This window comes from Pantanalinema rosaneae CENA516 (assembly GCF_050753385.1).
Classification (GTDB): Bacteria; Cyanobacteriota; Cyanobacteriia; order Leptolyngbyales; family Leptolyngbyaceae; genus Pantanalinema; species Pantanalinema rosaneae.
This window is the reverse complement of record NZ_JBLZFZ010000014.1, coordinates 57672-115342: the sequence shown is the minus strand read 5'-3', so window position 1 is coordinate 115342 and position 57671 is coordinate 57672. Positions and strand designations below refer to the sequence as shown.

50 protein-coding genes and 2 CRISPR repeat arrays (2 of these 52 cut by a window edge) are annotated in these 57671 nt (G+C 48.1%); of the genes, 16 read left to right on the top strand and 34 right to left on the bottom strand.

Annotation, left to right across the window (positions count from 1 at the left end; all coding sequences use genetic code 11):
* The 3 genes from ACN4EK_RS10730 to ACN4EK_RS10720 form a co-directional block, all read right to left on the bottom strand.
* Positions 1-30, bottom strand: partial view of a hypothetical protein gene (locus ACN4EK_RS10730; RefSeq protein ID WP_431657856.1) — the 5' end (the start) only. The gene continues 303 nt to the left of window position 1, outside the view; 30 of the gene's 333 nt are visible here — the first part of the coding sequence; it begins with the start codon at positions 28-30; its stop codon lies beyond the left edge, outside the window.
* Between the two features lie 7 nt (positions 31-37).
* Positions 38-754 carry a hypothetical protein gene (locus ACN4EK_RS10725; RefSeq protein WP_431657854.1) on the bottom strand — a complete coding sequence of 239 codons (717 nt, stop codon included), beginning with the start codon at positions 752-754 and terminating at the stop codon, positions 38-40.
* Between the two features lie 124 nt (positions 755-878).
* Positions 879-2219, bottom strand: coding sequence for a hypothetical protein (locus ACN4EK_RS10720; protein WP_431657852.1), 1341 nt, complete (start codon positions 2217-2219; stop codon positions 879-881).
* A gap of 238 nt (positions 2220-2457) precedes the next feature.
* Here ACN4EK_RS10720 and ACN4EK_RS10715 point away from each other — a divergent pair, with 238 nt between their 5' ends.
* A complete protein-coding gene (locus ACN4EK_RS10715; RefSeq protein WP_431657851.1) occupies positions 2458-3060 on the top strand; it encodes a hypothetical protein in 603 nt (200 codons plus the stop codon).
* Between the two features lie 137 nt (positions 3061-3197).
* On the opposite strand, the gene ACN4EK_RS10710 is transcribed toward ACN4EK_RS10715, so the two are convergent.
* Both ACN4EK_RS10710 and ACN4EK_RS10705 read right to left on the bottom strand, forming a co-directional pair.
* Entirely contained in the window at positions 3198-4613 is a 1416-nt protein-coding gene (locus ACN4EK_RS10710; RefSeq protein WP_431657850.1) for a hypothetical protein, read from the bottom strand.
* A gap of 330 nt (positions 4614-4943) precedes the next feature.
* A complete protein-coding gene (locus tag ACN4EK_RS10705; protein ID WP_431657849.1) occupies positions 4944-5249 on the bottom strand; it encodes a transposase in 306 nt (101 codons plus the stop codon).
* A gap of 119 nt (positions 5250-5368) precedes the next feature.
* Between ACN4EK_RS10705 and ACN4EK_RS10700 the strand changes: the two genes are divergently transcribed.
* Positions 5369-5488, top strand: coding sequence for a helix-turn-helix domain-containing protein (locus tag ACN4EK_RS10700; RefSeq protein WP_431657848.1), 120 nt, complete (start codon positions 5369-5371; stop codon positions 5486-5488).
* Here ACN4EK_RS10700 and ACN4EK_RS10695 read toward each other — a convergent pair.
* Positions 5472-6218, bottom strand: a complete 747-nt coding sequence (locus ACN4EK_RS10695) for a methyltransferase domain-containing protein (RefSeq protein WP_431657846.1) — start codon at positions 6216-6218, stop codon at positions 5472-5474. The genes ACN4EK_RS10700 and ACN4EK_RS10695 overlap by 17 nt on opposite strands.
* Before the next feature lie 43 nt (positions 6219-6261).
* Here ACN4EK_RS10695 and ACN4EK_RS10690 point away from each other — a divergent pair, with 43 nt between their 5' ends.
* Complete coding sequence (locus ACN4EK_RS10690; RefSeq protein ID WP_431657845.1) at positions 6262-6831, top strand: hypothetical protein; 570 nt, start codon at positions 6262-6264, stop codon at positions 6829-6831.
* Positions 6832-6847: 16 nt separating this feature from the next.
* Positions 6848-10259: direct repeats of the CRISPR family, unit length 37 nt; unit sequence GTTTCAGTCCCGTTGCCGGGATTCAGTGAGTTGGAAG.
* Between the two features lie 203 nt (positions 10260-10462).
* Here ACN4EK_RS10690 and cas2 read toward each other — a convergent pair.
* From cas2 to ACN4EK_RS10645, 9 genes are all read right to left on the bottom strand, one after another.
* Positions 10463-10756: a CRISPR-associated endonuclease Cas2 gene (gene cas2, locus ACN4EK_RS10685; protein WP_431657844.1), complete on the bottom strand. Its 294-nt coding sequence runs from the start codon at positions 10754-10756 to the stop codon at positions 10463-10465.
* A gap of 44 nt (positions 10757-10800) precedes the next feature.
* Complete coding sequence (cas1d, locus tag ACN4EK_RS10680) at positions 10801-11778, bottom strand: type I-D CRISPR-associated endonuclease Cas1d (protein WP_431657843.1); 978 nt, start codon at positions 11776-11778, stop codon at positions 10801-10803.
* Positions 11750-12364 (bottom strand): CRISPR-associated protein Cas4, encoded by a 615-nt coding sequence (gene cas4, locus ACN4EK_RS10675; RefSeq protein ID WP_431657842.1) that lies wholly within the window; start codon positions 12362-12364, stop codon positions 11750-11752. The genes cas1d and cas4 overlap by 29 nt, the downstream gene beginning before the upstream one ends.
* 29 nt (positions 12365-12393) lie before the next feature.
* On the bottom strand, positions 12394-13416 hold the full coding sequence (gene cas6 / locus ACN4EK_RS10670; protein ID WP_431657841.1) for a CRISPR system precrRNA processing endoribonuclease RAMP protein Cas6: 1023 nt from the start codon (positions 13414-13416) through the stop codon (positions 12394-12396).
* Positions 13394-14149 (bottom strand): hypothetical protein, encoded by a 756-nt coding sequence (locus ACN4EK_RS10665; RefSeq protein ID WP_431657840.1) that lies wholly within the window; start codon positions 14147-14149, stop codon positions 13394-13396. Before ACN4EK_RS10665 ends, cas6 begins: the two co-directional genes overlap by 23 nt.
* The gene (locus ACN4EK_RS10660) at positions 14130-15098 is read right to left on the bottom strand and encodes a DevR family CRISPR-associated autoregulator (protein ID WP_431657839.1); all 969 of its coding nucleotides are present in this window, start codon (positions 15096-15098) and stop codon (positions 14130-14132) included. The genes ACN4EK_RS10665 and ACN4EK_RS10660 overlap by 20 nt, the downstream gene beginning before the upstream one ends.
* A gap of 14 nt (positions 15099-15112) precedes the next feature.
* On the bottom strand, positions 15113-16960 hold the full coding sequence (locus ACN4EK_RS10655; protein WP_431657838.1) for a hypothetical protein: 1848 nt from the start codon (positions 16958-16960) through the stop codon (positions 15113-15115).
* A gap of 77 nt (positions 16961-17037) precedes the next feature.
* Positions 17038-19770 (bottom strand): CRISPR-associated helicase Cas3', encoded by a 2733-nt coding sequence (gene cas3, locus ACN4EK_RS10650; RefSeq protein ID WP_431657837.1) that lies wholly within the window; start codon positions 19768-19770, stop codon positions 17038-17040.
* Positions 19771-19798: 28 nt separating this feature from the next.
* Positions 19799-20791, bottom strand: coding sequence for a hypothetical protein (locus tag ACN4EK_RS10645; protein ID WP_431657836.1), 993 nt, complete (start codon positions 20789-20791; stop codon positions 19799-19801).
* An 87-nt stretch (positions 20792-20878) separates the two neighbouring features.
* Between ACN4EK_RS10645 and ACN4EK_RS10640 the strand changes: the two genes are divergently transcribed.
* Complete coding sequence (locus ACN4EK_RS10640; RefSeq protein ID WP_431657835.1) at positions 20879-21535, top strand: Uma2 family endonuclease; 657 nt, start codon at positions 20879-20881, stop codon at positions 21533-21535.
* Between the two features lie 163 nt (positions 21536-21698).
* Here ACN4EK_RS10640 and ACN4EK_RS10635 read toward each other — a convergent pair whose 3' ends face one another.
* The 8 genes from ACN4EK_RS10635 to crn3 form a co-directional block, all read right to left on the bottom strand.
* The gene (locus ACN4EK_RS10635; protein ID WP_431657834.1) at positions 21699-24062 is read right to left on the bottom strand and encodes a TIGR03986 family type III CRISPR-associated RAMP protein; all 2364 of its coding nucleotides are present in this window, start codon (positions 24060-24062) and stop codon (positions 21699-21701) included.
* An 11-nt stretch (positions 24063-24073) separates the two neighbouring features.
* A complete protein-coding gene (gene csx19, locus ACN4EK_RS10630) occupies positions 24074-24637 on the bottom strand; it encodes a type III-D CRISPR-associated protein Csx19 (RefSeq protein WP_431657833.1) in 564 nt (187 codons plus the stop codon).
* Positions 24634-26079 carry an RAMP superfamily CRISPR-associated protein gene (locus ACN4EK_RS10625; protein ID WP_431657832.1) on the bottom strand — a complete coding sequence of 482 codons (1446 nt, stop codon included), beginning with the start codon at positions 26077-26079 and terminating at the stop codon, positions 24634-24636. The genes csx19 and ACN4EK_RS10625 overlap by 4 nt, the downstream gene beginning before the upstream one ends.
* A complete protein-coding gene (locus ACN4EK_RS10620; protein WP_431657831.1) occupies positions 26076-27716 on the bottom strand; it encodes an RAMP superfamily CRISPR-associated protein in 1641 nt (546 codons plus the stop codon). The genes ACN4EK_RS10625 and ACN4EK_RS10620 overlap by 4 nt, the downstream gene beginning before the upstream one ends.
* 2 nt (positions 27717-27718) lie before the next feature.
* Positions 27719-28396 (bottom strand): RAMP superfamily CRISPR-associated protein, encoded by a 678-nt coding sequence (locus ACN4EK_RS10615; protein ID WP_431657830.1) that lies wholly within the window; start codon positions 28394-28396, stop codon positions 27719-27721.
* Positions 28389-30005, bottom strand: coding sequence for a hypothetical protein (locus tag ACN4EK_RS10610; protein ID WP_431657829.1), 1617 nt, complete (start codon positions 30003-30005; stop codon positions 28389-28391). The genes ACN4EK_RS10615 and ACN4EK_RS10610 overlap by 8 nt, the downstream gene beginning before the upstream one ends.
* A complete protein-coding gene (locus ACN4EK_RS10605) occupies positions 29998-31290 on the bottom strand; it encodes a PDDEXK family nuclease (protein ID WP_431657828.1) in 1293 nt (430 codons plus the stop codon). Before ACN4EK_RS10605 ends, ACN4EK_RS10610 begins: the two co-directional genes overlap by 8 nt.
* A gap of 442 nt (positions 31291-31732) precedes the next feature.
* Positions 31733-33085 carry a CRISPR-associated ring nuclease Crn3/Csx3 gene (gene crn3, locus ACN4EK_RS10600; protein WP_431657827.1) on the bottom strand — a complete coding sequence of 451 codons (1353 nt, stop codon included), beginning with the start codon at positions 33083-33085 and terminating at the stop codon, positions 31733-31735.
* A 153-nt stretch (positions 33086-33238) separates the two neighbouring features.
* Between crn3 and ACN4EK_RS10595 the strand changes: the two genes are divergently transcribed.
* On the top strand, positions 33239-33838 hold the full coding sequence (locus ACN4EK_RS10595) for an HD domain-containing protein (RefSeq protein ID WP_431657826.1): 600 nt from the start codon (positions 33239-33241) through the stop codon (positions 33836-33838).
* Positions 33835-35172, top strand: coding sequence for a TIGR03985 family CRISPR-associated protein (locus ACN4EK_RS10590; RefSeq protein WP_431657825.1), 1338 nt, complete (start codon positions 33835-33837; stop codon positions 35170-35172). The genes ACN4EK_RS10595 and ACN4EK_RS10590 overlap by 4 nt, the downstream gene beginning before the upstream one ends.
* A CRISPR array of direct repeats spans positions 35173-39391; the repeat unit is 37 nt; unit sequence GTTTCAGTCCCGTTGCCGGGATTCATGGGTTTGAAAG.
* A gap of 306 nt (positions 39392-39697) precedes the next feature.
* Here ACN4EK_RS10590 and ACN4EK_RS10585 read toward each other — a convergent pair.
* The 4 genes from ACN4EK_RS10585 to ACN4EK_RS10570 form a co-directional block, all read right to left on the bottom strand.
* Entirely contained in the window at positions 39698-39835 is a 138-nt protein-coding gene (locus ACN4EK_RS10585) for a hypothetical protein (RefSeq protein WP_431657824.1), read from the bottom strand.
* Between the two features lie 13 nt (positions 39836-39848).
* Positions 39849-40328: a hypothetical protein gene (locus ACN4EK_RS10580; protein ID WP_431657823.1), complete on the bottom strand. Its 480-nt coding sequence runs from the start codon at positions 40326-40328 to the stop codon at positions 39849-39851.
* A gap of 10 nt (positions 40329-40338) precedes the next feature.
* A complete protein-coding gene (locus ACN4EK_RS10575; protein ID WP_431657822.1) occupies positions 40339-41091 on the bottom strand; it encodes a hypothetical protein in 753 nt (250 codons plus the stop codon).
* Positions 41092-41205: 114 nt separating this feature from the next.
* Positions 41206-41724 (bottom strand): ParB N-terminal domain-containing protein, encoded by a 519-nt coding sequence (locus ACN4EK_RS10570; RefSeq protein ID WP_431657821.1) that lies wholly within the window; start codon positions 41722-41724, stop codon positions 41206-41208.
* 29 nt (positions 41725-41753) lie between these two features.
* Between ACN4EK_RS10570 and ACN4EK_RS10565 the strand changes: the two genes are divergently transcribed.
* Positions 41754-41921 (top strand): hypothetical protein, encoded by a 168-nt coding sequence (locus tag ACN4EK_RS10565; protein WP_431657820.1) that lies wholly within the window; start codon positions 41754-41756, stop codon positions 41919-41921.
* 15 nt (positions 41922-41936) lie between these two features.
* Here the strand turns inward: ACN4EK_RS10565 and ACN4EK_RS10560 are convergent, their stop codons facing one another.
* Together ACN4EK_RS10560 and ACN4EK_RS10555 are read right to left on the bottom strand one after the other, a co-directional pair.
* Positions 41937-42275: a hypothetical protein gene (locus ACN4EK_RS10560; protein WP_431657819.1), complete on the bottom strand. Its 339-nt coding sequence runs from the start codon at positions 42273-42275 to the stop codon at positions 41937-41939.
* Between the two features lie 124 nt (positions 42276-42399).
* Complete coding sequence (locus ACN4EK_RS10555; protein ID WP_431657818.1) at positions 42400-42864, bottom strand: hypothetical protein; 465 nt, start codon at positions 42862-42864, stop codon at positions 42400-42402.
* A gap of 266 nt (positions 42865-43130) precedes the next feature.
* On the opposite strand from ACN4EK_RS10555, the gene ACN4EK_RS10550 reads away from it, so the two are divergent.
* Positions 43131-43841, top strand: coding sequence for a ParB N-terminal domain-containing protein (locus tag ACN4EK_RS10550; protein WP_431657817.1), 711 nt, complete (start codon positions 43131-43133; stop codon positions 43839-43841).
* Between the two features lie 432 nt (positions 43842-44273).
* Complete coding sequence (gene rsgA / locus ACN4EK_RS10545) at positions 44274-45317, top strand: ribosome small subunit-dependent GTPase A (protein ID WP_431657816.1); 1044 nt, start codon at positions 44274-44276, stop codon at positions 45315-45317.
* Between the two features lie 27 nt (positions 45318-45344).
* Here rsgA and ACN4EK_RS10540 read toward each other — a convergent pair whose 3' ends face one another.
* The 5 genes from ACN4EK_RS10540 to ACN4EK_RS10520 form a co-directional block, all read right to left on the bottom strand.
* Positions 45345-47771: an Ig-like domain-containing protein gene (locus tag ACN4EK_RS10540; RefSeq protein WP_431657815.1), complete on the bottom strand. Its 2427-nt coding sequence runs from the start codon at positions 47769-47771 to the stop codon at positions 45345-45347.
* A 96-nt stretch (positions 47772-47867) separates the two neighbouring features.
* Entirely contained in the window at positions 47868-51374 is a 3507-nt protein-coding gene (locus ACN4EK_RS10535; RefSeq protein WP_431657814.1) for a beta strand repeat-containing protein, read from the bottom strand.
* 444 nt (positions 51375-51818) lie between these two features.
* Positions 51819-51989, bottom strand: a complete 171-nt coding sequence (locus ACN4EK_RS10530) for a hypothetical protein (protein ID WP_431657813.1) — start codon at positions 51987-51989, stop codon at positions 51819-51821.
* A 387-nt stretch (positions 51990-52376) separates the two neighbouring features.
* Positions 52377-52553: a hypothetical protein gene (locus ACN4EK_RS10525; protein ID WP_431657812.1), complete on the bottom strand. Its 177-nt coding sequence runs from the start codon at positions 52551-52553 to the stop codon at positions 52377-52379.
* A 77-nt stretch (positions 52554-52630) separates the two neighbouring features.
* The gene (locus tag ACN4EK_RS10520; RefSeq protein ID WP_431655783.1) at positions 52631-53566 is read right to left on the bottom strand and encodes an IS5 family transposase; all 936 of its coding nucleotides are present in this window, start codon (positions 53564-53566) and stop codon (positions 52631-52633) included.
* A 361-nt stretch (positions 53567-53927) separates the two neighbouring features.
* Here ACN4EK_RS10520 and ACN4EK_RS10515 point away from each other — a divergent pair, with 361 nt between their 5' ends.
* The 7 genes in view from ACN4EK_RS10515 to ACN4EK_RS10485 are tightly spaced (at most 35 nt apart) and all read left to right on the top strand, a layout consistent with a single transcriptional unit that may run on beyond the window.
* Positions 53928-54128, top strand: coding sequence for a ParB N-terminal domain-containing protein (locus ACN4EK_RS10515; protein ID WP_431657811.1), 201 nt, complete (start codon positions 53928-53930; stop codon positions 54126-54128).
* Positions 54129-54132: 4 nt separating this feature from the next.
* Positions 54133-54414: a hypothetical protein gene (locus ACN4EK_RS10510; protein WP_431657810.1), complete on the top strand. Its 282-nt coding sequence runs from the start codon at positions 54133-54135 to the stop codon at positions 54412-54414.
* Between the two features lie 35 nt (positions 54415-54449).
* Positions 54450-54629, top strand: coding sequence for a hypothetical protein (locus ACN4EK_RS10505; RefSeq protein ID WP_431657809.1), 180 nt, complete (start codon positions 54450-54452; stop codon positions 54627-54629).
* On the top strand, positions 54601-55278 hold the full coding sequence (locus ACN4EK_RS10500) for a hypothetical protein (protein ID WP_431657808.1): 678 nt from the start codon (positions 54601-54603) through the stop codon (positions 55276-55278). Before ACN4EK_RS10505 ends, ACN4EK_RS10500 begins: the two co-directional genes overlap by 29 nt.
* Positions 55279-55283: 5 nt before the next feature.
* Positions 55284-55784, top strand: a complete 501-nt coding sequence (locus ACN4EK_RS10495) for a hypothetical protein (protein ID WP_431657807.1) — start codon at positions 55284-55286, stop codon at positions 55782-55784.
* Positions 55785-55801: 17 nt separating this feature from the next.
* The gene (locus tag ACN4EK_RS10490) at positions 55802-57238 is read left to right on the top strand and encodes a hypothetical protein (protein ID WP_431657806.1); all 1437 of its coding nucleotides are present in this window, start codon (positions 55802-55804) and stop codon (positions 57236-57238) included.
* 34 nt (positions 57239-57272) lie between these two features.
* A protein-coding gene (locus ACN4EK_RS10485) for a 2'-5' RNA ligase family protein (protein WP_431657805.1) crosses the window boundary here: on the top strand, positions 57273-57671 show its beginning. It continues 708 nt past the right edge of the window; only the first 399 of its 1107 coding nucleotides appear in the window; it begins with the start codon at positions 57273-57275; its stop codon lies off the right edge, out of view.

Sequence of the window (57671 nt, the reverse complement as noted above, 5' to 3'; positions counted from 1 at the left end):
TACTTCTGCCCCTGGTCTAACCAGAGGCAAGATACATTTAGTCGTTGATGGGTCTATCGTCTGAATCGTGCTGCCACATACCATCAACTATGCGTACTGATGCGGAACTTCGGTAGTGCCAGTGAACGTACTGCTCGGGTATAGCCTGATATACAACTCCGGTGCAGCTAAACGATCCTTCAACATATTGCCCACCTTCAGGTATAGGAGCCTCCCAGTAAATATGCGTTGAGGTTGGGCTACGCTCCTTAATTGCATCCTTAGTGGTCATTAGGAATTTGGTCTTCTCAAGCACCTCTTCATCTGTATAGCCGTACTCATTGGTAAGACCTAGTATCTGGGTGACAGAATCACCTACTAGGTACTCCTTAGAGAACTGTACAAACTGCATGGGCATGTCGAGGATAGATCCACTACGAGGTGTGTTGGTTAGGATCAGTTTGGATAGCTCCATAAGCTTCTCTGAACCCTCAGAACGGGCAGGTTCAGGTAGGTACTGCATAATAAATTCAAGGTGGAGTAGGTCGTCTATAACTACAAGGAAGTCTGGAGGCCACACCACTTCAGAATCATCCTTATCCTCCTCCACATCCTCAGCAGGCTTTTGTACGGCTGGGGTTACACCCCTTTTGTAGTTGATTGTTATGAACATAAGCAATTCAAGGTGCTTAGTTATGATATACGAGCGGTTGGGCTCAGGGAGGCGTATCAGAAGGTCATCTATGCCGTAAGTATCAGGGTATTTGTTAGTCATATTCCCTCCTATCTAAGCGATTAACTTAGTTGGTTTTGGTTACTTCACTAGGGTGATTGTATTTATTGGAGTTAAATAAAAGAGTTTGCTCTTGGTTAATTAGCCAAGGGCAGGATAATGGTAGTTAGGTTTCGAGCCTGTCTACTGTAAATCTTTCGTCTACATATTCTGGTGCAAGGCTTTGGAAGTGTTGATGGGCATACTGCTCAGGTATAGCTTGATAAACAACCCCTGTGCAGCTAAATGATCCTTCAACATATACCCTATCCTTAGGTATGGGAGCCTCCCAATAAATTCCTGAAGTTGGGTCAAGTTTACTAAAAGCAATCTCGCTAGTCATTAAGAACTTAGCTTTGTTGAGCGCTTCCTCATCACTCCATCCAGTCTCAAATACTAGACCTAGAACGCGGACGGTTGATTCTCCGACTTGATACTCCTTAGCAAGCTGGACATAACGTACAGGAGTATCTAAAAGTGACTGAGTCTGTTTACGAGTTACGCCCAGAATATACTTTGTCAGTTCTGTATACTTCTGCCACCCTATTGATATCTCTGGCTCTGGAAGCATTTTGATGATGTACAAGAGTCCATCAAATGCAGTTATAACCTTGGCAAAATCCGCAGGCCAGTCTTTTGGGGCATCGTAGTTCTTTTCAGCTTGGATTATGCCATTCTCAATAGTCACCATCTTAGGTGGACTAGAGTGAACGTAGATGTACGGGTAAGGAATAGCTTCTTCGAAGACTGTTCCAGTATAAGTAAATGAACCTTCAATATATTCCCCGTCCTCAGGTGATGGAGCCTCCCAGTAAATATTATCGGATGTCGGTTCAAGTCTTCTTACATCTACTGTCAATGCCTGCATAACGCTTTTGATAGCAGTCTCCCGGCTGTAACAGTTCTCCTCAGTAACACCTAAAATACTTGTGATCTCCGCTCTAATACGGTACTTCTTCTCAAGCTGGACGTAGAAGGTCGGAAGGTAATCGTAAGTGTCCTGCTGTGCTTTTCCTACTTGTTCTATGGTGAAGTTAATGAGATCCTGATTCTTTGCCAGGGCAATCGATCGCTCCGGTTCCGGGAAGCGGAGAAGTAAGTTATCCAGGATTTCACTTGGATCTTTTGAGCGATCGTACACTATCGGTTGATGCTCATCTGTACCTTCAACTGCGATCATCAGTTTCCGAAACTTTGCCATAGCCTCCTCAATCTCTTGCCCGGAGAGGTGGAGGTGAATGTACTCTTTGAAGCTTTGTATAATAACTCTAAGTGACAAGCATTCCCGGTCAATCAGAGCAAATTTTTCCTGAAAAGAGGACATAGCCTGACTAAGGGTGGGTTCTGGAAGATGATCAAAGATATGATTTGCCATGTTGTTTAGAGTGGCAAGTTCCTCTTCAGATAGCTGCATCATGAACTCTGTTATGCTCCTTAATGTCAACAATGGCTGGTATTTTTGTGGCATATACTGGTGCAGAGTAACCAAATATCAGTAGCAGACAAAGGGTAACTGCCAGTAGTTAAGTGAATTGGTTTATGAACTTTGCTCATTACGTCAAGATCTAATAGACATCATGCACCCAACTTATTGAAAACCAGGATAGCAGTAGGGTAAGGATGCTTAACAAAGCAGTAATGATCTTTCGCACAGAACGAATTATGATCGGTGAACGATAGTGTTGATCGATTATCTAGCTGAATATATGCCCCTTCTAAAGCCTGACCTGGCGCATACGTCACTCCCTATTTTTGACCCTTACATCGACTTCGCTGTCTGGGTGCTTCAGCAGGATGGCACTCATATTTACCCATTCATCTATCATCCTGACGGTTTTCAGAACCTCATCAAGGCAGGGATACAAAGGTACGAATGGGAGGAATGGATCATACGGTTACTAAATCGCTATGTTAAACCACCGCACTCCCGTCCTTCTACCCCAGAGATCCTGGCGCAATGGATTGAGTGGTCAAAGCAAGCACCCAGACAGGAATTACGCAAGCCCTTCAGATCCATTAAGCACCATCCCAACTACCAATCACCTGTTGTGTTCTGGAAAGGGACTTTTGCATGTGCCCAACTCATCCGGCAACTTTGGGATCAGTATCAACCGCCCTCCGTCGATGAGCATCTGGTTCAGAAACAAATGTATTATATTGATGCCTGCGATCGTATTCAGTCCTGGGAGAAGCAGACAACTAACTCCCGACTCCATGGAATGCATTCGGTAATAGCTGTTAACTATCCTGTGATGCTGTCTTGGGACATTCGAGATCAAGTTCGGGTCTATGGACTCCCACTGCGCTAACCCACTTCCCTTATCCCAAGGGAATAACTCGACATGACCCCATTGAATATAGACATTGCATTAAATAGAATCGTGTTGAGACTCTGGGTTAATTAGTTTTGTCAGTTAAGCAAGGGGAGCGACTTGAAAGCTGGCTATCAACGGTCTGTTGCCTCTAAAGGGTCGGGTTGGGGACACAGATCCAGGTACACATCGTGGAAGCTGGGATAGACAACCCCGGTGCAAGTAAACGAACCCTCAATATACTCACTTCCTTCAGGTAACTCATTCTGCCACTCAATAAAGCTTGTTGCAGGCCCTAGTTTGATATAGGCAGTTTCAGGATTATTCAGGGCAAAGGTAATGTTTCCCATTACTTCTTCCTGACTATAACCAAAGTCACAGGTAACACCAAAGATTCTGGTGGTTGAGTCTCCTACACGGTAATCTTTTGCAAACTGGACAAACATTACTGATTTGGATCTACTTGGTAGAGTCATTTTGCTGGCTACACTTTCAATGATTTCAACCAACTCATTGAACTTTGTTAGTGCTACTGCTCTGGCATCTCCAGTAAGCCGATTAACTACCATGTATAGGTAAACAAGCGATTGGTTCATGTCTTCTATATCAGACCGAACTTTAGCATTCTGAGTTGTAAAATCTTTCAGGTTGAGTATGGTACTGGGGTGGTTTTCATTGGTCTTTGCTGGGGTCACCTGAGCCCGTAGTGAACTCACTACAAATTGCATCAGGTCATTGAACCTGTTTAGGGCAGTAGAACGCTCTGGCTCTGAGAAACTTAGAATGTAACTATCTATCTCAAACGGAGATCCAACTAGGTAGTCGCAGTTACCTGATATGCCATTGAATCTAAACCGGGAGGGGATGTGAGATTCATCCCAAATGTATTGCCATTCTCCGTCTATTACTTGGACGGTCATAGCCGACTGAGGGTGTTGATGAACATACTGCTCAGGTACAGCCTGATAAACAACCCCAGTACAGGTAAGTGACCCCTCGATATACTCTCCTCCTTCAGGTTGTAGGGCTTCCCAGTAAATGAGGTCAGATATAGGCTCAAGCTTCCTAGTGGCAATATCATTGGTGATTGAGAACTTAACCTTCTCAATCACTTCTTCATCTGTGTACCCATACTCATCTGTGAGCCCTAGTATGCGAACGGTAGAATCACCAACCTGATACTCCTTAGAAAGCTGTACGAAGAGTCGCGGCATATCAAGTATGGTTACAGCCTCAAATGTTTTATTTAAGATTAACTCAGCTAGCTCTTGTAGCTTTTCTAGCCCTTCTGAGCGGTCTGACTCTGATAACCCATACATCATAGAGGTCATAAGATATAGCTCGTCTATAACCTTAGTAAAGTCTAAGGGCCAATTAATTGGAGAGGGGGTGAAATCACCAGGATTAGCCTCTTCCGGTGTGTATTGTGATCGGCCCGGAGCTCTTTCAATTGGGAACTTGAATACATCAAGGTATTTAGCGGTAATAAGAGATCGATCTGGTTCAGAAAAGCGAATGAGTAATTCTTGTAGTCTGTTGGTTTTGACCATGATTACTTGTCCTTTAGATTATGCTTGCTTACTTGGTTTTGATTCTTAGGCTTCATGATGGATCTGTCGTAGACCAGTAGGGTCGCATGAAGTTATTTAGTAGAGCTTTAGTTTGTTTTCTATGTGGGATCTTAACCTTCTTTTGGGTATCCCCTGCCTATGCTCAGTCTTTCCTTAATGACCCTAATGATCTAGTAGTCTTTAGAACTGCTAAGGAGGTCAATGAGCTTGGACAAGATATATTTGGCGGCAAGGGAACGTTTACATGCACTACAGGATCTCTCCTCCCAGGGCACACCACGCTCAGCGGATACTCCTGACTCAGGTGCTTCACCAACTCCCGCCTTTGTCCTCGCTCAAGCCCCCGAATGCCTTTTTTGCGATTTCTAGTTGCATCGTCAATCGTCCGACCATCTGCTCTAGTTCGGCAATTCGTCCGGCATCCTGACTGGTTTGTTCTCCACTCTCAAAGGCTTGGTGGGCTCGATCCAGGAACTCTCGCTTCCATCGAGTCAACACTGAATTATGGATTTTGTAACTGCGGCAGGCATCCGCAGGACTTTTCTCACCTCGGATGATTTCTAGCACCACTTTCGCTTTGAATTGGGCGGTGTATTTGCGTTGTTTCGCTGCCATAGATTTGCTCCCTCACTTGGACTTAGTTTACTCTCTCTTCTTTGTCCAGTTTTTGGGATGCATTACAGAATGTGCCTCTCTTTATTCAGTACCATCAACCTGATTAGCGATACGATCGATTGCCAGCGTTCCGGGACGCTCACGACACTTTGGATGCTCTTTGCAAACACCTAAAGTGCCAAGTAAGCGATTTGCTTCAGTACGAACCAGATCCAGAGGAACCTACTTCACCGCAATAACCCCGCAGAAGTTGCACCATTTGAAGAAGGTGGAAACTCGACTGAAGCCAGCCTCTTGCAGCATTCGGATATTCTCTTCACTGGTGAAGGGCACAAGCACCCCTCTGAGCGCTTGCGCCTTGTTGTAAATCTCGCTGACATCAAAGCCCATTTCGGCTTTTTTCGACCAGTGCAGATGGATATACACATCGGTCAGGACGGGATCAGCGTCCAGTATCTTCTCGACCAGGATAAATGCCCCCCGTTGGGCGAGGCTGGCGTGAATCTTGCGGCACAACCCTAACCGTTCCTGAGGATTGACGAATTGCAAGGTGTAGAGCGAGTAGAACAGGGCAATATCCTCGTCAAAGGGTTCCTTGAGGACATCAGCACATTTGAGGGTAATGCCGTTGTATCCCCGCAAATAAATTTGAGCCTGGTCAATCATCGGCTGGGATGAATCCAATCCGGTGCATTGCAGCCCTTTGCCAACGTGCCGTTTCCGCAAGTCCACTAACAAGTGCCCAGTGGCACATCCTAAGTCATACACTTTCGCGTGATCATGCACAAACCAATCACTCATCGCGATCGCCAGTTGGTGCGTTTCTGCATAGTACGGCACTGACTTTTGAACATGGGTGTCAAAGTTGGCGGCGACATCTTTGGTGAACTTCCATTCTGCGCGATCGCTGGTGATGCCATCCCCGGTAGAACCGTTCGTCAGTGGAGGTATTGATGGTGAAGTAGTCATAATGTACTATGTACTATATTCAAAAAGACTGAGAGTAACGACCATGAAATTCGGCTCAACTCGCTGGTATCCGGTGGATGCAACCAACAAGATTGTTTACTTAGATGCCCAAATGCGGAAAATTGACTGCACTACGGCAACGTTTCCGCACTGCGAAGGGGTTCATGGGTTTCGACTCCGAAAGGATTGGGCCACAATGCAGGCTCAGGGTTACACGCTGAAGCGACTTTTCAAGGATCGTCGTGGGGGCGCTGGTCACAATCAAGGTCGCAAACCTGCGAACATAACCACCATTAAGCTGAATATTAACCGATCGCTCCACAAACGGTTAATGGATCGAGTCCAACGTATTAAGGAACGGAGTGGGATTTCCATTACCTTTCAGGAGTATTGCAGTCGGTTAGTGCTGGAATCAAACCCGAAAGCGATCGCAGACAAGTATGAAGTACCTGCGTTTAGCTCTCCCGGTGAAATCACCATCAAAATCACTGATGAAGCGCATAATCATCTTAGGCAGTTAAGCCAAACGGTGAAACCCAAACATCCCCAGGTTGTCACAATGGTTGGCATTTTTACTACGATCGCGCTGATGGAACTGAAAAGCAAAGTCTAACTCTATTCCGTTAACGGTTTCAGTCCCGTTGCCGGGATTCAGTGAGTTGGAAGATCATCTAATAGTGCGTTATCTAGAACTGTTTTCGTGTTTCAGTCCCGTTGCCGGGATTCAGTGAGTTGGAAGATAAGCTCTGATAGCTTCGCCCCTTCGTGCTTTTCAGCAGTTTCAGTCCCGTTGCCGGGATTCAGTGAGTTGGAAGTGGATTTGGTTTGTCAGGAAATCATGACATTTGAAGTTTCAGTCCCGTTGCCGGGATTCAGTGAGTTGGAAGCAGTGTATCGAGCCGAAACTCATTGCCAACCTGTTTGTTTCAGTCCCGTTGCCGGGATTCAGTGAGTTGGAAGCCAGAGAATCGAGCGATCGCCGCGCTCATCCAGGTTTCAGTCCCGTTGCCGGGATTCAGTGAGTTGGAAGTCATTAAGCCGCGAATTACAAGCCCCAAAAGGACAGTTTCAGTCCCGTTGCCGGGATTCAGTGAGTTGGAAGCCATGAGGAGCCATCCTGCGAACTCCAATTCAGACATTTGTTTCAGTCCCGTTGCCGGGATTCAGTGAGTTGGAAGTTCAAGTGGGCAGATTGTCGCCTCACATCTCGATGTTTCAGTCCCGTTGCCGGGATTCAGTGAGTTGGAAGTGTGGGTTATCCAGGGGCACTTTACTCGCCTACTCAGTTTCAGTCCCGTTGCCGGGATTCAGTGAGTTGGAAGCGACCGCAGTTGTAGCCATTGGTGCAACGAGGTAGCTGTTTCAGTCCCGTTGCCGGGATTCAGTGAGTTGGAAGACAACATCTTGGATAAATCGATATACAGCGCTGTGGCGGTTTCAGTCCCGTTGCCGGGATTCAGTGAGTTGGAAGTGCATACTTACCTCATAACTTGATCAACTGTGCTGGAGTTTCAGTCCCGTTGCCGGGATTCAGTGAGTTGGAAGCCGTTAAACTAGCCGCGCTATTCCCGGATAAGTCCACGTTTCAGTCCCGTTGCCGGGATTCAGTGAGTTGGAAGCCTGCGGATCGTGACTAACCGGATTGGATCAAATCATGTTTCAGTCCCGTTGCCGGGATTCAGTGAGTTGGAAGTGCTGGTAGTGGGGCGGAAGCTGCCACCACTATGGAAAGTTTCAGTCCCGTTGCCGGGATTCAGTGAGTTGGAAGCGGATTGTACTCACACCCTAGCCGGACAGAAGGTTGGTTTCAGTCCCGTTGCCGGGATTCAGTGAGTTGGAAGTCGGATAGCCGCGCTCCTTTCCTACGCTCTAGTCGATTAAGGTTTCAGTCCCGTTGCCGGGATTCAGTGAGTTGGAAGCCCAGAGAATGGCGCGATCGCTGCGTTCATCCAAGTTTCAGTCCCGTTGCCGGGATTCAGTGAGTTGGAAGCAGGGTCGTTCCCGACTTGCCAGGTATCAAAGGTTTGTTTCAGTCCCGTTGCCGGGATTCAGTGAGTTGGAAGTTAACATGCTTTTTGCAGATTTGGCACAGCGTTTGAAAGTTTCAGTCCCGTTGCCGGGATTCAGTGAGTTGGAAGGTCACAGGTACAACGGGATGGACAAGAGCCTTAGGGTTTCAGTCCCGTTGCCGGGATTCAGTGAGTTGGAAGTCCAGCTAAGACCGGGAAGACCTTTGTCAAATCAAGTTTCAGTCCCGTTGCCGGGATTCAGTGAGTTGGAAGCTCAGATTCAACTGCAATCCCACCCTTCCAGTCGGAGTTTCAGTCCCGTTGCCGGGATTCAGTGAGTTGGAAGCGGTGTTGTATTTGAGATTAAGCCGGGACGCGATGTTTCAGTCCCGTTGCCGGGATTCAGTGAGTTGGAAGCTGCTGCCATCGCCTGCAACGACTGGACGATCGCAAGTTTCAGTCCCGTTGCCGGGATTCAGTGAGTTGGAAGCCAGAACAGGCTGAGGGGGTGAGTAATGAGCCGTAGGTTTCAGTCCCGTTGCCGGGATTCAGTGAGTTGGAAGAAACCTAATCACCCCTCTAAGGAAAGAATCATGAAGTTTCAGTCCCGTTGCCGGGATTCAGTGAGTTGGAAGCGCCAAATGGATTCTCAAGATCGCCAGAAGTGGTTTGTGTTTCAGTCCCGTTGCCGGGATTCAGTGAGTTGGAAGTGCCGCCCGTGTTCAAAGATGTGGCGTATGTAGAGAGCGTTTCAGTCCCGTTGCCGGGATTCAGTGAGTTGGAAGGCTGTGCAATCCGGACAATCGACCGGCTGCGATCGTTGTTTCAGTCCCGTTGCCGGGATTCAGTGAGTTGGAAGGTTGTGGGAGCAGTGAACGTTGACCTGTATGTGCAAAGTTTCAGTCCCGTTGCCGGGATTCAGTGAGTTGGAAGAGTCTGAGGTGGACAAGGAGCGGCTAACAATCTCTCGCGTTTCAGTCCCGTTGCCGGGATTCAGTGAGTTGGAAGAGCGTTGGGACAGGGTAAAGCGATCGCGCAAGTCGAGGTTTCAGTCCCGTTGCCGGGATTCAGTGAGTTGGAAGAATTGCCAGGGTTGAAAATGGTTGCCAGTGTCGAGTTTCAGTCCCGTTGCCGGGATTCAGTGAGTTGGAAGCAAAAGGTATTGTTCGGGGTCGTTGTTTCCCTATAGCGTTTCAGTCCCGTTGCCGGGATTCAGTGAGTTGGAAGGAAGACGTTCCCCCTGGAGATTTGTATGCAATCTTGGCGTTTCAGTCCCGTTGCCGGGATTCAGTGAGTTGGAAGAAGAATCCCCTCGCCTTTAGGCATGGGGAGAAAGTCAAGTTTCAGTCCCGTTGCCGGGATTCAGTGAGTTGGAAGCGCTACACGCTGCTGTGTGGAAGCAAATTCACCGATGTTTCAGTCCCGTTGCCGGGATTCAGTGAGTTGGAAGCCCATGCGACCAGACTGGCAAGGATTAGAGGTTGGTTTCAGTCCCGTTGCCGGGATTCAGTGAGTTGGAAGAGCCATGATAACAGTCATTCCAACGGAGAACTCAATGTTTCAGTCCCGTTGCCGGGATTCAGTGAGTTGGAAGCGGTTGAATCTCTAGAAGAAGCTATCGCTGTAGCTAAGTTTCAGTCCCGTTGCCGGGATTCAGTGAGTTGGAAGGTTGAGCACCCCCAATCCGCTCGGGCGGCTTAGCAGTTTCAGTCCCGTTGCCGGGATTCAGTGAGTTGGAAGACTTTGGAGACTCTTTCTTATGCCTACTGACGATTTGTTTCAGTCCCGTTGCCGGGATTCAGTGAGTTGGAAGCTCAGGTTAGAACCACTTAGGTCAGCGTAGTAGAGCCGTTTCAGTCCCGTTGCCGGGATTCAGTGAGTTGGAAGACAGTGATAGAGTAACGGATCGGTTGCCAGCAAAGGGTTTCAGTCCCGTTGCCGGGATTCAGTGAGTTGGAAGATATGAGGCGTGGCTGGAGCGCGATCGTTCTGCGTGTTTCAGTCCCGTTGCCGGGATTCAGTGAGTTGGAAGTCCGCGCCCTGAGAGTGGCTCTGAGAGGGGATTCCTAGCCAGGTTTTGGCAGATGCCAGTTTACAACCTCATTTTAACCTCCACAGACCTATTACTTCTGCGCCGGAGATTAAAAAAGTATTGATTTATCAAGGTTCTAGCGTTTGGCAGATCCCCCAGGGATTTTGCCCTTGCTTCGGTCTGCCAAAATTGAGGATGCCCAATCATAGAATAATTGTCTCCTGTTGTCGAGGTTGCTCTGACCCATAAGTAATTGTCCGGCGGACAGAGCCAGCATCCAACACATAGATTCGGACTGAATCCTCAGAGGGCTTAATCAATTTTTCAACTTGGACTTGGAGCTTGGCAAACTGTACAGCGGTCAAGAAACACTCGAAAACACTATACTGTTCCCATTTCCCATAGCCAGACAGGAGCTTGTGTAGCCTCGTTCGTCGCTTATTGGCTGCCTTCGTATCTGGCAAATCGTAAATGATCAGGTAAAAAAGCGTGGTCATCGAGAAAAACCGTAAATGGGGACGGAAAAAGCGAGGGCAGATAGCTAACGTAATATCAACGGTTTGTAAGGAATCCCCTCCTGTAGATGCCGTCCCAACAACTTTGCCTGCAACTCGATCGCCCGCCGATAGGTACAGCGATAATCAAATACTGGATGTTTAAACTCATCCCCCAACTTGCGTTCAAACGCCTGGAGAAACGTTTTACGTGGCGTATCTAACAGGCGATAGGCTCCCAAACTTTCCTCAAAATCCTGCGGTTGGATTTCCCGCTTATTTAACACTGACAGCACGACATTATCCGCCACCAACGGGCGAAACTCCTCCATCAAATCCAGCACTAAGGCGGGTTGTCCTCGTTGGACTTCATGGAGGTAGCCAATATAAGGATCCAGACCAGCCAGATGCACCGCTGCCGTCACTTGCACCCGTAATAGTCCATAGGCAAAACTGAGTAAGGCATTGACTGGATCGGTAGGAGGACGACGATTGCGCCCCTGAAAGACCCACTGGTGATCCAGCATCGCCGACCAAGAGGCAAAATATTCTCGCGCCGCCAAGCCCTCAATTCCTCGTACCTGATCGAGCGTATTCTGTTGCTCAACCAGCTTTTTGCGGAGTTTTAAGGAAGTTTCTCGGACATCGTGACGATACAGTACCGCATTTTGATTATGAATCTTAGTCGCCACGATCGTCTTGACGAACTGCAACCGCTGTTCTGCATGTAAATAAAGTCGATATTGAGCTAATCGGAGTTGTCCATTCCGGGAATATCCGGGTAATGCAGAACCTAAATACTTACCGAACGGAGACAAGTAATGCAATGGCATCCCTAATTCTAGGGCATACACAAAAGCGTCACCTGTCACCTGGGGATTTCCCATTAAAACGATTTGTTCTACGGTTTGCGCCGGAATCGTCTGCTTTTTCCACGACCCATCTGCCTGCTTAAGAGACACCGAGAACGCCTCATACACCTTACTGAGAACGGCATCAGGTTGGGTCACATATAGAACTGACATGAGATTCTCGCCTCAACTGGTTAACTTCAAAGGGCAAACAAATTCTCTGTAGGCTACACGCCTGACATTTTTTAGGATGATCGATCGGGGCAGGCATCGGTTGCTCAACTGCACAACGAGCCTTCGCGATCGCTGTTTCGGTCATTTGTCGGAGTTCTGCTGTAAACGTGACCCGCTGCCGTCGGCGATTGGCGTGATAGAAAATTTCGCCATAGGCAATGGTGCTGCCCATACGTTCCTCCAGGCAAAGTGCCGCCGCACAGAGTTGAAAGTGATCATTCAAATGCTTTGCCATCTTGCCTTTTTTGTATTCAATTGGCACCAGTTGTTCCGCCTGGTCTTCTACTGCATCGATAATGCCGGAAACCAGTAAGCGATCGCTCCAAACCCATTGCTGCTGATGAATTAAAATTTCCTCTTCTTGGAGTACAGCTTCTTCATTGATATGGCGATGGAGATGACGGCCCAAAATAATATGCTCGTTATCTTCCATCTCACCCAGTACGTACTCCAAATAAAATCGCCGTGGACAATATTCCCAGGCATTCAGATATGCCAGGGGTAAGTAGTCTTCCATTGTCGCCATCAGAATTTTGGAAACTAAAGACAGCCCCGTTAACGGGATTCTTTATGGACTTTGGTCTGACCCATTCCCATCGCGGTTTTTCGACCCACTCCAGCAAAGCGAGCAAACTGGGCTAAGGTCGTAGCAATTTGAGCTTGGGTTGGATCAGCAAACTGATAACGTACCATTCCCTGAGCCCCAATCTCTGCACCACCTTTCATTTTGAGTGCGTAGGTCTTCAGCTCATACGCGGCGGTCACCCCTCGCCATTCGATGCTAGGAAACTGTAGGTCTAGGGGAGCAAAGGCATTCCAGCGCCGCAATAGGCTGTTAAAAACCAACTCTGGCAATGGAAAAGGTTGAATCACTTTGCCCTGCTTAAAGCTGGTAGGTGTGAGAAATTGTAGGTCGATCGTGGACTGTAGGGGCAACTGGGCTAGAGCTTCATAGGTACTAGATTGTAAGATATCAACCCCATGCCCAATCCGGCAGGGAATATCCGTCAGAGTAAGTTCGGTGCCTAAATCCTGTGCCAATCCCCACAAGAGCGGTGCGAGAAGAGACTTTTGCAATAAGCCAATTCGCAAGTAGAGTTGACGTGCAGAAACGGATTTCATCACCAGCGAGAGAGGTAAATTCTCCGCCTGGTGCAATTGAGTGCCCAACAGTTCATTGGCAAGACTGAACCAGCGTAAACAGAGGGCATGGATCGCTCGCCCCACCGTGGGTGGCAATTGCTCGGTTGTTGTGATTGGAACCTGCACAACATGGAGCGAACTGGAATCCACTTCAACGCCTGTCAGATCATAGGGGTGTCCTTGCCACTCGATCGTGGGACTTAGCCCAATCTGGTGACAAATCGTTTGCATCAGATCGGAATACGGTTGTGGTTGTGGCAAAACCGCCATGATGCGGGTAACACCATGATTTTTAGACAGAGGAACCCAGGTGGGTGCAGGATCAAAGGCTGCCATCCAGCTTGCTAAAGGTTGGAGTTTCCGGGGTGCAGCACTCGATTTCAGGACGACATTCAGTCCGGCAATACCTGATTCAGAGTCTTGTGTATAGGTCATAGCGGGTGCTCGTAGAAGTTAATTTCAGAGGGAGAAATCCAGGTTTGATCAGTCGGTCTTTGCCCAATTGAGCTTTTTCAGTTGAGAAGGGGTTGATGCGACTGAAGCTGCTTTTGTCGCCCAAATCATCCATCGGCTGGACTGTAAACCCGCGATCAGGATCCGGCTGAAATACGGGCTCTGGAGCGTGCTGAGTGGCTTCTGGCAGATATTGGAAAAAACATCCCCGTTTACCGAAGTAGTTGATCTGGGCAAAGAGCTGTTCTAATTCCAACAGGCGATCGCTCTTACCCGCACAAATCTTTAGATTGCCTTCCAGATGTACCCATTCCCGGAAGACAAATCCATCTTGTAAGGGTATGGTCAAACGGCTTTTATCGGTCTTATCGGCTGTCTGATCGTAGTAGCGCAGTTTATAGCCATTGCGATTCACAATCAGCGTTTCGGGCGGTTGAACAAAAATTTCCAAATCTCGTATCCAGGCAAATTCTTGCTTGATCCAGCGATCGAAGTCATCCCCATGATGGCTACCCTGAGCCTCCAGTAGAACCTTGAGTAACGCCATTTTGATCGCGTAGGGCGTAGGTACCAGATTTGATCGCGCTGCCATGCTGGTCGCATCCGATCGTTTAAGCGAAAATAGGCTTACGGGTTGATAACTCACGGTTAACCATTGGTTCCCCTCTAAACTTCGCACACCGGAGTCTGAAGGCTTACTCTCCCGCTTCGGCATGGTCACTCTCCCAGGGTTGTGCTTGCTCAATCAAGGTGGCGATTTGCTCAGCGAATTCAGCCAGGGTGTCAAATCGGAACAGTTGGATTGTGCCTTCTCCATTCATACGATTGAGTGTTTGAGCCAAACTCTCAATTTGCCGTTCAAAATCCGGTTGCAGCGGACTCACCATCGGGGCAGGGCAGCGCTTCTTGCTGACGGTTATTACCCCTGTAAACCCATCGGGGTGCGGTAAGTGAGTGTTACGCTTGGCTCCATTTGGTTGCAGGAAGGTGTACAACACACTCTTAAGTAATGCATCGAGTCGTTGCTTACGCTCTGCTTGATCAATGACATAGTTGAAGCCGTGTGGATTGTAGCCAATCCGAAAGGCTTCAATATTTAACACGGCTGCATATAAACCAGAACTGATCTGCACATTGTAAGGCGTTGGATTGTCCTCACCATACTTGGCATGGAAATAGCTCTGAGTTTTAACAAAGGTAGGAACACCGACGACCGTACCAAATTCAATTACAGATTCTCGCTTCAGGGTCTGTCCACCTTTGACAGTCACCATAAAGCCCTCTAGATCACTCATGGTACAAAGCCTTAAGACTTTATCAGTCCGCGTGGACAGATCCGTTTCTTGGTTCGAGAAGAAGGTGTCTTTCTGAGCTTCAATATCATAACCAACGCGATCGGGGTTGAACTTTTTCCCGCCCTCCGACAAACTCAAGCGGCTCTCGATCGCAATGCGATGCAAATGCTCCGATTGAATGTGCTTGAGCATGTCACCAGACACCCCATTAACGTACTGAGGTTCAGGATTATTCTTGTCGATCACATAGTAGCGTCGGGTCAGAGATTGATTCCCTTCATTGCCCTCATTATTCAACGCATGCAGTTGCCAGGATAACTGACCACTTACAGAAATTGAGTAGACCGGAAATTGGATTGCTTTAGCCATTGTTCAGTTTCTCCTTATGCAACATTCTCAGCCAGGGTTTCAGAATCATCGTGTGCTTCATCTGAAGTATCTACAGGTGCGCCTTGGGGTTCACCTTGTAGCGGTTTTCTCCACCGAGCGTAGCCATAAGCAATGAGTAGATTGGCAACGAGACTGGTGGGAAATTGATCCAGCAGAGCAATCACCTGATCGAGATCTTCCTTGCGTGTCCAGATTCGTTTCACTTCTTTGCCACGGCTCTGCAATCGAAAGTTCTCATCCTCATATCGAGCCAGAAATGCCATCAACTCAGCAGTAAATTCTGTTTTGGATGCAGCGCAGTTCCCCAAACGTTGTGCCAGCCCATAGACTCGATCCCACTCCAGGGTTTGTTCCTTACCATCTTTGTCTTTGATGCTGCCTGCATAAACGGTTGAGCTATTAATGGCTCGCGCAATTCGGATGAAGCCTGGATTTTCTGTAATTTGTTGCAATTCTGGTGAGAGGCTTTGAGTCATGATGTTTAATCCTGCTTGAGAAAAGAGACGAGGACGATATTTCGCCTTCTTGTCGGCAAACTGTCGTGTGACATAGTCGGCATAGCTAACCTGAAATCGAAAAAACTGGTTGAGCGCATCATTTGTACTGCTGGTAATGAAATCCCGGTAGGCGGCTAAAAGTTCGCTGTGCCCCTCCTCGGCAGAAAGCGATCGCACCACATTCAAGTGCTCCAGCAGTACGTCCTGATACTCATTGACCTCCTGTTTATTGCTCGGACGAATCCAGTCTGGCAAGCCGAGGCTAAAAATTTCTTTCACCCCATACACTTGACCTTTGGAGTTAAAGTGTGTCCCACTAAAACCACCCACTATCCTTTTAATGGAGGTTCCTCTACCACGTTGCCTGCGTGCCTCTGGTTGTGTAACGACACTATTGGCAGGATGCGAGTTCAAAAGCGCTCGGCAGAATTTGAGGACTATCTCTGCATCAAACCGGGCTACCCCAAATGCTCCACTCGGAGGGTTGGTTTTGCGTAGCTCGGTTAATGCGGTGCTGTATTCAAATAGCGGAATCTCTTGGGGTTCTAGTGCGACGACACGCCAATCATACGTTTTCTCAGCCACTTTGACTCGCTCGGACAAGCCAAACTCAAGTAAGCCTGCTGCAATTAACCACAGCAACACCCATTCTTCAGTCTGACTACTCCCAAGCTGGTTGCTATCGGCTTTGATGCGGTTTACTCCTTGGACTGAAGTAGGCAGAAACACTTTCACAGCACTTCCAGGTTTGGGCAAACTCTGACCCGATCGCTGTTTGAATGCATCTGCAATCGCCTGAGCAACTCCCGCTCCTGGCGTGTTATCAACATCAAATGCCTCTAGAATGGCCGCTAAAAGGGCACCAAAATTAGGTTGCAGCTCAAGTGCCGCGAGCCACAGGGAATTATGGTTGCGATCGTGACGCATGGAGGTCAAGATCACCCCATTCTGGGTTCTTGGGTCAAATGAAGGGGCTGGTTGTTCTGCCTCTGGTAGCTTGCGTTTTTCGCTGTCTGGTAACCTCATCCATTCTCGATAGCGAGTGCGTTCTTGAGATTCCTTCACGGTGTCAAAAAAGTCTGTATCAGATGGAATAGCTGTTACGTCTGTTTTTGCACCTTTAACAGGTGGAAACAGATTGAAGAAAGTGAGATTAGCTGCTTCATCTGCGGCAATATCCACAGCCAGCTTCAGTTCATAGGATGTGCCGCGATCGTAGAGGACGATCTCTTCCAAGCCATAAAGTTGTTTTTGAACCTGTCCAATCAGTTGGGCTAACCCAAGCATCAAAAAGGTGTCAGCATAGGTGCCAAATAGCTGGGGAACCTGGAGCATTTGAGTCATAGAGGGATTTACCAGCGCTGTTCAAAATCTTACTGTCTCTTGGAAGAGGTCACTTCCAAACCAGTCAAGCACACCCTTTAGATTTGCACCGATCGCCCGTCGCAAATTCGCAGCCCTCGTACCACGAACCAGTAAAGCTGCTGGTATTTCATTTGGTCTGGGTTAAAGCAATTGAGCCGAACTTCATCAACGGGGTAAATTTGCTGAGAGAGCATGGGAGGCTCTGATGGCAGCGATAGGATTTGGGAGAGTTGCTTGGTAAGGAGCCGTTGCCAGCTTTGTGCGATCGCCTGATTTGCCATGCCATGCAGATGCAGTTTGCCCCGTCGTCGCTTGTCCTGTCGCAGTTCCGCTAGATCATCTGACTCCCACCCCTTTGCCCAGGCAGAATGATGCTTGCCTGCTGCCATTTCGATGACGTTGCAGAAGGCGTTGATTTGGTCGTTATCCGCTTGAAACAAATTTTTCAGCACTGGAATCAGGACAGCTTCCAGGATCTCATCAGCAAGAAACGCACTTTCGATCGCATGTCCCGGTCGAGGGTTCTGTTTCTCGTAGGCTTTGAGGCTGGCTTTTTGGGTTCTATCTTCCGAGTCCAGAGAGGTTTCGTCTACCGGGTCAAAGTCAGTATGGGCGAGCAGATAGTCTTTGGGATCAGAACCTTTGAAATCCTGGTGTGCGATCGCCTGCCACCCTCGCATCGCGGCTTGCCACTGGATCTGTAATTTACCTAAATCGTGAGTCAACACAGCTAAGAACACCAGAAGTTCAAACAAGGCTTCTGCCTGGGTTGGAGTAGAACGGGGAAAGAACTGGTTACGAATGAACCTGCCGCCAGCCTGAAGTTGTTCATCCCGCATACTTTGGTACTTTGGTTGGTTACGGGGAAAAGGGTTGTTCCAGCATGTCCAGATTCGCCCCAGATGACCCACATAAGTATCCATGTGGTAGCAGTATTCCTGGCTGTTCGCCTGAACAGGCTTAACCTGAGACAGGTAATTGCCTTCTACATTTACGCCAATCTGTAAACCGATGTCCTCGTCGTAGTCGGCATAGCGTGGGTTAACCAGTAAACGAATACTAGTAATGATGTCATTTTGATGGGTAATAGGTCGGGCAACAGGCAAACTATAGCCCTCACCTTGTCGCCTTTCCGGTTGTACTGCTTGCTTGAAGATCCAATCTGGGGAATGGCTATCTTGAAACTCGCGCCAAATTTTGAGCAACGTGGTTTTGGGGAGTGAAAATGCTTCTAAACTCCGTAAATCCACTTCTGGTAAATCCAGGTCAATCATGGCCTGCTCCTGCACCATGAAGACACTGCGATTATCCACATCGCGAATCAACTCCTTTGCAGCGGATTGTTCTCCCTGGAATACGGCTGCCCGAAAGCGATCGTCAAATGTCTTCCGGTTGTCCTGTCGTTTTTGAGCCTGGTTGCGGTCGCCTACTCCATGCACCTGATTTACCCAGTCGGCTTCGATCGCAAATCCAACAGCCTGTCCCTTGAAAGCCTGAGTATGGTTCTGCAAGACATCCCAAGTTAACTCACACACCGGATCTTCATAGGGGAGAAATTGACGGCGAGGGCGTTGTTCTACGGCAGCCGTCCGCTCATCATCAGCTTCGGACTGGATCAGGCCTGTTTGTTCCTCGCTTACTTGCAGTTCTCGGTAAACCCTGACTGTTCCAACCTGATGCCCAAACCGAGCGCACCGTCCAGCTCGTTGTAGCAGTGCATTCATGGGGCAAAGCATGGTATGCATCACATCACAGGTGAGATCCATCCCAGCTTCAATCACCTGAGTTGAGATCAAGACATGACAATAACCGTCCTCCTGCTGATATCCCTCCTTGCCAAACAATTGTTTTAACTTATCTTCCTTTGCTTTGCGATCCTTGGGTAAAAACCGTGAATGGAGTAGTGTGATTTGAATCGGTTGCCCCTGCACCAGATCTCGCAAATCCTGAAACAGCCCTTGGGATTGTGCCACGGTATTACACAGGACAATGACTCGCCAGTGCTGATGTTGCTGAATATCGTCCCGAACGAGATTAGCGGTAAGGGGTGTCGTCGCAGGTTCAAAATATCGTTGACGAGTTTCGATCGTCCTCAAATCCTCAGCCTTAACATTTAGCAGGTGAACTACTTCTTCAGAAAAACTGCTGCGACGAGGGTTCAGCGCTTTAATTTTTTGTTGGATTTGTGTGGCTAGTTCTTCAGTGAGGGTGGCTGTCATAAGCAGAAAGGGTGAAATTCCCTGCACCTGCTTAAGGAGTTCTAGCGTGGTAGCAAAGGAGCGATCCGGGTCAAGGAGGTGTAGTTCGTCAAATACCAGGTAGGAGGCGAACACAATGCCTGCATTGACGTTGGCAGACCCTCGCCCGACTGAATAAGGGATATTCAAAAAGCTGCTGAGTAATTGGTCGATCGTGCAAAAGATGATATCTCCTTCAAACCGTGGGTCTTCTGGTGTTTCCCCTGTTTGCAGAGTGACAACTAATGGGCGTTTAGTTGGATAAATGGTTTCCCAATCTCTGACGTAACTCCGCACTCGATCGCGCAAACTGGTTGCTAGCGTTCTCAATGGGACGATGTAAATTAACTTGTTGGGAAAATTCCCAATATCCATAACCTTGGCAAATAAAAAAGGGGCGATCGCGGTTTCGGTTTTGCCTGCACCCGTTGGGGCACGGAGCAAAATGTTTTTTCCAGAGAGGATGGCTGAGATCGTCTCTCGTTGAAACTGTCGGGGTTGAAAGGTGGTTAGCTGGTGGAAACAGGTATCAATTTGGTCATTTGAAATCATGGTTGTCATTCACAGTGACAATGCTTTTTTAATCTAGAAGAGCAACAATTTCCTCGATGGTTAGATTAGATGGATAATTCCAGGGAGAGCCACCAACGGTGCGGCGACCTCCCCAACTTCCAGTTTGAGGATCTTTTCGCTGTTCTGCCTGAGTGAGGCGATCGAAGGTGCCCTGGGTGTAATTCAGCGTGTGTTGGTCTGGATGGAGAGGAATGCTACCCAGCGTATATTGGTTACCACTCTGACGATGATCACGCACTGTAATCGCTTCTGGACGTAAGGAGTGGGGGTACGAGCTAATCGCATGATAGAAGGAACGCGGGTCAACGGAATGTCCAACGCTGCGTACATCACAGACTGCAATAGCACCTTGTTGGGTTTCAAGAAATTGAATTCGATTTTCATCCTTGAGCATCTGAGCATCTGCTTCAATCTGCTGCCAGTAGTCGTCTGCTTCACCACCTTCTCCTGGATAAGGACAGTCCCCTTTTGCAGCGGCTATCAGCCACTCCGTTCCCCGGCGAAAGGCTTCTGAGGAGTAAGCTTCCCAATGCGCTTCTGTCCAGTCTTTGCGCTCGCGGGGTAATCCTAAATCGGCGGCGATTCCTTCACTGGATTTTTTCAGGGCCGCATCAGCTTTCGCGGCAAATTCAGCATACTGGGTAAGGTCAGGTGGAACCATGAGATGGTCACAGTCCCAGGCGATCGCTTTGAATTTGGCGATCGTTTCTGGGGTCAACACTTCTCGCGGCAATTGAATCCAGGCAGCGGCACAACAGGCATCCGCATCCACCATTGTGGTGACAAAGCAAGCAGGCTGGTGGGTGGAATGTTCTTCCTGAAAAGAGGAGTGTTTGGGTAAGGGAATTTCGTCCATTTGGATGTCGGCTCCACCCGGACGGTGATGATCCCAGTGGAGGTCATCCGGTTTCGCTTCCCAATTGGGAACAGTGCCATCCACCATAATGATTTGGTGGTCAGAGGGCAGGCGATCGGCGTTAGTGGTGACGAGATATCGCATGGTAATGAGAGGGGGAACAAGGAGGAAGGTGTTTTAAGATTAGGGGTAAGGGAATTTAGGAACACCAGTCTTCGAGGGGAAGTTGTTATGGTCGTGCAAATTCCGATTCAGCGCATCCAGGTGCCACCGGGGCAACGGGTTTTGTTGCGGGATGTGAGTTGGGAGGAATTTGAGGCGATTTTGCAGGAGCTGGGCAATCACCGTACAAACCGGGTTGCTTACTGTGATGGGCTGTTAGAAATTATGTCACCGTTACCAGAGCATGAATATTTTAAGGAAACGATCGGGGATGCCGTTAAAGACATGGCAGAAACGCTCGATTTGGACTATGAGAGCTACGGCTCTACGACCTGGCGACGGCAGGCAAAGCAGGCAGGCTTAGAACCGGATAATTGCTTCTATTTTCAAAATGAAGCTAAGGTGCGAGGTAAATTGCAGTTTGACCTGGATCAAGATCCACCACCGGACCTGGCATTAGAAATTGATGTCACCAGTCAATCGATTGATCGCTTTCCCATCTATGCCCGCTTGGGAGTTCCAGAAATCTGGTGCTACGACACGGGACGGTTAAAAATTTATCACCTCCAGAATGGTCAATATATTGAGGTTCAGCAAAGTGCAATCTTTCCGCAACTGGATGTTGGCGCATTACCGCAACTGATTGAGGCAAAGCGATCTGTGGGACGGTTGGCGTTGCGGCGATCGATTAGGACCTGGGCCAGGGAGCAGGTGGGGAAGGAGTGATGGTGCGATCGCTACAATTAACCGACTATGAACAGCTGACCACAGTTCTAGATTTTCCAGATAAGGGTTCATTCCAGGGAAGGGCGATCGCACGGGAGCAGGAAGGGGAGAGAGAGATGCTTCTATGGTATCGAAGGTGAGAGGGGCGATCTCTGCATCCTTTTCACTTGCGCTTCGGTTTTTTCTGTGCCCTTTCCAAGGCTAATTCCATAGCAGTCTTGCTACCTTGATTAGAGGATGAATTTCCAGGTTTCGGTTTAGGGCGATCGCTACCACGAGGGAGACGAGGATTTGGTTTAGGAGTATTCCCTCCACCTGAATTCCCAGGGTTCGGATTATTATCGTCATCTCCATCATCACATCCCATTATTTGTAAGGGAGTTGGTAATACAGGGCGATCTGCATACTCATTCACTTTTCCCTTTTTGGGTGTACCGATATGTTGCAAATTTGCATCCCTTTCAATCTCCATGTATCGCCTTTCGTCTAATTCTGCTTGAGATAAATTCTCTTTCCATGTCAACATTGCGAGCAGCATTTTAATACGCCGTAGCTCTTTAAAGGAGCCTGTAGTGCCAAGACTTTGAAGGATGAAGTTCTCAAAAGCAGCAATATAATTAGATTCTTCATCAGTAGTTACAGCGTTGCTGTATCCTGTCTCCCAAGCATTTCCCTCGTTGAAGAGGGTGTTGTATCGTTTAGTGCGATCGCTTAAATAAAACTGATGCTCGATCTTAACTGCTCCCATACCTAAAGGTTTACCCATACCTAGGGAAAGACGATACTTAGTATCACGAGCAAAATCTAGCACCCATAACAAACAGCCTAACTCCACATTACTAAGGTTTTCAAAGTAAATGTTGAACTTAAATACAACTCCTTTGTTAATAGGTTGGATTAGAGTTGTTTGAGTATCAGAGACTTTCTTAGGGGCACCAATAACTTTTTTGGAAGGAGTCAATTTGAAAGTTGGATCATTTCCTTGATGCCAATATAGCTTGTGACCACGAATTACCGTAGCTCCCTGACTTGCATAGTGCTTCAAGCTTAAGGGATCAGCTGTTTCAGGTTGAACCAAATAATGTGAGAAACTAGTAGACTTCGGTTCAGCTAAGATTTTGGGAACTACTGACTTTTTGTTTTCATACCATATTTCCTGCTGGCTGCTTTGATACAAACCATCTGTAAAAAATACACGTCCTGCTCTTTGTCTGCCAAATTGTTGATCGAAATTTTTAGATAGTTTTTCTTCTTCAGATTCTTTTTTAATCCAACCAAAGATGGCATCAGCCAAATCAATACACGATAGCTTTCTCAAGTCTTTGGGGACAAAATCCATAACGGTGGTTGCATGACCATCACCTTGAGGAGAGTAGGGAATACGAAAGTTTGGGCTTTGACCGAAAAAACTTACTATATTGCTCCCAGGTTTAGGAGGTAAGTAGAAGACAGGTCTACCTCTTTCTAACACTCCCCAATCCTTGTTAAAGGGTGAAACCTTCTGAAAATCAGTCAAGGCGTTACGATAATGCTCGACCGCTTCTTGATCTAATCGATAGATATCTGAATTATTTGCATCTTCGGTAAAAACTATACAGTGATTAGAGCGTGGAGAAGATTCATTTCCTTGCTTCATATTTCCACTGGTAACGAGTTTACAGCTTGCCCCGCTGCCTTGTAACGTAATCCCCTGTACAAACCAACGTGAAGCAATGACTTTACCATTCCTTGTTTCTTTCCTTTCTTCCAAAGATTGGTAGTTGACGTTTAAATACTGTGGTCTATAGTTATCATCGTTAAATTTCTTAAAATTTGGTAAGTTAGTGAGTTCATTCTCTTGAACCCAGGCGAAAGTTACACCGTTAGTTCTTATAGCAGGTTGAATATACCAACCTTGAGTATCTTCTTTGAGATAACCAGCCTGAACTTGCTTATGATCAACATAAGTTTTGTATTCCTTTCCCCAAGACTCTTTGTTTGGATTTGATCCAACTGCTCGGAAGAATAATCTTTGATGTCCCGAAACTCTTTCAATCTTGCTGAAACTGACAATTTCCACTAAATTTCGTAGCATTCCTCGTAAGCTGCTACCGGGAATAACTGGTAGTAGCTCTTCATCTTTTGATTTAACTAGAGTGTGAAAAAAGGGAGCCAGAACATCTTTACGCTCTTTTTCCCAAGCTTCCTTTCTTTTCTCCCATTGTTTCTTCTGCTCCATCCACTGTTCTTTCTGATTTTCTGTTGCACCCTTTGATAATTCTGGGCAGGGTTCTTGAAAATCACAATACTTTTCAAAATCTGCTGGAGTCATCCCACAACGGATATATAGAGGAGAATCTGTGGTGAGAGTACATTCAATTTTGCCAGTCAGACGATCTCCCTTTCCAGTCAAGTGATCAGTATAATAGCGATCGTGATCTGGAGGTAGCGGTGCTGTCACTACTTGGTCAGGTAACTCAACGAAGTTATAGGGCGCAACTGCTTTTCTATTGGGAGGTACGTTACTTAAATGTTTTGGCAGAGACATAGCAATTCCCTCTAATTCTCATTTGTAGTTAAATCAACAAGACGACTGAGATAAATACGGGCTATACCGTTGTCTCCATAGTTAACGTAGTGACAAACAGTAAGGCGAACTCGTCGAACAAGTTCTTCAGCTTTGTTAACTTCGATGTCTGTAATTGGAACTGCGTGCTTTAGACCTTGAAAGCCTTCTTTCAAAATAGTGAAGCCTTCGTTCTCTCGCTTATACCCGTGCGTTCCCCAAAGCATTTGATTTTCAATGATGGAATTAGTCTCCGAATTACCAATGAAACGGGCTTTCCATTCACTACCAGACCTCCATAACATCATTTCACCTGCTTGACTAAAAACTCGGCACTGTTGCAGAGTAGCCAGACGTAGTAACGGAGATTGGGGTAATACACAATTAGAGATGCTAAGGATTCCTTGCCTGAAATGCCCCCAGATTATACCGTCGTCTGCATGAGCCAATAGATACTTTAAATGATAAGTCTGAGCGTGAACATTTAGCCACTCAAACAAATCCTGATCATGAGTAAGATCAGAAATGGGTAGAGGCTTACATAATTCTTCTTTCATGCGGCACTCTCCCTAGTTGTGTAATTTGTCAGTGCTTCAACAAATTTTTCTAAACTAGTTGGGTTACTAACTTGTAACTGCTCGTCATTTTGAACAATTGTCCATTCTCTCTCTGAACCAGACACATAACGAGTAATGACTGCTGATTTGCCTTGTAAGCGTCCTCGACCAATGCTGCTTTCACCACCTACGGGTAAGTCTTCAGTCCATAAGTCTTTGAGTAATAGCAAAAGCAGTCCAATTTCATGATTTTGCGGTAAGCGTAACTCAAGTTGAAGAGTAACTAATGTTTGGTCGCCACCGAAAACAGGCTGTTCATCAAACAAGGCTCCATGATAAGCCCCACCCGTAAAGCGATCGATCGCAATTCGATTTTGAACAAGATCATGCCCGTTCTGAATTTTCGTTTCGTACACAACTAAGCGGCTGGCTTGTTTACTTTCTCTATCCGCATTACCAAATAACTTCTCAATTAGATCAGTATCTTTCCCAAGCGTATTAACAATCCTTTCTGCCCGATGACGTAAAACGCCAGCTAAGCTTGTACCCGATAACACAGGTACCGCATCAGTTGAATGAGCCTGCTTGGACTTAAGATGTACTACGTCAGGAGCACGTTCAGTCGTAGCTTGTCCTGAACGGATCAGAAGTGAACCATTCAGGCTAAACAAAGCATGAATTGTGAACCGCTCTCGCTGGTCTGACTCCAAATTCTCAGGTTTCAGAATATCAAGGATTTTACCCACATCAGGTTGTTTAGTATGAGTAGCCCAGGGTCGGTCAAATGTTAACCAGGCAAGGCGCTCGCTTGGTTGTGTCATATCGAATTGCCATACCTGCCATTGCTCAATGTGGCAACGACCAAAACCTCGCCGCTTCTTCATTCCAATACCGATTGCGCCAAGTTCTAAACCTTCCAGGGAAATAGCTAGTTCCCTAACCAAGCGAGCCTCATCAGCTAATTGTCCCTGGTCATTGTATTTATCGATGAGTAATTCAAAACAGAGATCAAACTGAGTACCCGCCTGAATTAACTCAAGATCATATTTAGCTTTATCCTCAGCGGTTCTTCTTTTATTGTTGATCTGGATTCCATCGCGTGATTCAACACCTACTGCTTGACTACTCAAAGCATCATGAACAATGAGCGGACTTTGATCACCATCAGGATCGCTTTTACGTCCCCCAAATAGAATGGAATCTTCATGAGAAAGGTAGCCCCCACGATATTCACGCAAATAGTTTCGCAATGCGCCAGCAATCGAAGCTCCAGGTAGTAATGCTTTATCTTCTTCAAAGCTATCCCGAAGAAGCATTAAATCAACCAAGCCATCAGCATCTCCACTGCTGAGACAGGTAGGTGTATCTAAGATCAACGCACCACGAACAATAATCCGCTTAGTAATGTATCGTTGGTTGCGGTAAAAGCGATTATTACTCATAATGCTCGCTCCTTCACTGTTTTTTTTGCGATCGCAATAATTAGTCGCAGAGTATATTCTTTAGCGAGTTCTTCTGTAAGAGATTGTTGGACAGATTCATCTCCAACAGTGAGAGTCAAATCACGTTCAGGACGAGTGAACCAACTGGTAACAAACTGGACTGGATGATTTAACCACTCGTCTAGGTTCTGTCTCAGTGATATGCCGTCAATCTTGGCACGCTCAAACTGACCAGATGCATTAGATGGAAGATTTGCTAGAAGCGATCGCACAGAATCGCAATTACCTGTTGTAAGGGCTTCTCTTGCTATAAGTTGCAGACGAGATAATTGACTATTCTTGATTCCTTCTCCCTGAATTGATAAACGGCTGACTCTATCTTCTAATTGTCGTTCCAGTCGTTGTTTCATGAGTTGCTTTGCCATACGTCGGGCAATTGTTCGAGATAATTCAGTCTCTAAACTCAAAGTTTGGGTTTGCTTAGAAGGTTCTGGTCGTTTAGCACTTAACTCCCATTCCTCTATCCAGTTCACTGCAACTCGCCCAAATCCATCAATGCGGCGATCTCCAATTCCATAGGTTTCTAGCTGCTGAATTTCATCAGCACTTAGCTCAAGTCCCTTAAAGGAAATTACACTACCAGCAGATACAGCAATGACTTGGGGCAGAGGTAGCCCCCACTTTCGATTAAAACCACCAACGACAATATTGCTTGAATAGATGTTGCTAATCTTCAAGTCTGGCAGAGTTCTCTTCAGAAGAGACTCCAATTCTCCCCGGATGAGTTTTATGTCGGCTGTCGGCTGTCCAAATTCATCCCTTAGAAGTGCATCACTTAACAAGGTAATTGTGCAAATGTTTTGTTTTGCTCTCTTTGTCGCTTTAATTCCAATCTCGCTCCAATCCTGATTATCTGGATGGGGATTTAGAATTTTCGTATGTCCATAACCAGCACTTTGAGAACCACCTAACCATAGATCATTAGAGCGTTCTAGAAGTTGCTGAAGTATAGTAGCTGCCTCATCTGACTGGCATAAAATTACAGCCTGAAAGGTTTGACCAGTATCGATCGCGTCATACCGAAAAATTGTCCCCTCGCCTTTCTGTTCATTAGTTTGTTGATCTCGTCGAGCTTGCATTGAGCGACCTTTGCGGCGATCGCGCTGATTATGAACGTTAAGTCGTCGAGTTACAGCATGAAGAATAATTTTGCTGTCTTTCACAGTACAAAACTCTTGCGTAACTTTTTTAGGTTCAAATTCTTCTATATCTGGAAGTTCACAGTCTGGATGAATACGATCGTAAACAGACATACCCGGTGAATCTTCTGGAGGAAGATCAGTATTTTTTTCTTTAAACCAAGATTTAGGAGTAGGTAAGGTTCTCCGTCCAGTTGAGTCTTCTAAATAAGCATTGAGATAGCGAATCTGATCTGGATCGAAGAATAGTTGCTGAATTTTCGCATCATCAAGATTCAAGTCATGCAATCCCTCCTGCTTCATATAGCGACCAATCAAAGCACCACGAATCATACTGCCTGGAATATATGAAAAGGAAACATCACTATTAGGATCACCCTGGAAAGATGTAGCTAATAAAGGTTGCTGAGTTTGAAGAGAAAATATAACCGCTTTCACAACTAAGCCCCCTCAGTAGATTTAAGTTCTTTGCCAAACATCTCAGTATGCTGTGCTGTCACATCATTACCGTCAGTATCGTGAAGCGTGCATCTCACATGGCCTCGACCACGATGCCGTCCACTGCCTACATATCGAAGTGCGAGTGTTCCTACTGCTATCAAGGATTTCATTGCATCGGTTGGTTCTTGCTCGAAATCCAAATTCGCCAAGAGTTCCAGTTCTCGAACAATGACGCGGGCTGAACGAAGACTGCCTTTATCCGGTACACCACTTAAGGCTTCGATCGAAGTTTGGCGACGAATGGTGGTTAAGCTGTTTAATATATCTGTTTTGGTCAACTGCCCAGCATCAATATCAATTTGCTTTGCAACGGCTGCTCGTAGATCCTGAGGTAAGCAAGCGTCACCTACATGAAGAATTCCCTTTGAACTCAATTCACTGCCAGGTTCCCCAAACAACCTGTAGGCGATATCAAGCCAGTCCAACTGGTAAGTGGGTAGGACTGCAATTAAATTCTCACACTCTTCTCGCAGAAGACCTTTAAGAGTGCGCCCACGCAAGTAAGGAAAGCCATAAGCATCATGTTCAACTTCTTGATCAACCAGTCCAGCAACACCATCACCACGACCGAACGTTGTATCACTAAGTAGTTGAATTCTGATTTGCAATCTAGACATTCTTCGCTCCTTTCAATGCGAGGTAGAATTCCATTGCCTCGATCGTGTCAAAGTAGCCGCAATAATTATCCAGCCATCCCTGTATTGCTAACTGTTCGGCTCGTCCACTAGATTCTGGGTAGATTGGTAGCCTTTGATTCTTGATTGCATAGTTTCTAAGAAAGTCTTGTACGGCTTCTTTAGTTCCTTGGCGCAGTACTTCACGCAGGGCAAGAACCTTGTTTTTACGTCCTGCCCATCCTTCGTCCTGGTGAAACTGGAAAATAACTTGGCTTAGTCCCTCCCAAGTGCGCCAATCGTCATCCTTTTGGTGTAAGCGTACAGGGCGCATTTGTAAGTGCTTTGTAGTCTCATCAACTTTAATTTGGTACTCTCTATCTCGAATATCGGAGATCGAACCACTTAAACCACTCGCTGCCAAATGCCAATCTAGAGCAGAAAATCCATCAGGGTCAGAGTTTTTGTTGTCCTTTATGTGTTTCTTGGCTTCACGGCATAATTCCTCACTCAATTGGTACGCTCTTGCAAATGGATAGTGAGTTTTAATAACACATACTCCTGCACAAGCATAAAGAGTTTTTCCATCGGCAATTGGCTCATGCTCTAAAGCATTCAAATAAACAGAAGCTAGTTCAATACCAATTCTGCCATCACAGATAAAAGTGATATCATCACCACCATAAACCAGGGGACGGAAAGGTAGGTAAGGCATTTTTAGGGAAAATTCACCAAGTTCCCCTTTTACTTTTCCTTCCTCAATTGAGGCTTTAACAAACTCAGCTACTTTCTGTAAAGCATTTATCCCTGCTGCGTTAACGGTCTTTGAAAGTTGCCAGATTCCATCAACGTAAACTTGATTTGATTTCGCCATATCATTCAAGTTCTGTTTGGCTAACTTCTCTCCATATTCTCGAAATCGTTTACCCATTCCGTTTCCATCCGCATGAATTACTGCGGCATAACTCAAGCTTCCTTCAGATCGCCCTAGTTGATCGGTTCTCTTGGGAAACTGATAGACGTTGAAATCAAAAATTTCCTTGAACAACTTTTGCAGACGATCCTCTGCTCTCTTAGCAGCCTCTAGCTTCTGGGAGGTTTCAGTAGAAATTAAATAGCTATCAGTTTCTTCATCATGCCTAATGTAACGATCGCTACTATCAACTGCTGGTAATTGAGTCGAGTTACAAGTAGCTGTTACCCCTAAACCCAATAAAGGTGAGGATGAGACTTGTTTTTGCTTTGCTTGTTCAATGTCATGTTGCATCAAACCTTGAATCACATCATGCAACGACTCATGATCCCAATCAAACTCCTTATGGGCTGCAACCAAATTAATGCCTCGCGCCTCTCTCAAGATTTTTTCACTTAGTTCTTTAGTGAACTCAGTTGCGCTATCCTTTGACGGGAACAACAGTAAGGCATTACCACCCCCTGCATAAATTACTTCTGTTCCCAAGCGTATATGGTTTTGTGCGATCGTATGAACCCAAACGCCTGTTGCTTCATGTACTAACTGAGAAGCACCAATATTTTCACGTAAGCGATTGCTGTTGAAGACATAGTTCTGAATTCCGGTTGTGTCCAGGACTGTTACAGTTCTCTTACTCATCTTGCTTTTTCTCTACGAGTTTGACCCACTCAATAATTCGGTCTGGTAGTTCTACTAAATCATCACGACCAAAAACTCTTAGTTTGTTGTTTCCAACCAATGTCGATAGTTCTGCTTGAAGTGTATCTGGTTCATCCGAGCAACAAACTAACGCGACTTTTGCCTCTGATCCACCCATTTGTTCTGCTCGAAGACAAGCCTCAAACAATTTACTCTTACAAAGCTGTCGATCACTAGTAGTTGAGCAGGATATAGCAAAGAGTTGATAACCGCGAGTAAAAGCAACATCAAACTGGAAACCTTGCTCGGTTCCTGCTAAAGGAATTGAGAAATCTAAACCATAGTGTTTAACCGAAATCTGACTGGCTATTTCCTGAACTACTCTCAAGACATAATGTTCTAACCAAATGCCTTCCAACCACTTACCAAAATTTTTAGGCTTAGAGAAATAACCCTGCTTCTGTACTTCTGCAATTGCAAGTAATCCATCTCCGTCAAGGAATTTCAGATCTTGAAATTGCTTTTGAATATTATCCGGCAAAATCTCAATTGGGAATGATAGCTTTAAAATCTCAGTTTTATTCTTCCAATCGCCTAACGTTTCATCTGACTTCTCCTTACGGGCAGAACGACTGAAAATTTCATAAAACCAGTTTCTCCACTGTGTTAAATTGTCCTTTGCCTCTATGTCACTGTATAGTTGAGCGAGTGCTACAGCGAGTTCTGGTAAAATTGGTTCTCTTACGGGATCATGATCGAGCTCTAGCTGATGAATTTGAAAGAGTTTAGGTAGTTTAATCTCTAATGTATCTGGTCGAATCTTGAGACGAATCAGATCGCTACCTTCCTCAATGCACATTTCTAGATGGCGTGGATCGAGATAGCTGAATTGAATATTCAAACGCTTCTGATAGCTATTATTCTTTTTTTCGTAGCATAAAGTGCGATAGGCATGAACAGCCATCGTCTTAGTTCCACCTGTGTAGTTGATGCCAATTTTGCCAGTAGTGATCGTATCTAGCTCTTGCTGAACAACGTTTTCAATCCTAAAAGCATCAGATTCTCTGTCCTCTAGCGATCTCATTTTCGCAGGCTTAAAACCTTCATTTTGCAGAATTGTGGCTAATCGCTTTGCAGTCTCATCTGTGTCAGTTGTATAGATAAAGTGGGGTATACCTCCTTTTGCAAGGAGTAGTTTTGCAGCAACATAGTTAGGTAACGGATTTTCCCCGATTAATAGAAATAAGTGGTCAACTGTATAATTATTAAAATTAGGAATTTTCACTGAAATACTCCTTCATCTTGAGGTAGGACTACGCAGTAACTAACCATACGATGAGTTCTAGTGCGTTTATAATTCAGGCTAATTCTGACGGAGGGCGATCGCTGGCATTCGTTGTCGAATCACGGAATGTTCTGCCTGGTTAGTCCCAAGGTTAATGAGTTGAGCATGGTTGAGGATTGGAATCTCCTACTTCCTATGGGCATGGTTGAGTTGGTAGGTTGTAACCAGTCAATACGCTTTACAAATCCTGGCATAGAATTCCCATCGCAACAGAAATTGCAACAAAAAAAGAAAATATTAAAGAGCTTTTATAGAGTGCTACAGAAGTAAATGAATTGAAAATAGATGTTATAAATCAAGGGTTGCAATTCATCCACGGCATCAGCGTAAGGTTGACTACTCAAGCTAGGGTACTCTAGCTATGAAGTAGGGTCTTCCAGAATCAGTTCAAAACCTGTTGAATGAGATTTAGAATGCGGTCAAGCAATGGTTGTGGCACTTCCTGAGTTTTACCCCGCAACCACGATCCTGCTTCAACTTCTAGATGAGGGTGTTGGCTCACCACTGTGAAACAAGGTTCCAGTTTACTGTGAATGATGAAGACTGGTTCTAGCTTACCTGCACAAAGGTCATGCCATTCCTGAATCCTGTCAGGCTTGCTACTGATGACAATGTAATGGGTGCATTGCGCCACAACGGGTGCCTTTTCTGGTTGGGGTAAACCGCCGACATCGACCAGAACAATATCCATGACGGTGCGAATGTTGGCGATCGCGTCTGCATGGTATTGAAAGTAATCGTGAATCAGTTGGGCGGCATTCTCCTGTCGGTCCAGTTTGATTTCATTCTCGGTGGCTAATTGTTTTGCCAGAATTGGTGGCATCTCATAGGAGGCATTGCTTTCCCCATCCCAGTTGGCGCGATGCAGATACAGCTTGAGATAAGGGCAATGGTAGGTCAAACTGCGGCGCAGGGCATTCGAGAGCACACTCTTGCCACTATCGGGAGGTCCACCAATCAAAATGGCAAGTCCTGGTGTGCGGTTGAAAATAACGGGGATACCTGTGCCGACTGGAATTGTGGCTCTCTGACTGGCAGTTACGATGACCTGCTTTGTCCGTAGATCATAAAACCCAACCCAGGAAGCCGATCGACAACGTTCCAGCAAATGCACATACAACCAGGGTGGACCGGAACCAAATAGAATCACTTCCTGGTCAGGATTGAGACTATCGGGCAATTCCAGCGTTGCTAATGCCTGGGGTGGCATCAGGTTAGACAGGGTTTTCTTACCATCAATCAACGAAACGATCGCATCTGGGTCAACACGGTTGGCAATGTTGATGGCGATCGTCTGGCAGTTCCCCCGAACTGTGGTCAACTCCGTCACCTGGAGCTGGAGTTGGGCGTTCATTACCGTCACCGGGGATTTAGTATTATCCGATGACTCAGGCTGAGTTTTACGAAACACCTGAACGGGTAAATCGAGGGGGAAGACCTGACCCACTAAGCGTGAATTGGTGCGATCGACGGCAACAACCGCACCCAGAAGGCGAGGTTCGTAACAAGCAATCCAGGGCAGGTGCTGACAGTATTGGGTTAGATAGCCATACAACCAGATCGGCGCTCTTCCTTCCAGGACAATACCCCGATCAGGTTCTAAACCCTGAGGGAAGGACAGTCCTTTCAGATCCTCCAGGCTGATCTGGGTGTGTGTCAGATGGATATGAAGATGTTGATAGGGGCGACGATCGCGCGTCTGGTGTTGGATCAGGTCAAGTTCAATGACGGGCATCTTCAATGACGGGGAAAAGCAACTAAAATGACTGTAACAGATGCTAGAAGAGGGCACTTCCAATTTTCACTCCAGAGCGTTGGAATGGGAGGCTTCAACCCCAATGTCATACTGGTGACATTCGCTAAAAAGGCTTGTTGGATTGATTGTCCTATGGTTGTTACTCGCCCAACTCAACTGACCGAGCGCTTCGTGACTGCTCTGGTCTATGCGGCTCACCTACACGCAAACCAGAAGCGTAAAGATGGCAGAGTACCCTATATTGCCCATTTGCTCAGTGTGGCGGCTTTAGTGCTGGAGGATGGTGGCACGGAAGATGAAGCGATCGCCGGATTATTGCATGATGCGATCGAGGATCAGGGGGGGGATTCCACTCGACAGGCGATCCGTCAGCAATTTGGAGAGGGTGTGACTGCGATTGTAGATGGTTGCACGGAGCCGAATCGGTTATCCTCCTGGGAGGTGCGTAAAATGGGTTATCTTGAGCAAATTCGCTCGGCTCCCGCATCGGTACGGCGGGTTTCGCTTGCCGATAAATTGCATAATGCCCGATCGCTGCTGGCATCATTGCAGCAAGAAGGAGACGTTGTCTGGGATCGTTTTAATGGAGGAAAGGCACAAATGCTCTGGTTCTATACCGCTTTGCGGGATTTGTATCACTCAACGGGTCAGGATTATTTAAGCCAGGAATTTGCCCGAGTGATGGCAGACATTGAAGCGATCTCCCCACACCCCACACCCAGCATTCAATGACGCTTCCTCTTTTTGTTGACCAGCCCACGGTCGAACTGTTGCAATGGTTAGCGCGAGGTTCGCTGAAGCAAAATCTGGCGCGGGCGATTCGGCTCTGGGTCTGGTTGCGCTTCCTATATGGTGAAGAGAAAACCCAACTCCCACCTGAATTTTCCTTTGCGGATTGGCGAGAAACCTTTTTTACTCATACGCATCCCTCGGATGAGGGCATTCCCGATAAACACGATCGTCACTGTCGCTGTGCCAAAACAACGTCAGAGTGGTTATTCACGCCACAATCTGGCATGTCTCAGACGGAATGGTGCCGATCGCTGCAACAGCATGATTCCCTGCCGGACACCATCAAAGCCATTTTGAAAGCCCGGTTGTTTGGAGTTACGCGACGCAGTTTATACGAGGATTTGCAAATTCTGACGAAGTTGGGCTGGGTACAGCGAAAGGGGCAGAAATATCGACTGGTGGAGGAGTTTCCCCTGCGGGCATTGCCCACCAAAAGTAGCACCAGTGTGATTGTGCATCCCGATTTAGCGGCGATCGCGGACAATCTCTCCCAGCAAATCAATGGTCATCAACGTTTCTTTCTGCATGTGGATTATGTGGTGCCCCGGGATGCCATCGATCGAGTGGATGATTGGCAGGCAAACCTGCGACAAATTTGGGAAAAGAATCCGGTTCCGCCGCTTCTGGTCACTTATACCAGCGCAAAAGTTCTCAAGGACTTTCAATGTGTTCTCTATCCCGTTTGCATCTATTATGTGCAGCGAGCCACGTACCTGTGTGCCTGGGGACAAGTGCCGAATCAGAATCCCGATCGCATTGACTGGCGCAATTACCGTCTGGATCGGATTCAAAAGATAAAGCAACTCACCTGGACCGATAGGCGAATTCCGCACTTGATGCGTCAGAGTTTCCAACGCAATGATTTACCGTTGCCTGAGTTTATCCAGGAACGGATGGCGGAAGCCTGGGGATTTGATTTCTATCAACCAGATGCCCTGCTACTGCTACGGTTCGATCGGGATTTCCACGACGGCTATGTCCGAAACACAGTTCGGCATGAGACGTTTAAGCAGGTGGGTTATACTCAGGTCAAAAAGCTGATTCAACAGACGGTTTTTGATGCGGAGCAACAAAGGGTGTTGTTGCAGTTATGGCAGGCGCGATCGCCGGATGATGCTTACTATACGGCACGCTACCGTTTGGGCGATCTGAATGTGTTGTTGCGGTTGCGGGCTTGGCGACCCCGAATGGAGGTCATTTTGCCCTGGCAATTGCGCCAGCAAATGGCGATGGAGGTAGAGCAGGAATATCAGCTTTATAACGAAGGAAAGTAATGTTCAGTCCCGTTGCCGGGATTCATGGGTTTGAAAGACAACGGTACAGCTAGCGTAGACATTCATGATATGAGGTTTCAGTCCCGTTGCCGGGATTCATGGGTTTGAAAGGCAACCCCATTAACCAAATGGTCGATTAGTTGACCGGTTTCAGTCCCGTTGCCGGGATTCATGGGTTTGAAAGGTTGCTGGACGACATCAAGGTTCAGGGTGATGCTGTGTTTCAGTCCCGTTGCCGGGATTCATGGGTTTGAAAGTTTAGTAGCAAGGACTGGTGAGGATGTTTCCGCAAGGTTTCAGTCCCGTTGCCGGGATTCATGGGTTTGAAAGCGTAGCTTTCCTCCAAACTCGATCGCTTGGAGGATTGTTTCAGTCCCGTTGCCGGGATTCATGGGTTTGAAAGCATTTGTTGACTGCTCAGAAAACTGGGGATGTGTAGTTTCAGTCCCGTTGCCGGGATTCATGGGTTTGAAAGTCCTGATCATCAACTTAGATGACTCGCAAAACAATTACTGTTTCAGTCCCGTTGCCGGGATTCATGGGTTTGAAAGGCTGAAATTGCGCCCATTTTCGATGACAAAGCTTTTAAGTTTCAGTCCCGTTGCCGGGATTCATGGGTTTGAAAGTAGTCAGACGCTGCTGAGAGCGCTTGCTATGTTTGGTTTCAGTCCCGTTGCCGGGATTCATGGGTTTGAAAGTCCTGAATTCGTTTCACAGTCTCGCTATGCGTGGGAGTTTCAGTCCCGTTGCCGGGATTCATGGGTTTGAAAGCTACATCGACTCGAATACCAAACTGGCTAAGAAGATGTTTCAGTCCCGTTGCCGGGATTCATGGGTTTGAAAGTCCGGAACTCCGGACTAAAAAGGTCAGGCAGCAAGCGTTTCAGTCCCGTTGCCGGGATTCATGGGTTTGAAAGTTATGGGAATCAAGCGGGGGCGTTTCGTGCTGAGATGTTTCAGTCCCGTTGCCGGGATTCATGGGTTTGAAAGCATCCAGACAAGCAAAATAGACCCTAGAACGAAGATGTTTCAGTCCCGTTGCCGGGATTCATGGGTTTGAAAGAGCCGGCTCAGGCGAATCTGTCAGCGATTTGTTATGTTTCAGTCCCGTTGCCGGGATTCATGGGTTTGAAAGAACACGCACTACACAACCACCAACAGATCGCCGCTTTGTTTCAGTCCCGTTGCCGGGATTCATGGGTTTGAAAGCTTTTTCATGGCATTTATCAGACCTCTAGTAGCGCGAGTTTCAGTCCCGTTGCCGGGATTCATGGGTTTGAAAGCCCTGTTTTTTTAACGACATCCAACAATTCAAAAAATGTTTCAGTCCCGTTGCCGGGATTCATGGGTTTGAAAGCTTCATTGCTGTCGAGTTTGTCAAACGGTTCTTTTGTGTTTCAGTCCCGTTGCCGGGATTCATGGGTTTGAAAGCAGCACTGTTCCTGCTAAGTTGTGGACGCTATCACCGTTTCAGTCCCGTTGCCGGGATTCATGGGTTTGAAAGTCAGTCAGCAATTCAGCGTCCGTCTGCGATCGCCCATGTTTCAGTCCCGTTGCCGGGATTCATGGGTTTGAAAGAGGCTGGTGGGTCAGCTACTACTGATCGATCAGGATGTTTCAGTCCCGTTGCCGGGATTCATGGGTTTGAAAGATTCATGCACGAAGCAATTGAAACCAAAGTCGAATAGTTTCAGTCCCGTTGCCGGGATTCATGGGTTTGAAAGCCAGAAAAAATCCTTGAGACAGGAACGGCTTTCAGAGTTTCAGTCCCGTTGCCGGGATTCATGGGTTTGAAAGTTTGTTGCCAACTTCGGCACGATCGCGGAACATGCTGTTTCAGTCCCGTTGCCGGGATTCATGGGTTTGAAAGTTCCCCAGGCTTGGAACGGTTGTAGGTTCAATATGTAGTTTCAGTCCCGTTGCCGGGATTCATGGGTTTGAAAGGGCGTATTACGCCCTGAGAGAGCGTTACCGGGAAGTTTCAGTCCCGTTGCCGGGATTCATGGGTTTGAAAGCTGGGGTTCTCGACAACCTATACCTATTACTGTCTGTTTCAGTCCCGTTGCCGGGATTCATGGGTTTGAAAGTCGCACCCCACAACCCAAACACACACCTTACCTCCGTTTCAGTCCCGTTGCCGGGATTCATGGGTTTGAAAGACCCAAGAGAATGTCAGCAGGCAACTACCTGAACGTTTCAGTCCCGTTGCCGGGATTCATGGGTTTGAAAGGGTAGAAGGAACTGATGAGGATGGTAATACCTATACTGTTTCAGTCCCGTTGCCGGGATTCATGGGTTTGAAAGATTGAAGGAGTTTGGAAGAGTTCAAAACGATAAGAATTTGTTTCAGTCCCGTTGCCGGGATTCATGGGTTTGAAAGCTACATCATGAGTACGATCGCAATCAGCCAGCCTTCGTTTCAGTCCCGTTGCCGGGATTCATGGGTTTGAAAGTCAAAAGCTGCAACGGCAAGCCGACGATCGCAGGAAAGGTTTCAGTCCCGTTGCCGGGATTCATGGGTTTGAAAGCCCGATTTGTTGCCGCTCTGGGCTACGCCGCAGACATCGTTTCAGTCCCGTTGCCGGGATTCATGGGTTTGAAAGGCTTTTTGATCCACAGGCGACAGACCTTGATTGTTGGTTTCAGTCCCGTTGCCGGGATTCATGGGTTTGAAAGTTCGATCGCCTCTGGGGTGTCTGGCACCGTCCAGAAAGATGGGTTTCAGTCCCGTTGCCGGGATTCATGGGTTTGAAAGTGTTCCGTAGCGGCTCCCACGGCTACGCTTAGGGGTGTTTCAGTCCCGTTGCCGGGATTCATGGGTTTGAAAGCCAGTTTCGAGCCGACATCAAGGGGGGTGACTGCTTGTTTCAGTCCCGTTGCCGGGATTCATGGGTTTGAAAGCTACGAACAGCAACAACCCGCGATCGTTGAGGGTTTCAGTCCCGTTGCCGGGATTCATGGGTTTGAAAGCTACGACAATGCCCCGACCAACACAATTTACCTGGGCGTTTCAGTCCCGTTGCCGGGATTCATGGGTTTGAAAGGCCATCTGGTCAGACGGTCAACACAGGGACGCGGGGTTTCAGTCCCGTTGCCGGGATTCATGGGTTTGAAAGGAAAAGTTTGTTCAGATGAACTATTACAATCGGGCAGTTTCAGTCCCGTTGCCGGGATTCATGGGTTTGAAAGCTTAAGGTCTTGAGGATCATACGACGATCTATAAAGTTTCAGTCCCGTTGCCGGGATTCATGGGTTTGAAAGCTGAGTTTGTGGAGAAGCCTAACCACATACATTGATGTTTCAGTCCCGTTGCCGGGATTCATGGGTTTGAAAGGGCAATTCGCCCGCGCCTTAAGCGCGATCCGTTGTTGATGTGGTTGGTTTCAGTCCCGTTGCCGGGATTCATGGGTTTGAAAGTTAGGCTACTGTAACACATTCATACTACACATTGCGGTTTCAGTCCCGTTGCCGGGATTCATGGGTTTGAAAGAATCCACACCCACAAGAAACCTTACTAACTTATGAGGTTTCAGTCCCGTTGCCGGGATTCATGGGTTTGAAAGTTTCTTTGCCCACACAGAACGCCAAGCGATCGAGTGTTTCAGTCCCGTTGCCGGGATTCATGGGTTTGAAAGGTTCGATGGCAGCTATCTCACATTCCCAGACATGACGTTTCAGTCCCGTTGCCGGGATTCATGGGTTTGAAAGGGGGTTCAAAACTCCAGACGAAAAGGTAATGAATCTGTTTCAGTCCCGTTGCCGGGATTCATGGGTTTGAAAGGTGGTCGGATTCGATACCCCGATCGCGCTATAAGTGTTTCAGTCCCGTTGCCGGGATTCATGGGTTTGAAAGCGACCGACGGATCTGGTGTGATCGTGTGGGACACCCGTTTCAGTCCCGTTGCCGGGATTCATGGGTTTGAAAGCACTTTATTCCTCTGGAGGGATTTCTTCGACCATTGTGTTTCAGTCCCGTTGCCGGGATTCATGGGTTTGAAAGCCCCTACCATAATCAGGGTTAATCAGGCTGGCATCCAGGTTTCAGTCCCGTTGCCGGGATTCATGGGTTTGAAAGGATGGAAGCTGGGATATTGAGATTCCAGACAGAGTTTCAGTCCCGTTGCCGGGATTCATGGGTTTGAAAGATGAGTGATCAAGAACCGCGATCGTTGCCCTATATTTGTTTCAGTCCCGTTGCCGGGATTCATGGGTTTGAAAGTCCGCCCGCTAGACTCCTTACTCTGTGGCTATCTTGGGATAGATTTTGGCAAAAGTCAAAAAAAACATCATTTCAGACATTAATATTTTGCCTTGAGTTTTTCTATCCTTTGGGAGAATTAATTGAAAGTATTGATTTGTCTAGGTTCTGCCAATTTTGGCAAACCTCCTAGGGTTTTAGCCCTTGCTTAGGTTTGCCAAAAAACCGGAGTTTAAATTATAACCTGCATTTTGTTGCGGAATTAAATCTTCATTGAATACTCAACGAAAGATAGCTATATTTGACCGCTTTCAATAGATGCAGCCACTAACCACAACGCTTTTGCCAGCTTAGATCCACAGACGGTACAAATTGAGTGACCTGTTTGAGCTTGGGAATACATTCCGGGTTCAGTGCTGCGATCGCCTTGAGTAAATGGCATTGTTCAATGTTGTCTGGAATCACGATCTACCTCCTACTAAAACAGTGATAATTGGTGCGCTTTCGCCCAGGCTGCGTTGAAGCCTTTGCGCCGTTTCTCTCGAACAACGTGCGGGCAAGCCACGATCAAGTCCTCGCAGCTAAACATTTCATTTCGCTTCTCAACGTAAGCTCGGAGAATGCCGTCCGGATCAACCGTCAGATCAACCTGCTTACCCATGTCCTCAGCCATCTTCACCAGTTGGGCACTCATCGCATAGCGATCGCCCACAGCAAGGCAATCAATCCGTCGCCAGGGGATACTACTGTAGACCCGTCGCACTCGGTAAATTGCCCAAGGTAACTCTTCTAGCCAGCGCTCCAATTCGATCAATGCCTCGAAATTGCCATCGGCGCGAATGATGTCATACAGCGATTTGCTATCCGGGTTGAGTGTTTGCCGAGGGTTCAGCGATCGGGCAACAAATTCGATCAGCAGGGCATAGCCGAATTCCTCTGGGTACATTCGATGCTTCATCAGAATTTCCTCAGTTGCGCCGGAAATCGTACTGAACGGGCAGAAGAAACATGCCGATCGCCACCAAGACACCCCCGGTCAGTAGATGCCTAAGAGCATGTTTGCAATGCTCAATGTAGGCTTTGGGCTTGCCCTCCACCGCAAAGGGTGGATTCATCAGCACTACATCGAATAGGGCATAGGGGGGCTTCATCCGGTGGTCACTCACCAGGTCGCCAGAGGCGATCGCCAGAAAATCAGCTTCCACCACATTGACGTTGCCATAGCCAAAGGAACGGATTTTCTTTGCCCGATCGGGGTCAAGTTTTACCGCCGTCAGTTCGTACTCGACGGTATCCCCTGCAATTTCCCAGAGGTCAGCCGCAATCGTATGCACCACTCGAACGATCGCACCGTCCCCGGCTGACAGTTCCAGAATGCGACAGAACGGGAATACATCAGATAATGCCGCCGCTTTGTCGAGCATTTTTTGCACAACGGCAACTGGAGTTGGGAAGAACGCCAGAGGATTTTTAGCGGGCATCTCCCCGGTTTCGATTACCTGCTCTAACAGCAGTTTGGGGTCTTTGTCCTCTGGGAACACATGGGCTTTCACCCGGCCTGATTTCCACTCACCCCCCAGGCGTGTTAGCACTTCGTTGGTTTTGACATACAACGGACGATCGAGTGGTTGAGTGATCCGGACGAGGTTGTTTTGAATCTCGACATCCTTCAGCACATCTAGCACTTCCCGGTCGATAGTTTGAGCGCTTGTTACAGCCATCGGTTAATGTCCTCATAAAACAATGCATCTGGGGAATTTCCCCAGATGCGAAATCACTAGACCTTGGGTTAAACGTCCTCGCGATTCAGCGGCAATTCCTGAAATTCTTCTAGGTCAATGTCCAATCAGGTTCATCGGCTCACATTGCCGTTCCCAGTCGGTATCGAGCAACAGATGGCAGGAATAGTATTTTCTTGCCAGACCCGGATGCAACGCCAACTCATCAGCCGCTTTCGTGACGGCTGCAATCACTTGTTGCTTCGTCGGCTTCTCCACTCCCTGAAGTTGCTGATCCACCAGAAAGCACACCCCTCGACAGATCTCGAAGGTGGTATAGGAAATCCGGGTCGAATTGGATTTGAGGGCGAACACCTGGGCTTCCTCCAAATTGAAGCGATGCACTCGGCACACACATTTAGTGATACCCAACCGCGACATCGCCTCGCGACGGTGATGCCCCGAAATTAGATATTTCTTCAGGGTGCTTGGATGCTCCCAGCAGTCGAGCGGGTCTAACATGCTGGGGTTCCAGTTATCGATCAGCCATTGCACGCGATCCTCATAAAAATCGACGGCGCGAAACTGGAACTTGGAGGTATCTAAACAAATATCGCTAACTGGTACTGTCTCCACGGCAGTCTCCTAAAAATTGCCAACAAAAAATGGCGACCGCTACTCACTCAGGCGATCGCCACTTACGAAATACGAAAAGCGATCGCCTACCATTGCGCGAACAAACGGCGATCGCTATGCAAAACTTGAGAGATGAGAGAAACGACGACCGTTTAAATAAGGCGAACAAACAACGGTCGCCGTGTTCCTGGTACTAACCCAAGGGAACGCTGTTAACCCGCGAGCTTGCCGTTGCCATTACTCGCTAAGGGCAGAGGTCGTTGCTTGAGGACCTGTTTAGTCGGCTTCATCTTGGCAGCAGGCGGCTGGGGTGAAGACTCAGGGGTGTCTAGTGTCGGCTCAAGCGTCGGCTCAAGCTTCTGCTCTAACACCTTTACTGAAATTGTAACCTCTAACAGATGCTTGCCGGAGGCTGGCTCCATCTGCGATACGATGCTCCCCAAATCCAGCGATTCATCTAGGGGAGAACTGGCGTGAACTCGTCCCCATTCATAGTCAGCCGTTGGGTCATTGGTCAGAACAACATGCAAGGTTCTCTGTTGAGAGTTCATAATTAAGATCATAATGTAGGTTTTGTTTCAGGCGTATCCGGGGAATTTCCCCAGATACGTTTTACGTTTGGGGACACCCCAATGGAAGGGCAGGGGACGATCCTGCCAGTTGCCAACCTCCCGGTTACAATTCCACGAACTCCCGATAGGCAACGCCATCGATCCAGGTAATGTCAATCTTGCTAAACGGCACTTCACTAGATCGCAGCGCTTCATAGTGGGCATACGCCAGAGCTGCCGCAATATAGTCCTCATCTCTCGCTTTCTTGGTCATCGTCGCTGGCATCTGCTTCAACTGCGCGATCGTCAGCCGATGGGCTAATGCATGAGCTTGCTTAAACCAATGCTCAGACGGCAGGATGTCCGCTAACCGGATAGCCGCCGCTCGGCGCTGTGCCCCCAAGGTGCGACATAACTGCATTTCGATGTCTGCGCGATTGGCTTTCCGCTTGATGAGTAGCTCGTATGCTTTCAGCCAATCGTTGTTTTCCATCCGTTGGCGATCGCAAACTTTAAGCCTGGTTTCAGTTCGAGCGGTGTAGTCGTCCCCGGTGGATTTGAACTTGGTGTAAACAGGGCTGGAAGCCATACGGGGAAAGGGTTAGGGTGTTGTGGTGGCAGTCGTCCCAGTCGGTTATAGGGGGTGGGAAAATGCTGGGTTAGCGCTTGTGTGAAGCATTTCCAGAGGGGGATTTTTGGGGGGACTAAAACCAATTTCCGGGCGATCGCGGGGCGTTTAACCTTGATCTTTGTCGGCTGTTTCGGGGGTGTTTTGGAGCCTGGTGGGGGTTTGGGCGATTTGATACCGAGAATGCCGGGAATGGATGAGATGGGGTGTCCATTCAGGAATTGGGTATGGCACGGAAAGCAACGGCAGGAACGGAGGCAGCGATCGCGGGTGAAAGTGGGGGTGAAACTGTAGCTCCAAGTGGGGGTGAAACAGCGAGTAAGTTTGTGGTGGAAACGTGGACGATCGAGGCATTGCGCCCGACGCTAGCGGCGTACAATCCCCGGTTGATTACCGAGCGCACATTGGAAGACTTGATGCGAACGATTCAGAAATTCGGCTTCCTTGTGCCTGTGGTGCTGAACAGGCGCACAAACCCCATGGTGGGGGGACACCAACGGTTGAAAGCGGCGGAACGGTTAGGCATGAGTGATCTGCCCGTTAAACTGGTAGACCTGGATGAAGTGCAGGAAAAGGCACTCAACCTAGCACTCAATAAGATTGAGGGGAATTGGGATTACGAACTGCTTGGTGATGCTCTGGCAGAAGTATCCAGCGCTGACCTGTTGAGCTTTTCTGGGTTCAATGAAGCTGATCTGGTTGAAATCATGGCAGAGCAGCAAACCGAATATCAGGAAACGTTTGAGGGGTTTGCTGTACGCCTGGGAAATAAGGGCACTCAGTCGTATCTCACCTTCCAAAGTCCAGAGGTGAAATTCTCCTGTTCCAAAGCTGAGTATGAAGCACTGGTCAGCCGGATCTATGGCAAGGTCGGAGTTGATGACATCAAAGCCGCGATCGAGTTCTTCCGCATGATTGGCTTAGACCCAGAAGACTAACCGAATCGCGATCGCACAATCTCATCTACCTAGGAGAATTTGTTAGAGCAGGTGAACCTAGAGCGCCTAAAAACGGTTCCCTTGAGTGACTGTTGTACGATGCAGACAGACCAATAAAACAAAGCTGGGTGAGCAAAATAGCCCATCCAGCTTATTTTGGAAAAACAAAAGAATAACAAAAATTTACAGCAAGACTTTTGGTAGAACCATCAGAAACCGATTACTCTAGGAGTGTTGTCACTCTAAAGACCGCTATACGTTGTAAGGAGGTGGACGATGACTGTATTTCTAGCCGAGCAAAGAACTGAAATAGCTTTAACGCTTCAAATGCAAAGCACAGAGGGTCTCGTTTACTCCTGCATAACTCAGGCATGAGAAGTTGGACTTCTTTGTGAACTTTGCGTCAAACAAGTTTCACAACAAGGAAATCCAATGAATTTAGAACAATTTGGCTGGAGCGATCGCCATGCTCACAGTTTCGCAAATTACCAGCAGCAAGGATTTAAGGCTGGTCGAGTAGCCATTGAATATCGCAATTCTTACCTTCTCTACACTGAGGAGGGAGAGCAAGCAGCGGAAGTGACTGGCAAATTCAGGCATCAAGCGGCTGGAATTCAAGACTTTCCGGCTGTTGGAGATTGGGTTGTGATTCAGCCCAGATCCACAGAACAGAAAGTAATGATTCATGCGATTCTGCCACGCATCAGTAAATTTTCCCGTAAAGTGGCAGGTAGCACCACTGAAGAACAACTGATTGCAACCAACGTTGACACAGTATTTCTTGTCTCTGGACTGGATAACGACTTCAATCTCAGACGGATTGAACGCTATTTAGTTCTGGCCTGGGAGAGCGGTGCAACGCCCGTCATTGTGCTGAACAAGGCCGATCTTTGCCTTGACCTTGAGCAACGGTTGGTTGAGGTAGAAACGATCGCGCTAGGTGTACCAGTCATTACGTTGAGTGCTACCCATCGGCAGGGTATCGAACAACTCCAATCCTATCTCCAACCAGGGCAGACGATCGCGTTGTTGGGGTCGTCTGGGGTGGGCAAATCTACTCTTGTGAATCTGCTCAAAGGGGAGCCGATACAAGCAGTGCAGGCGGTTCGAGAGGGAGACGATCGGGGTAAACATACAACCACGCATCGGCAGTTAATTCCCCTTCCTTCCAGTGCATTGATGATTGATACACCAGGAATGCGCGAACTTCAAATATGGTCAGGAACTGAGGCTTTGCCAGAAACCTTTACCGATATTGAAACCCTGGCGCAACAGTGTCGTTTCCGCAATTGTCAGCACGAACAGGAACCGGACTGTGCAGTTCAACAAGCCTTAACCGATGGACAACTCGACTTAGGGCGATTCTTGAACTACCAGAAGTTGCAGCGCGAACTTCACTATCTGACTCGCAAACAAGATCAACGAGCCAATCTCGCGGAGAAAGAACGATGGAAAAAGATTCATAAATCCTTGTGAAATCACCCAAAGTATCAGTGATTGACATTATCCAGGACGACGATTGAGCGTGACGACAGCCGTACTGCTGGCTCCCATTTCATCAACGATCGTGTAGGAAAAGCTAGTGAGCATTGGGAAAGGAAAGTATGAGTGACTGAAGGTATAGGTAAAGGTGCCGTTCGCGTTTCTGGTTAAGGTTCCGTTGGTGGGGTTGGAGTAGCTGACAAGTCTGAAGGACTGCTCATCTAAATCAAGATCATTACTCAAGGGATTGAAGGTAACGCTGCGTCCGGCAAAGTTCACAAAATCATTCATGGCGATCGGGGCCTGGTTCACCCACTCAACGGCTCCAATGTCAGGACGCCCATGCTGCGATCGTAGAACCCCATGTTGATCTCGTTCTGTATTCAATGCTGGATCGCCTGCATTGAATACAGGGCTACTCCATAGTGGAATCATCGTATGTACAGAACCGCCGTAATTGCCCAGCGGTTTCAATTTTGAATTAATGGGTTGTTGACTGGTGCCGACCTGATCGCCAACCTGACCAAACCCTGTACTGCCAGCGCCGTTGCCAATCAGATTGTAGCCTTTGCTGATAAAGGTTCCGTTCACATCGGGACTACTCATCCCTACAGGTGAGGTGTTTCCGGCAATGATTGTATTGTGAACGGTTACAGAGCCAGTGTTAAAGACGCCCACTCCCTGGTTGGCGCTAATGGTGCTGCTGGTTAGCTGCAAACGACCAGTCTGGTTATAAATTCCACCCCCCAGAGCAGCATTATTTTCTGCGATCGTGCTGTTGGTTAAATTAACTGTGCTGCTTTGATCACTTGAATAGATCCAATTGCCATTTAGAATTGCTCCCCCGATTCCAGCCGTATTAGCGCTAAAAGTGCTATTAATGGCAGTCAGGATTCCGCGATCGTTCCAGATGCCACCTCCACCCGCGCTGTTTGCAGCAGTGTTTTGAGTCACCATCACATGGCTTAATCTCACATCCGATCCAACATTCATTTGGATGCCGCCACCGTTGGATGAAAAACCATTAGCGATGGTCAGACCTTCCAGATTTACCGTGGCATAATTGGCGATATTTATGACTCTGGACCGCTGGTTGCCACTGATTGTCAGGCGGTTTGCACCTGGCCCCTTCAGGGTGACATTCTTCTCCAGTTTTAGCTCTCCCATATTCAGGGTTATTGTTCCACTAAGATTACCCGCAAAATTAACTGTCCCGCCGCTACTGAGCAGTGCCAAGGCTTCCCGCAGGGATAAATCACCTGCACTGAAGTTATTATCCATTTCATCGACGAGGGTATCTACAGTGAGATTGAACAATGGGGTTAATGGATTGGTGGTGGTTCCGACGCGATCACCCTTCACACCATTCTTGAAAACATCTTGCCCATCTCCCACCCCAATCACGTTACCGCCCTGGCTGGTAAAGCCTCCTATGAATCCTCTAATATCACTATTTCCAGCATTAGTGGTGTTGCCAGCGATCGTGGTATTTCTAACAGTTGCGTTACCGTTGGTGCCGATGTAAATTCCACCACTGCTATATAATGCATGGTTATCAAGGATATTGCTACCGCTAATTATGATATTGGAGAAATCACTGTAGATGCCACCCCCAACCCTTGCATAACCCACCGCGCTTGACATTGAAGCAGAATTGTCTTTGATTGTGCTATTGATGACTTCTAATGTCTTGGTATAACTGCGGTTCATAATGCCACCGCCTACTACCGCGTAATTGTACTGAAGAACCGTGTTAATGACTTTTAGCGCACCAATATTGTCAATTCCCCCGCCGAAATTTGATGAAAAGTTATTGTCGAGAACACTATTCATCACCGTCAAATTACCGGTATTAAGAATTCCTCCGCCATTGTCAGCTTGACCGTAGGCGATCGTCATGTCTTTTAGCGTGACAGTGGGTGAATTTGGGATCATATTCGGAGCATCCCAAAAACTAGTTGCGTATAAACCCACTTGAAAGACTCTGGAGGCATAGTTGCCGCTAATTCTTAACTTGTCTGCTCCTGTGCCGTTAATCGTCAGGTCGTCCAAAATTTCAAGTTGTCCATTCGTCAAGGTGATGGTTTGGGAACCAGAACCCAGGTTAAACTCGATCGTGTCTGCTCCAGCGTTATCATTGGCTGCTTGAATTGCCTCCCGCAGTGTCATCACACCATCATTAGGATCAACGATATCCAGTACGCTCGTAACCGTAAACGTTTTAGGTTCTGACGATGAGGACGTTACAGAGGGAGCAACTTCAAGATTGCTAGAGGATAGCACCAGAAATGGCTCACTGCTGCTAGATCTGCCAGGCGAAACGATCGCGGTTAATGGGTCTTGTAAATCGTTTGTAAGGTGCGGTGTCAAATCAGTGCTGAGGGGAGCGATCGAATTTTTTAGAAGTGAGGTTTGAGTCAATAGACCAGATGAGTCAGAGGTGTTCATGGCAGGATTCCTGAGCTGAAGCAAAGGGGGTAATAGAGTTGGACATTGATGCATCTCCAACACCTTTTGCGGGCATGATTTTTAGTTTATGCGGAGCTAAATCAGTAATGTTTGACCGATTACCAACCAATCAGGTGTGATCCCGTTCAGAGTGACCAGAGTGATGAAGCCTGCCCCATCCTTAGCATCAATTTGGACTTGGGTATTTCCGCCCACTCTCACCAGTCTCAAGTAACCATCGGAGATCGGTTGAGTCCCTGTATAATTAAGGCTTCTGAACAACTCTCTGAGGTCTAATACATCAGCGCCATTGCCAACATCAGTAATGGTGTCGCCAGCATCTGCAAGGGTGGTATAAACAAAGCGATCGTTACCCGTTCCTCCGGTAAGAGTATCGGCTCCTGTTCCACCTATAATGACATCATCTTCAGAACCACCATTAATTCTGTCATTGCCGTTACCCCCATAAAGGGTATCGTTTTCTGAGCTGCCATTGATGATGTCATCACCATCACCACCGTAGATGACATCATGCCCAGATCCGCCGCTGAGTGTATCATCCCCACTAAGACCCTCAATAATGTCATGACCAGCTCTGCCATTGATTGTATTGGCGAAGTTATCCCCGATTAGCGTATCATTTCCGATGGTTCCTTCGAGTAGGGTGATCGGTGCATCATCGTTGAGAATTCGTGCTACAGCTTGATTGACTGCAAGTTCTACATTGATCGGATCATGCAAGGTTAGGGAAAACGTTTCATCTGATTCAACTATTGTGTCGCCATTGATAACCACGCTGATCGTCTTGTTAGTTTCTCCAGGCTTGAAGGCAAGAGTGCCACTGGTGGCGATGTAATCACTGCCTGCGGTTGCAGTTCCATTCACGGTAGTGTAATCCACTAATATCGGTTGGTTCGTAGCTGCATTGAGGTTGACTGTGAAGGTAGCAATTGTACTGCCATTGTTGCCTTCCGTGAGGATGACATCACTAATGGTCAGTTGTGGCAAGGGTTGTAAGGAAGATTCAAACGCACCGATATCTACTCTGCCGTTCAGGATGCGACTAAATCCGCTTCCCCGCTGGTCGGTGGTAATTCCCGTTGCAATCAGGGCATTATTCCCAGCATTGAGGGCAGGACTCCCTGCAACCAAAGCATGGGTTAATGTTGAACCCCCGTTATTGGCAAGAGGGGCAATCGCGGTCTCAATCCCTCCTTGCAGCACAATATCTGTGGTAGTGGTAACAAAACCTCCTGTATTACCATTCTGCCCCACCAGGTTATAGCCGTTAGAGATAAAGTTTCCAGAATTACCCAGTTCAGCACTTGTCTCAGCAGCAACATTCCCGCTAATGATACTGTTACCTACCCTCAAAGTGGCATAGTTGTAGATGCCACCGCCTGTGGCTGCCGAGTTGCCGCTGAGGGTACTGCTGCTCACCGTTAGAGTGCCAGCAGAGTTGCTGATACCGCCACCTGTAGCTGCTGAATTACCGCTGAGGGTACTGTTGGTTATCGTCAGAGTACCACTAGAGTTGTAGATACCGCCGCCCTCATAGTTTGTCGAGTTGCTATTGAGGGTACTGTTGGTCATCGTCAGAGTACCGTAATAGTTGCTGATACCACCGCCAGCGAAGTTTGCCGAGTTGTCGCTGAGGGTACTATTATGCACTGCCAGAGTGCCATAATTGCTGATACCGCCGCCCTCATAGTATGCCGAGTTTGCACTGAGGATACTGTTGGTCACTGTCAAGTCGCCATTGTTGTAGATGCCGCTGCCAAAGTATGCTGAGTTGCCGCTGAGGGTACTGTGGCTCACTGTCAAACGTTCACGGTTGTAAATTCCAGCTCCTTGATTCGCTCCACTCACTGTGGTACTGAAACCATCCATCGCTCTACCATCTGCGATCGTTAGCCCCTCAATGGCAACCTGAAGTTGAGTGCTGCTAATGCCGTCATCCACCTTAAAGACGCGAGAGGTATTGTTGCCACTGATAGTAAGTTGCTCTGCGCCTAAGCCTTGAATCGTCAGGTTCTTGTTGATTAACAATTCTCCCAGCGTGAGATGGAGAGTCGCACCGTTAAGAGCATTGGAGAAGTACACAGTGCCCCCTGAGCTAATCCGAGAAATTGCCTCACGCAACGAGATATCTCCTGGACTTAAATTCCCATCATCCTCATCGATTGACGTATCAACCGTAATGCTGGGTAGAACTTCATAGGCTCCAATATCTCGTCGCCCTACCTGAAAAACACCCCGTTGATCAGTCGTAGCAACAGCGGTCGGATCTCCAGTATTGATGGCCGCACTCCCTGTAACCAGAGCATGGGTGAACGTCGAACTACCGTTATTGGCAAGAGGAGCGATCGCGGTTTCCATCCCTCCTTGCAGCACAATGTCCGTGGCGATAGTAATAAAGCCTCCCACGTTGCCATTCTGCCCTACCAGGTTATAGCCATTGGAGGTAAAGCGACCTTGATTGGTTACTTCATTCGCTTCACCTGAAGCCGTATTGCCACCCACGATGCTGTTGCTTACCGTCAGGGTGCCATAGCTAGAGTTAAAGATGCCGCCGCCAGAGGTTGCCGAGTTGTCGCTGAGGGTACTGCTGTCGATCGCCAGAATGCCACCGTTGGCGATGCCACCACCATCGGCGGATGCCGAGTTGCCGCTGAGGGTACTGTTGCCTACCGTTACAGTGCCACGGTTGAAGATGCCACCGCCATCGTAGTTTGCCCAGTTACCACTGAGAGTACTATTGCTCATCGTCAGCATACTATTGTTGGTGATGCCACCGCCATCGAAGTCTGCTGAGTTACCACTGAGAGTACTATTGCTCACTGTCAAGGTACCAGAATTGTGGATGCCACCACCATCGGAGGATGCCGAGTTACCACTCAGGGTACTGTTGCTCACCGTCAGAGCGAAATAATTGTTGATGCCGCCGCCATAGGATGCCGAGTTACCGCTGAGGGTGCTGTTGCTCACCGTCAGAGTGCCCTCATTGTGGATACCGCCGCCATAGTAGGCTGAGTTGCCCCTGAGGGTACTGTTGCTTACCATCAGTGTGCCATTGTTGAAGATGGCGCCACCATAGTATGCCGAGTTACCACTGAGGGTGCTGTTGCTCACCGTCAGGGTACCATTGTTGAAGATGGCGCCGCCAAATATAGTTACCGAGTTACGGCTGAAGATGCTGTTGCTCACCGTCAAAGTTTCACGGTTGTAAATTCCACCTCCTTCAGATGCTTTACCATCTGCGATCGTTAGACCCTCGATCGCAACCTGAAGTGGAGTACTAGCAATACCATCATCTACATTAAAAATGCGGGAGGCATTGTTGCCACGGATAGTGAGTCGATTCGCCCCCAGTCCATGAATCGTGAGGTTATCGGTAATCTTGAGTTCGCCAGAGGTCAGCGTAATGATTTGAGGACCGTCTGGCAGGTCAAAGTTAATAGCGTCAGCTCCCGCAAACATATTAGCTTGGGCGATCGCTTCGCGTAGAGTCAGCACTCCATCGCCAGGATCAACCGTGTCAGCCGTACTAGTAACTGTAAACGTTATGGAATTTGTCAGCAGAGGAACACCTGGGGCAGACACAATCCCATTCTCAAGCGAGTTTATTAGCAATGGCTCACTGCTACTAGAGCCTCTAGGAGAGACGATCATGCTTAGCGGATCTTGTAAATTCTGGGCGGGATACAGCGTCAAATTAGGGCTAGGCAGAGCGCTCGAACTCTCGAACAATGAGAGTTGAGAGAGTAGAGTGGAAAATTCAAAGCTACTCATGCAGTGTTCTTTCCTTGCAAATGTGGCAGCGGGGCTAAATGTCAATGCATCCTCTAGCGCTTTGTGCGGGAAGGATGCCTAGTTTATGCAGTGCTAAATCAGTAATATCTGGTCGATTACTAACCGATGAGGTGTGACTCCGTTCAGCGTAAATAGGGTGATGAAGTCTGCTCCGGAGAACTTTGGCAAGATTTCTGGCGATTGGCAGTAGTCGGTCAGGGGAGGGAGCGATCGCGATGGTCGCTCCCGGTAGGGTTACTCAGCCGAGCCGTCAGCCTCGACTGTCTCGAACAGGATTGCCATCGCTAGGGCGAGGGGAGCTTGCTCAACCTGGGTGTAGGTCGCCACGTATTGAGGGGGCGGGGTCATCTGGTCAGAAAACTCTTCGAGGGCAGTGGCTAAGGCGTTCAGTTCATCTTGAGTCATGGCGTTTTGATTCTTTTGGTTAGTACATTTGTTCGCCTTTGATAATTAAATAAATAACTTTTTTTGGATTCCTGTCTACCCCTTGGGGGACTTTTTTTAGACTTTTTTGAGGACTGAAACCCAGACAGGGAGGGCTATAGAACGGTTCACCCATCAAGCAAGAACGCGACCGCCAGGAGTGCGATCGCGTTCGGGTTGTGTCCGGGTTGCATCTGGGGAAATTCCCCAGATAGACGGTTAGGCGGCAGTACGAATTGCCCCAGTGCCCAGCTGAACGGCGAAGGTTTGGGAGGGGTACAATCGCTCGTTATGGTGGATGGTGATAAGTGTCAATCTTGACCGCTCCCTTGAAGTTTCCGGTGGCAGCGTCAGCCCCAGCGATCGCGGCTAGCTCAGTGAACATAGTAGACGCTTACGAATGAACTCAGCATAGTTATCGGGATGTCCCGCAAACTCGAAAATTGCAAACGGTGCAACAACTTTTTTGGTTGCTGTCCAAGTGCCATCACCGTTGTCGGTCACGTTGTCCGCGATCGCGATGCGAGTCACAGGATGGGAGGTCAAAACGTTCTTTTCGGTCAGGAAGGGCTTTGTTGCATGATTAGAAAAACGACCAGACCTGCCTTAAGGTCGTCCTGGTATTAAGCTGCAACTTTGTAGCTATCAGGTTTAGCGATCTGGATCATCCGGTTGAGCGCAGCACATTTGATGAACAGTTCCACCGCTTGATTGTCAAATTGACGCGCGCTGAGATTGCCACCAAAAATTGTCTTAAAGCGAAACATGGTGGTTTCGGCAATGGAGCGGCGATGATAGCCAGAATCCTGCTTCCAGCGTTTGCGTCCATGTTTGCGGATGTGACGCAGATTTTCATCTCTCGCATGGGGCTTGCCTTTGCGATTACCATGCTGCCAGATTTTGGCATCTTTGCGCGGTGGAATCACGGCTTTGGCTCCTTTGGCATCAATTTCGTCATAGCAATGGCGATGGTCATAAGCACCATCGGTTGAAACCTGTTCAATTTCCCCTTCAATCTGTTCCAGGAGGTCTTCTAGCACTTCTCCATCCGCCACATTATTGGTTGTCACGACCATTGCCACAATCTCGCCCGTAGCTTCATCAACCCCTAGATGCAGTTTGCGCCAAGTCCGACGCTTGCTCACCCCATGCTGACGGGTTTTCCATTCCCCTTCACCATAGACTTTTACCCCAGTCGAATCGACCACCACATGACGAGCACCCGGTTTCGGCACAATCGGTAAGTCAATGCTCAGGTTCCCAATTCGCCGTGATAGTGTACTGTGGTCAGGCACAGGCAAGTCAATTTCCATCAACTCAAAAATTGATTCGAGAAATCCTTGACACTGTCGTCCAGCCAGGCGATAGACCGCTTTGACAGTCGCCATCGTTTGAATCGCAAGGTCACTATAGAGGACAGACGCACCTGGTTTGCCGCTCAAATCTTCGACCACCCACTGCTCCAGAACCGATTCCTCAATCCAGAAGGTGAGGCTTCCCCGTTGCTTCAGTCCAGCGTTATACTCAGACCAGTTGCGGATGCGGTATTGAGGTTTCATGGCTTGTTTTGGTTGTGGTGATTAAAACTTACCATGCCTCGCCCTCCGCAACTCCTCTTCATGCAACAACGCCGTCAGGAAGTAACGAATTTCGTCAGCGTGGATGGCGGTTAAAGTCATGAAATCGGCTTCTGTAGGGCGTTTCGGCGTTTTCAGTATAAATAATAAGTATCCTATTCTTCGATAGATGTCCAGCCCAGAGACAGCTTTTTTTAAGACTTTTTTCAACTTCCGCAACGGCTGAGTGCGCGATGGGGTAAGGCGGCAGCATAATTGGGGGAAGCGTTTGTACTAATCCACGCTGAACTTGTAGTAATCCACGCTGAACTTGTAGTAATCCACGCTGAACTTGTAGTAATCCATGCTGAATATCGAATTAGTTGATCCGAAAGACCTGCTGACTTGGGACAAGAACCCACGGGAACGCAACCCGGAGCGGTTTGAATGGCTGAAAACCTCGTTGCAGAAATTCGGGTTTGTCATGCCGATTTATGTGCGCGAATCAGACGGCACACTCTACTCAGGACACCAGCGCACCGGGGCAGCTCGTGATCGGGTTTGAGAAAGTGCCTATCGTCCGTATTCCCTCACCAGGCGAACGGATGGAGCGAACCGTTAACATCCTGTTCAACCTCTGTACCAATGACCACGCCACTAAAGCTGACTTTGGTAAGGGGGCAGCGCTGCACTTGCAGGATTTAGAGCAGTTCCAGTCATTTCCCGATATTGCCGATCGCTACCCATGCCTCAAGTCATTTGCCATCACGCCGATCGCTTATATGGATCAATTGAGTGCGCTAACGGTCAACGCCATGACCAAGGAGTTTGCCGATAACCTGCACAGTTAGTAGAGCTGGTCAAAGCACTGGAATTTGAGTTTAACTTGCCCTATCCCGGTGGCGAACGGTTAGGCATGGTAGACGAAGCGATTTCGGCGTTCTCCAAGTTCACGGGGCAGAACCTGGCAGAAATTCGAGCGCAAGCCCAAATCAGTGAGCTAGGCGAGACAACCATTGAGGCAGAGGTAGCGATCGATGAAATTAACCCCAATCCAGAAAGCTGAACGGCGAGACTTTGTACTGAATCGCCTGAAGCGTGGCTTTAGTTTTCTGGAGGTGGAAAAGCAATTCTGTGAGAAGTTTGACTGTTGCATGGACACGGTCCGGAAATGGGTGAATTGGGCATGTGACCACTTGGCACAGGAAGATACTCCCAAGAACCGGCAGCGCATTTATGGGGTGGTAGTGGAGATGTACCACGATCAAATCGTGGCGTACCAGAACGAACTGATTGCCCTTCAGAAGGAGATTGACCAGATTGGCGCTGTCCTCGATCGTCACACAGCCATCTTGCAGGAGATGGAGAAGGTAACAGGAAGGCGACACCGGGAATTAGTGACTGAGTTGGGTGTACTGCCCAAGGTGAGCCTCACCGCCAGATCTGCCCTGATTGAAGCCAAAACCCGATCGCGCGAACGCATGTATAAGGTCATGCAGGATCTTGCTAGGCTACGCGGATTGGTGGGACTCAGCAGCGATTGGCGGCAGGCGGTTAATACCCTGTTGGATAACAACTTGCTCCCAGCCAGTGTTGCCGATGCCATCTTGAGCGTGATTGAGAACTTTGAGAACAACATTCAGGAGGTAGACGAACAGGCAGATGATCTGCCCCCCAGTGAAGACAGCGAGTTTGATCCGGATGCCGACAATTAGCCGATATGCCTAACCTGAATACCCTTAAACGCAAACTTGAAAAAACGGTTGCTAGTCGCTCAGCTAGCGATCGGCGTTACCTGGAGAAACGGCAGCAGCAGCGCAACAATTTCATTGACGATTGCTATGTCAGTGGAGGGCAGGGGTTTATTGATCGGGTGGGGTTGTATGGCTGTACGGAAAAGGGCGATAAGCTCAAGCTGCCTAACTGGTATGAAGAATACTTACTGCTGATTGGGGATTTTCGGCTGCATCACGTTCTGACTACGGGACCTGCACAATGCGGCAAAACGTTGGGGCACACACTGTTGATGGTGGATTGTTTGACCACAGGCAAACTTAACTCAGCCTGGTTTTACAACTCACGCACCAACTTGGATCAGAACGTGCCGATGCAGTTTCGCCCTGTGGTGGAATTCTGGGTAGCAGAGATGCAACGCCAAGGGATTCGCTTCCGCGAGGCAGCGATCGCTTCATCAACACTCGCTATCAGATTGACCAGGTGAACGCGGTGTTCTCCTACGTGTCCACTTCTAGCCCAACTGTCCGCGCGGGCGGTAAGGCAGCAGCCGGTGGCGCAGCGGTATCGTTCCAAGCTGATTGGATGGTGCTGGAAGAACGATCGCAGTATCCACCAGGCGCGGCTGACCCACTACCTCGACGGTTAGACGCTTCCATGTTGCCCAGTCGCCCAATTCGTGAGTTAGGCACACCGGGGGGTGGTCAAGGGATTGAAGCAGAACTTAACGACTGCGATCGCTACTTCTATCCCCACATCACCTGTGAGAAGTGTAGGCAAATGCAAGCGCTAGACCCCAAAGGCTGTTTGTTGCGCCAAACCACGCAGCGAGATGCACGGGGGCAAGCCAAAGTGTCTTACCTGTCGGAATCCGGTCGTCCTGCGGAATGGTTCCATACTGACCCTGATAACCAAGTGGAAACAGCGTTTTTTGGTTGCCAGTTCTGCGGTCATCCGATCGCCGATGAGCAGAGATTTAATGCTGAATTTCGGTGCCGTCTCACGGGGGTGAGTGCGCGAGACTTCATCGCTAGTTTGCCGACTGGAGTACCGGAACGCCCCTGGAAAGTTGCAGTCCATCTATCCCCACTGACCCGTAGCACTAGCACCAACTTAGCGGCGGAAATTATCAAGTCTGGCTTGGATGCCACGATTACCCATGACTGGCAGCAGCAGCGCTTGGGGCATCCGTCCGAAATTAGTGCGACCAACATCACACCGGAAATGCTACGGGTGGCAATGCTGGCTCCTAAACCGAGCGATCGACGCCCAGATTATATCTTGGCTGGCGTTGACCTGGGGCGCAGTGAGGATTGGATGGTCATCATTGATTTCTTCCTGCCGGAAGATCATCGCAAGATGAAAGCGATCGACATCAGCGAGAAAACCATTCGTTCGGTGCGCTTTGCCGGGGGTATCATTCGCGATCGCATTCCCCAGATGTTGAGCGATTACCGAGTGCAGTATGGGCTGATCGATAACGAACCATCCCGCGAATCATCTATGAAGATTTGCCGTTCTACCTGCCTGGAAATGGCGAATCAGGAAGGGGTGATGCAAGAGGTGGTAAAGCAAGTCACCGTTGAGGATGGTGGCATTTCTGCGAAGTGCTGGAATATTCGCAATGAGAAGTTTCTGAGCCTGGTGCTAGAAGGGTTTTTACTTCAGGCTGACGATGGGTATCCGCTCTATCGCTTACCGCCTGAATGGATGCGGTGGGTGGCTAACCCTTCAGAGAACTCACCGTTGGTGCATTATGTCGGACCACATCGCGACCTGGATGGACAGTGGCATCGGGGACCCGGAAATGTAGACGACTTGTATTTTGCCACCATGTTCGCAGAAGCCGCGTTCTACCTGAAGTTGGTTCACATGCGCCGTTACTATGGCAGCGCTGGCAGTGGCGATCGGGCAGTTCACCGAGTTGCCAGAGCAATCTGAGACTAACATTTACCCAGGATTCGAGAGATAGCCGATGCCGCTCAACGTTTATACCAAGCTTGATTTAATTGCGTCTGACCCCACAATCATCCCTGCCATTCAGCAGACAGAAGACGAGTATTTAACGTACACCCTGGGGAATGACTACAGCAAATACATGCAGATGCGCCGTGACCCGAATGTTCGGGCAATGCTCGGTAAACGGCGGCAGGCTGTATTAGGGCGAGAGTTTTTGATCACCACGTTGGGCAAACGCATTGCCGATCGCAAGGCAATCGCGAGAACAACAGAGGTGCTGAACCATATCCGGTATGAGTCCATTTGTTCCTCACTCCTGAATACAGGGCAGTTGATCGGCTTTGCGGTGATTCGAGTGGATTGGGTGCAAGAGGGCAACTTGATTCTCCCCAGGACTCAATTTGTGCCACAGGAT

Bases quoted from the DNA above. Each gene is read 5' to 3' on its own strand.
- ACN4EK_RS10725 (WP_431657854.1), bottom strand. From the start codon at position 754: ATGACTAACAAATACCCTGATACTTACGGCATAGATGACCTTCTGATA.
- ACN4EK_RS10720 (WP_431657852.1), bottom strand. From the start codon at position 2,219: ATGCCACAAAAATACCAGCCATTGTTGACATTAAGGAGCATAACAGAG.
- ACN4EK_RS10715 (WP_431657851.1), top strand. From the start codon at position 2,458: ATGCCCCTTCTAAAGCCTGACCTGGCGCATACGTCACTCCCTATTTTT.
- ACN4EK_RS10710 (WP_431657850.1), bottom strand. From the start codon at position 4,613: ATGGTCAAAACCAACAGACTACAAGAATTACTCATTCGCTTTTCTGAA.
- ACN4EK_RS10705 (WP_431657849.1), bottom strand. From the start codon at position 5,249: ATGGCAGCGAAACAACGCAAATACACCGCCCAATTCAAAGCGAAAGTG.
- ACN4EK_RS10695 (WP_431657846.1), bottom strand. From the start codon at position 6,218: ATGACTACTTCACCATCAATACCTCCACTGACGAACGGTTCTACCGGG.
- ACN4EK_RS10690 (WP_431657845.1), top strand. From the start codon at position 6,262: ATGAAATTCGGCTCAACTCGCTGGTATCCGGTGGATGCAACCAACAAG.
- cas2 (WP_431657844.1), bottom strand. From the start codon at position 10,756: ATGACCACGCTTTTTTACCTGATCATTTACGATTTGCCAGATACGAAG.
- cas1d (WP_431657843.1), bottom strand. From the start codon at position 11,778: ATGTCAGTTCTATATGTGACCCAACCTGATGCCGTTCTCAGTAAGGTG.
- cas4 (WP_431657842.1), bottom strand. From the start codon at position 12,364: ATGGCGACAATGGAAGACTACTTACCCCTGGCATATCTGAATGCCTGG.
- cas6 (WP_431657841.1), bottom strand. From the start codon at position 13,416: ATGACCTATACACAAGACTCTGAATCAGGTATTGCCGGACTGAATGTC.
- ACN4EK_RS10665 (WP_431657840.1), bottom strand. From the start codon at position 14,149: ATGCCGAAGCGGGAGAGTAAGCCTTCAGACTCCGGTGTGCGAAGTTTA.
- ACN4EK_RS10660 (WP_431657839.1), bottom strand. From the start codon at position 15,098: ATGGCTAAAGCAATCCAATTTCCGGTCTACTCAATTTCTGTAAGTGGT.
- ACN4EK_RS10655 (WP_431657838.1), bottom strand. From the start codon at position 16,960: ATGACTCAAATGCTCCAGGTTCCCCAGCTATTTGGCACCTATGCTGAC.
- cas3 (WP_431657837.1), bottom strand. From the start codon at position 19,770: ATGATTTCAAATGACCAAATTGATACCTGTTTCCACCAGCTAACCACC.
- ACN4EK_RS10645 (WP_431657836.1), bottom strand. From the start codon at position 20,791: ATGCGATATCTCGTCACCACTAACGCCGATCGCCTGCCCTCTGACCAC.
- ACN4EK_RS10640 (WP_431657835.1), top strand. From the start codon at position 20,879: ATGGTCGTGCAAATTCCGATTCAGCGCATCCAGGTGCCACCGGGGCAA.
- ACN4EK_RS10635 (WP_431657834.1), bottom strand. From the start codon at position 24,062: ATGTCTCTGCCAAAACATTTAAGTAACGTACCTCCCAATAGAAAAGCA.
- csx19 (WP_431657833.1), bottom strand. From the start codon at position 24,637: ATGAAAGAAGAATTATGTAAGCCTCTACCCATTTCTGATCTTACTCAT.
- ACN4EK_RS10625 (WP_431657832.1), bottom strand. From the start codon at position 26,079: ATGAGTAATAATCGCTTTTACCGCAACCAACGATACATTACTAAGCGG.
- ACN4EK_RS10615 (WP_431657830.1), bottom strand. From the start codon at position 28,396: ATGTCTAGATTGCAAATCAGAATTCAACTACTTAGTGATACAACGTTC.
- ACN4EK_RS10610 (WP_431657829.1), bottom strand. From the start codon at position 30,005: ATGAGTAAGAGAACTGTAACAGTCCTGGACACAACCGGAATTCAGAAC.
- crn3 (WP_431657827.1), bottom strand. From the start codon at position 33,085: ATGCCCGTCATTGAACTTGACCTGATCCAACACCAGACGCGCGATCGT.
- ACN4EK_RS10595 (WP_431657826.1), top strand. From the start codon at position 33,239: ATGGTTGTTACTCGCCCAACTCAACTGACCGAGCGCTTCGTGACTGCT.
- ACN4EK_RS10590 (WP_431657825.1), top strand. From the start codon at position 33,835: ATGACGCTTCCTCTTTTTGTTGACCAGCCCACGGTCGAACTGTTGCAA.
- ACN4EK_RS10580 (WP_431657823.1), bottom strand. From the start codon at position 40,328: ATGAAGCATCGAATGTACCCAGAGGAATTCGGCTATGCCCTGCTGATC.
- ACN4EK_RS10575 (WP_431657822.1), bottom strand. From the start codon at position 41,091: ATGGCTGTAACAAGCGCTCAAACTATCGACCGGGAAGTGCTAGATGTG.
- ACN4EK_RS10565 (WP_431657820.1), top strand. From the start codon at position 41,754: ATGGCGACCGCTACTCACTCAGGCGATCGCCACTTACGAAATACGAAA.
- ACN4EK_RS10560 (WP_431657819.1), bottom strand. From the start codon at position 42,275: ATGAACTCTCAACAGAGAACCTTGCATGTTGTTCTGACCAATGACCCA.
- ACN4EK_RS10555 (WP_431657818.1), bottom strand. From the start codon at position 42,864: ATGGCTTCCAGCCCTGTTTACACCAAGTTCAAATCCACCGGGGACGAC.
- ACN4EK_RS10550 (WP_431657817.1), top strand. From the start codon at position 43,131: ATGGCACGGAAAGCAACGGCAGGAACGGAGGCAGCGATCGCGGGTGAA.
- rsgA (WP_431657816.1), top strand. From the start codon at position 44,274: ATGAATTTAGAACAATTTGGCTGGAGCGATCGCCATGCTCACAGTTTC.
- ACN4EK_RS10540 (WP_431657815.1), bottom strand. From the start codon at position 47,771: ATGAACACCTCTGACTCATCTGGTCTATTGACTCAAACCTCACTTCTA.
- ACN4EK_RS10530 (WP_431657813.1), bottom strand. From the start codon at position 51,989: ATGACTCAAGATGAACTGAACGCCTTAGCCACTGCCCTCGAAGAGTTT.
- ACN4EK_RS10520 (WP_431655783.1), bottom strand. From the start codon at position 53,566: ATGAAACCTCAATACCGCATCCGCAACTGGTCTGAGTATAACGCTGGA.
- ACN4EK_RS10515 (WP_431657811.1), top strand. From the start codon at position 53,928: ATGCTGAATATCGAATTAGTTGATCCGAAAGACCTGCTGACTTGGGAC.
- ACN4EK_RS10500 (WP_431657808.1), top strand. From the start codon at position 54,601: ATGAAATTAACCCCAATCCAGAAAGCTGAACGGCGAGACTTTGTACTG.
- ACN4EK_RS10495 (WP_431657807.1), top strand. From the start codon at position 55,284: ATGCCTAACCTGAATACCCTTAAACGCAAACTTGAAAAAACGGTTGCT.